General features: G+C 29.7%; 64 protein-coding genes and 3 riboswitches (2 of these 67 running past the window's edge). Of the genes, 6 read left to right on the forward strand and 58 right to left on the reverse strand.

Features of this window, described 5'->3' with window-relative positions; genetic code table 11:
- The 4 genes from ACTG44_RS15650 to bilQ all read right to left on the reverse strand — a co-directional run.
- A protein-coding gene (locus tag ACTG44_RS15650) for a MerR family transcriptional regulator (RefSeq protein WP_479920810.1) crosses the window boundary here: on the reverse strand, positions 1-339 show its start. The gene continues 519 nt to the left of window position 1, outside the view; 339 of the gene's 858 nt are visible here — the first part of the coding sequence; it begins with the start codon at positions 337-339; its stop codon lies beyond the left edge, outside the window.
- A 333-nt stretch (positions 340-672) separates the two neighbouring features.
- Positions 673-1203: a flavodoxin family protein BilS gene (bilS, locus tag ACTG44_RS15655; protein WP_021385793.1), complete on the reverse strand. Its 531-nt coding sequence runs from the start codon at positions 1201-1203 to the stop codon at positions 673-675.
- Positions 1204-1288: 85 nt separating this feature from the next.
- Positions 1289-2383: a bilirubin reductase gene (gene bilR, locus ACTG44_RS15660; protein WP_479920811.1), complete on the reverse strand. Its 1095-nt coding sequence runs from the start codon at positions 2381-2383 to the stop codon at positions 1289-1291.
- A 1-nt stretch (position 2384) separates the two neighbouring features.
- Complete coding sequence (gene bilQ, locus ACTG44_RS15665) at positions 2385-2831, reverse strand: bilirubin utilization transcriptional regulator BilQ (protein WP_021385790.1); 447 nt, start codon at positions 2829-2831, stop codon at positions 2385-2387.
- A 304-nt stretch (positions 2832-3135) separates the two neighbouring features.
- On the opposite strand from bilQ, the gene ACTG44_RS15670 reads away from it, so the two are divergent.
- A complete protein-coding gene (locus ACTG44_RS15670; RefSeq protein ID WP_479919337.1) occupies positions 3136-4326 on the forward strand; it encodes a pyridoxal phosphate-dependent aminotransferase in 1191 nt (396 codons plus the stop codon).
- Positions 4327-4493: 167 nt separating this feature from the next.
- Entirely contained in the window at positions 4494-5456 is a 963-nt protein-coding gene (locus ACTG44_RS15675) for a DMT family transporter (RefSeq protein ID WP_479917375.1), read from the forward strand.
- 120 nt (positions 5457-5576) lie between these two features.
- On the opposite strand, the gene ACTG44_RS15680 is transcribed toward ACTG44_RS15675, so the two are convergent.
- The 5 genes from ACTG44_RS15680 to ACTG44_RS15700 form a co-directional block, all read right to left on the reverse strand.
- Positions 5577-6239, reverse strand: coding sequence for an anthrax toxin lethal factor-related metalloendopeptidase (locus ACTG44_RS15680; protein ID WP_479920812.1), 663 nt, complete (start codon positions 6237-6239; stop codon positions 5577-5579).
- Positions 6240-6338: 99 nt separating this feature from the next.
- Positions 6339-6424, reverse strand: a riboswitch (cyclic di-GMP riboswitch).
- Between the two features lie 184 nt (positions 6425-6608).
- The gene (locus ACTG44_RS15685) at positions 6609-9512 is read right to left on the reverse strand and encodes an SrtB-anchored collagen-binding adhesin (protein ID WP_479920813.1); all 2904 of its coding nucleotides are present in this window, start codon (positions 9510-9512) and stop codon (positions 6609-6611) included.
- Between the two features lie 112 nt (positions 9513-9624).
- Positions 9625-9710, reverse strand: a riboswitch (cyclic di-GMP riboswitch).
- A 125-nt stretch (positions 9711-9835) separates the two neighbouring features.
- Positions 9836-11014 carry a cation diffusion facilitator family transporter gene (locus ACTG44_RS15690; RefSeq protein WP_021385781.1) on the reverse strand — a complete coding sequence of 393 codons (1179 nt, stop codon included), beginning with the start codon at positions 11012-11014 and terminating at the stop codon, positions 9836-9838.
- 232 nt (positions 11015-11246) lie between these two features.
- Positions 11247-12866, reverse strand: coding sequence for an alpha/beta hydrolase family protein (locus tag ACTG44_RS15695; protein ID WP_479920814.1), 1620 nt, complete (start codon positions 12864-12866; stop codon positions 11247-11249).
- Positions 12867-13174: 308 nt separating this feature from the next.
- The gene (locus ACTG44_RS15700; RefSeq protein ID WP_479920815.1) at positions 13175-14041 is read right to left on the reverse strand and encodes a LysR family transcriptional regulator; all 867 of its coding nucleotides are present in this window, start codon (positions 14039-14041) and stop codon (positions 13175-13177) included.
- A 126-nt stretch (positions 14042-14167) separates the two neighbouring features.
- Between ACTG44_RS15700 and ACTG44_RS15705 the strand changes: the two genes are divergently transcribed.
- Entirely contained in the window at positions 14168-14707 is a 540-nt protein-coding gene (locus tag ACTG44_RS15705) for a prolyl-tRNA synthetase associated domain-containing protein (RefSeq protein WP_479920816.1), read from the forward strand.
- A 115-nt stretch (positions 14708-14822) separates the two neighbouring features.
- On the opposite strand, the gene ACTG44_RS15710 is transcribed toward ACTG44_RS15705, so the two are convergent.
- The 10 genes from ACTG44_RS15710 to ACTG44_RS15755 form a co-directional block, all read right to left on the reverse strand.
- Entirely contained in the window at positions 14823-17597 is a 2775-nt protein-coding gene (locus tag ACTG44_RS15710) for a calcium-translocating P-type ATPase, PMCA-type (protein ID WP_479917381.1), read from the reverse strand.
- A gap of 322 nt (positions 17598-17919) precedes the next feature.
- Positions 17920-18903: an ABC transporter ATP-binding protein gene (locus tag ACTG44_RS15715; protein ID WP_479920817.1), complete on the reverse strand. Its 984-nt coding sequence runs from the start codon at positions 18901-18903 to the stop codon at positions 17920-17922.
- Positions 18884-19888 (reverse strand): ABC transporter ATP-binding protein, encoded by a 1005-nt coding sequence (locus ACTG44_RS15720; protein WP_479920818.1) that lies wholly within the window; start codon positions 19886-19888, stop codon positions 18884-18886. The genes ACTG44_RS15715 and ACTG44_RS15720 overlap by 20 nt, the downstream gene beginning before the upstream one ends.
- On the reverse strand, positions 19866-20756 hold the full coding sequence (locus ACTG44_RS15725; RefSeq protein ID WP_479917383.1) for an ABC transporter permease: 891 nt from the start codon (positions 20754-20756) through the stop codon (positions 19866-19868). The genes ACTG44_RS15720 and ACTG44_RS15725 overlap by 23 nt, the downstream gene beginning before the upstream one ends.
- Before the next feature lie 85 nt (positions 20757-20841).
- Positions 20842-21801, reverse strand: coding sequence for an ABC transporter permease (locus ACTG44_RS15730; protein WP_479920819.1), 960 nt, complete (start codon positions 21799-21801; stop codon positions 20842-20844).
- A gap of 26 nt (positions 21802-21827) precedes the next feature.
- Positions 21828-23474 carry a peptide ABC transporter substrate-binding protein gene (locus ACTG44_RS15735; RefSeq protein WP_479920820.1) on the reverse strand — a complete coding sequence of 549 codons (1647 nt, stop codon included), beginning with the start codon at positions 23472-23474 and terminating at the stop codon, positions 21828-21830.
- A 27-nt stretch (positions 23475-23501) separates the two neighbouring features.
- The gene (locus ACTG44_RS15740) at positions 23502-24800 is read right to left on the reverse strand and encodes an EAL domain-containing protein (protein WP_479919351.1); all 1299 of its coding nucleotides are present in this window, start codon (positions 24798-24800) and stop codon (positions 23502-23504) included.
- Complete coding sequence (locus ACTG44_RS15745; protein WP_479921702.1) at positions 24800-25129, reverse strand: GGDEF domain-containing protein; 330 nt, start codon at positions 25127-25129, stop codon at positions 24800-24802. The genes ACTG44_RS15740 and ACTG44_RS15745 overlap by 1 nt, the downstream gene beginning before the upstream one ends.
- A gap of 189 nt (positions 25130-25318) precedes the next feature.
- Positions 25319-25702 (reverse strand): BlaI/MecI/CopY family transcriptional regulator, encoded by a 384-nt coding sequence (locus ACTG44_RS15750; RefSeq protein ID WP_021391918.1) that lies wholly within the window; start codon positions 25700-25702, stop codon positions 25319-25321.
- Positions 25703-25930: 228 nt separating this feature from the next.
- Positions 25931-26028: riboswitch (cyclic di-GMP riboswitch) on the forward strand.
- 202 nt (positions 26029-26230) lie between these two features.
- Complete coding sequence (locus tag ACTG44_RS15755) at positions 26231-26374, reverse strand: type I toxin-antitoxin system toxin (RefSeq protein ID WP_011861731.1); 144 nt, start codon at positions 26372-26374, stop codon at positions 26231-26233.
- Positions 26375-26632: 258 nt separating this feature from the next.
- On the opposite strand from ACTG44_RS15755, the gene ACTG44_RS15760 reads away from it, so the two are divergent.
- From ACTG44_RS15760 to ACTG44_RS15770, 3 genes are all read left to right on the forward strand, one after another.
- A complete protein-coding gene (locus ACTG44_RS15760; RefSeq protein WP_009898401.1) occupies positions 26633-26821 on the forward strand; it encodes a hypothetical protein in 189 nt (62 codons plus the stop codon).
- Positions 26822-27522: 701 nt separating this feature from the next.
- Positions 27523-28044: an ImmA/IrrE family metallo-endopeptidase gene (locus ACTG44_RS15765; protein WP_009898403.1), complete on the forward strand. Its 522-nt coding sequence runs from the start codon at positions 27523-27525 to the stop codon at positions 28042-28044.
- On the forward strand, positions 28038-29606 hold the full coding sequence (locus ACTG44_RS15770) for a hypothetical protein (RefSeq protein WP_009898404.1): 1569 nt from the start codon (positions 28038-28040) through the stop codon (positions 29604-29606). Before ACTG44_RS15765 ends, ACTG44_RS15770 begins: the two co-directional genes overlap by 7 nt.
- A gap of 63 nt (positions 29607-29669) precedes the next feature.
- Here the strand turns inward: ACTG44_RS15770 and ACTG44_RS15775 are convergent, their stop codons facing one another.
- The 39 genes from ACTG44_RS15775 to ACTG44_RS15965 all read right to left on the reverse strand — a co-directional run.
- Positions 29670-30188 carry a Pycsar system effector family protein gene (locus ACTG44_RS15775; protein ID WP_009898407.1) on the reverse strand — a complete coding sequence of 173 codons (519 nt, stop codon included), beginning with the start codon at positions 30186-30188 and terminating at the stop codon, positions 29670-29672.
- Positions 30189-30353: 165 nt separating this feature from the next.
- Positions 30354-30701, reverse strand: coding sequence for a hypothetical protein (locus ACTG44_RS15780; protein ID WP_009898409.1), 348 nt, complete (start codon positions 30699-30701; stop codon positions 30354-30356).
- Between the two features lie 95 nt (positions 30702-30796).
- A complete protein-coding gene (locus ACTG44_RS15785; protein ID WP_021359648.1) occupies positions 30797-31609 on the reverse strand; it encodes an N-acetylmuramoyl-L-alanine amidase in 813 nt (270 codons plus the stop codon).
- Positions 31609-32040: a phage holin family protein gene (locus tag ACTG44_RS15790; protein WP_009894433.1), complete on the reverse strand. Its 432-nt coding sequence runs from the start codon at positions 32038-32040 to the stop codon at positions 31609-31611. Before ACTG44_RS15790 ends, ACTG44_RS15785 begins: the two co-directional genes overlap by 1 nt.
- Positions 32041-32107: 67 nt before the next feature.
- Entirely contained in the window at positions 32108-32326 is a 219-nt protein-coding gene (locus tag ACTG44_RS15795) for a hypothetical protein (RefSeq protein ID WP_009894435.1), read from the reverse strand.
- A gap of 97 nt (positions 32327-32423) precedes the next feature.
- Positions 32424-32606: a hypothetical protein gene (locus ACTG44_RS15800; RefSeq protein WP_009899649.1), complete on the reverse strand. Its 183-nt coding sequence runs from the start codon at positions 32604-32606 to the stop codon at positions 32424-32426.
- Positions 32606-32899 carry a hypothetical protein gene (locus tag ACTG44_RS15805; RefSeq protein ID WP_009896669.1) on the reverse strand — a complete coding sequence of 98 codons (294 nt, stop codon included), beginning with the start codon at positions 32897-32899 and terminating at the stop codon, positions 32606-32608. Before ACTG44_RS15805 ends, ACTG44_RS15800 begins: the two co-directional genes overlap by 1 nt.
- Before the next feature lie 15 nt (positions 32900-32914).
- Positions 32915-34621, reverse strand: a complete 1707-nt coding sequence (locus ACTG44_RS15810) for a glycine rich domain-containing protein (protein WP_021391917.1) — start codon at positions 34619-34621, stop codon at positions 32915-32917.
- Between the two features lie 14 nt (positions 34622-34635).
- Positions 34636-35661 (reverse strand): phage tail protein, encoded by a 1026-nt coding sequence (locus ACTG44_RS15815; protein WP_021411570.1) that lies wholly within the window; start codon positions 35659-35661, stop codon positions 34636-34638.
- An 11-nt stretch (positions 35662-35672) separates the two neighbouring features.
- Positions 35673-36290: a YmfQ family protein gene (locus tag ACTG44_RS15820; protein ID WP_009896663.1), complete on the reverse strand. Its 618-nt coding sequence runs from the start codon at positions 36288-36290 to the stop codon at positions 35673-35675.
- Positions 36283-37332, reverse strand: a complete 1050-nt coding sequence (locus ACTG44_RS15825) for a baseplate J/gp47 family protein (RefSeq protein WP_018112717.1) — start codon at positions 37330-37332, stop codon at positions 36283-36285. Before ACTG44_RS15825 ends, ACTG44_RS15820 begins: the two co-directional genes overlap by 8 nt.
- The gene (locus tag ACTG44_RS15830; protein WP_011861039.1) at positions 37333-37752 is read right to left on the reverse strand and encodes a DUF2634 domain-containing protein; all 420 of its coding nucleotides are present in this window, start codon (positions 37750-37752) and stop codon (positions 37333-37335) included.
- 4 nt (positions 37753-37756) lie between these two features.
- On the reverse strand, positions 37757-38017 hold the full coding sequence (locus ACTG44_RS15835; RefSeq protein WP_009901352.1) for a DUF2577 domain-containing protein: 261 nt from the start codon (positions 38015-38017) through the stop codon (positions 37757-37759).
- A gap of 13 nt (positions 38018-38030) precedes the next feature.
- The gene (locus ACTG44_RS15840; RefSeq protein WP_021371943.1) at positions 38031-40001 is read right to left on the reverse strand and encodes a C40 family peptidase; all 1971 of its coding nucleotides are present in this window, start codon (positions 39999-40001) and stop codon (positions 38031-38033) included.
- Complete coding sequence (locus tag ACTG44_RS15845; RefSeq protein ID WP_021371931.1) at positions 39994-40689, reverse strand: LysM peptidoglycan-binding domain-containing protein; 696 nt, start codon at positions 40687-40689, stop codon at positions 39994-39996. Before ACTG44_RS15845 ends, ACTG44_RS15840 begins: the two co-directional genes overlap by 8 nt.
- Positions 40690-40704: 15 nt before the next feature.
- The gene (locus ACTG44_RS15850) at positions 40705-43071 is read right to left on the reverse strand and encodes a tape measure protein (RefSeq protein ID WP_021371934.1); all 2367 of its coding nucleotides are present in this window, start codon (positions 43069-43071) and stop codon (positions 40705-40707) included.
- Positions 43072-43148: 77 nt separating this feature from the next.
- A complete protein-coding gene (locus ACTG44_RS15855; protein ID WP_021371939.1) occupies positions 43149-43709 on the reverse strand; it encodes a zinc ribbon domain-containing protein in 561 nt (186 codons plus the stop codon).
- A 462-nt stretch (positions 43710-44171) separates the two neighbouring features.
- On the reverse strand, positions 44172-44612 hold the full coding sequence (locus ACTG44_RS15860) for a phage tail assembly chaperone (RefSeq protein WP_021371933.1): 441 nt from the start codon (positions 44610-44612) through the stop codon (positions 44172-44174).
- 68 nt (positions 44613-44680) lie between these two features.
- On the reverse strand, positions 44681-45157 hold the full coding sequence (locus ACTG44_RS15865; protein ID WP_018112724.1) for a phage tail tube protein: 477 nt from the start codon (positions 45155-45157) through the stop codon (positions 44681-44683).
- A gap of 20 nt (positions 45158-45177) precedes the next feature.
- Complete coding sequence (locus tag ACTG44_RS15870; RefSeq protein WP_009896640.1) at positions 45178-46488, reverse strand: phage tail sheath family protein; 1311 nt, start codon at positions 46486-46488, stop codon at positions 45178-45180.
- Positions 46489-46674 (reverse strand): hypothetical protein, encoded by a 186-nt coding sequence (locus ACTG44_RS15875; RefSeq protein WP_022621924.1) that lies wholly within the window; start codon positions 46672-46674, stop codon positions 46489-46491.
- Complete coding sequence (locus tag ACTG44_RS15880) at positions 46658-47095, reverse strand: phage tail terminator family protein (RefSeq protein ID WP_018112725.1); 438 nt, start codon at positions 47093-47095, stop codon at positions 46658-46660. The genes ACTG44_RS15875 and ACTG44_RS15880 overlap by 17 nt, the downstream gene beginning before the upstream one ends.
- Positions 47088-47513, reverse strand: a complete 426-nt coding sequence (locus ACTG44_RS15885; RefSeq protein ID WP_018112726.1) for an HK97 gp10 family phage protein — start codon at positions 47511-47513, stop codon at positions 47088-47090. The genes ACTG44_RS15880 and ACTG44_RS15885 overlap by 8 nt, the downstream gene beginning before the upstream one ends.
- Positions 47513-47875 carry a hypothetical protein gene (locus tag ACTG44_RS15890; protein WP_018112727.1) on the reverse strand — a complete coding sequence of 121 codons (363 nt, stop codon included), beginning with the start codon at positions 47873-47875 and terminating at the stop codon, positions 47513-47515. Before ACTG44_RS15890 ends, ACTG44_RS15885 begins: the two co-directional genes overlap by 1 nt.
- On the reverse strand, positions 47875-48219 hold the full coding sequence (locus ACTG44_RS15895) for a phage head-tail connector protein (protein ID WP_018112728.1): 345 nt from the start codon (positions 48217-48219) through the stop codon (positions 47875-47877). Before ACTG44_RS15895 ends, ACTG44_RS15890 begins: the two co-directional genes overlap by 1 nt.
- A gap of 10 nt (positions 48220-48229) precedes the next feature.
- Positions 48230-49249, reverse strand: a complete 1020-nt coding sequence (locus ACTG44_RS15900) for a major capsid protein (RefSeq protein ID WP_018112729.1) — start codon at positions 49247-49249, stop codon at positions 48230-48232.
- An 11-nt stretch (positions 49250-49260) separates the two neighbouring features.
- Positions 49261-49641 (reverse strand): hypothetical protein, encoded by a 381-nt coding sequence (locus tag ACTG44_RS15905; protein WP_018112730.1) that lies wholly within the window; start codon positions 49639-49641, stop codon positions 49261-49263.
- Positions 49642-49656: 15 nt separating this feature from the next.
- On the reverse strand, positions 49657-50229 hold the full coding sequence (locus ACTG44_RS15910; protein ID WP_018112731.1) for a phage scaffolding protein: 573 nt from the start codon (positions 50227-50229) through the stop codon (positions 49657-49659).
- Between the two features lie 45 nt (positions 50230-50274).
- Entirely contained in the window at positions 50275-50502 is a 228-nt protein-coding gene (locus ACTG44_RS15915) for a hypothetical protein (protein ID WP_018112732.1), read from the reverse strand.
- Between the two features lie 50 nt (positions 50503-50552).
- Positions 50553-50825, reverse strand: a complete 273-nt coding sequence (locus ACTG44_RS15920) for a hypothetical protein (protein WP_018112733.1) — start codon at positions 50823-50825, stop codon at positions 50553-50555.
- 18 nt (positions 50826-50843) lie between these two features.
- Positions 50844-51380: a hypothetical protein gene (locus ACTG44_RS15925; protein WP_018112734.1), complete on the reverse strand. Its 537-nt coding sequence runs from the start codon at positions 51378-51380 to the stop codon at positions 50844-50846.
- A 1-nt stretch (position 51381) separates the two neighbouring features.
- Positions 51382-51627: a hypothetical protein gene (locus ACTG44_RS15930; RefSeq protein WP_018112735.1), complete on the reverse strand. Its 246-nt coding sequence runs from the start codon at positions 51625-51627 to the stop codon at positions 51382-51384.
- A gap of 70 nt (positions 51628-51697) precedes the next feature.
- Positions 51698-51946 (reverse strand): hypothetical protein, encoded by a 249-nt coding sequence (locus ACTG44_RS15935; RefSeq protein ID WP_009888832.1) that lies wholly within the window; start codon positions 51944-51946, stop codon positions 51698-51700.
- 1 nt (position 51947) lies between these two features.
- Positions 51948-53483: a minor capsid protein gene (locus ACTG44_RS15940; RefSeq protein WP_021362371.1), complete on the reverse strand. Its 1536-nt coding sequence runs from the start codon at positions 53481-53483 to the stop codon at positions 51948-51950.
- The gene (locus ACTG44_RS15945; protein WP_021419571.1) at positions 53473-54885 is read right to left on the reverse strand and encodes a phage portal protein; all 1413 of its coding nucleotides are present in this window, start codon (positions 54883-54885) and stop codon (positions 53473-53475) included. Before ACTG44_RS15945 ends, ACTG44_RS15940 begins: the two co-directional genes overlap by 11 nt.
- Positions 54872-56101, reverse strand: coding sequence for a PBSX family phage terminase large subunit (locus ACTG44_RS15950; protein WP_018112738.1), 1230 nt, complete (start codon positions 56099-56101; stop codon positions 54872-54874). Before ACTG44_RS15950 ends, ACTG44_RS15945 begins: the two co-directional genes overlap by 14 nt.
- Entirely contained in the window at positions 56094-56780 is a 687-nt protein-coding gene (terS, locus tag ACTG44_RS15955; protein WP_018112739.1) for a phage terminase small subunit, read from the reverse strand. The genes ACTG44_RS15950 and terS overlap by 8 nt, the downstream gene beginning before the upstream one ends.
- 66 nt (positions 56781-56846) lie before the next feature.
- On the reverse strand, positions 56847-57014 hold the full coding sequence (locus tag ACTG44_RS15960; protein WP_018112740.1) for a hypothetical protein: 168 nt from the start codon (positions 57012-57014) through the stop codon (positions 56847-56849).
- A 143-nt stretch (positions 57015-57157) separates the two neighbouring features.
- A protein-coding gene (locus ACTG44_RS15965; RefSeq protein ID WP_018112741.1) for a BRO-N domain-containing protein crosses the window boundary here: on the reverse strand, positions 57158-57671 show its 3' portion. 164 nt of this gene lie beyond the right edge of the window; only the last 514 of its 678 coding nucleotides appear in the window; its start codon lies beyond the right edge, outside the window — the gene reads right to left on this strand; it ends in the stop codon at positions 57158-57160.

The following is a 57671-nucleotide window of genomic DNA, read 5'->3' on the forward strand; positions in this document are numbered from 1 at the left end:
CTTCAAATTTAAATAAGTTAATTCATCACGCTCTAGCATTTTTTCACACATAATTTTTGAATTTTCTAAATCGGATATTTGAGTTTTAAGAACTTGCTCCTGTTTCTCAAGAACTTTATATAAAGATACTTTCTGTAATATAATATCACGAATATCTTCAATAGAAATTCCTAGTGTACGTAAATATGCAATTTTTTTAATGTCCTCTACATTTTCATCTGAATATACCCTATACCCATTACTCTCATTACGAATAGGTTTAATTAGAAACTCTTTCTCATAAAAACGAATATTAGAGCGAGTCAATCCTGTTTTTTCTTCAACTTCCTTAATTGTCATTTTCAAATACCTCCTTTTCATTCTAATAACCTATAAATCTACTCTAGTTTCACACATATTCATTTTTTATGGCAACATGTTTATAACATCTTGAAATTAGATTCTTTATTTGTTATAAATTTTTATACAATAATCTCTTTTTCTATGTTCTATGTTTAAAACCATCTTATTTCCTATAAAGTACTCTATAAACAAGGTTTACAGTCAAGTATTTTTATTATTTTTTTGATTTCATAAAATTTGATTTCATAAAAAAAGGTATAGCAAATCATTTGCTATACCTTTTTATTGGATTATTGATTATATATATTCTATAAACCTAGTGTTTAACTATTACATAGTACTAGCCTTGGTCATCACATCTTTTGCAAATATGACAGCTTCACATATTTCTTGCTCATCTGGATGACTTTGAGATTCTTCATGATTATTTAATTGTTCGCGAATATGTTCATTCTCAGGATTAAGCTTTAACATTTCTTTGTATTTTACTTTCAATCCTTCTGCTATCTTACCTTGACATATGAATGAACCTAAGTTTTCATTATCTTTTGAAACAATTGATTCTACCTTTTCTATAATACTAGCACCATAACTTCCTTTTGTACTTGCTCCCATTGTTCCAAATAGAGCTATTTTTTTATTGTGAATATTTTCAAGCACTTGTTTTGAATTTTTATCACAAATTCCCTTGTCCACCCAATATCCTAGGAATACTATATCATAACTTTCATAGTTAATACTACCATCAACTACTTCACTTATATTTTTAATGTCCTTTTCTCCTTGAATTGCATCATATATAGAATAAGCAACTTTTTTAGTATTTCCAGTTAAACTTGAATATAAAATTAAACTTTTCATGATATATCCTCCTCTTTATCTAGATACTTATCTAAACTTACCAAAATGTATTAATATTAGCATATTTTAATTTCTACAATATATCCTAATCTAATATACATCCAAACTTAGAGTGTGTTTGTAACGCATCTGCACATTTCTTATTACAGTAACAGCATTTTTTAATATCATCTACTCTTCCGTCTTTTACTTTCTGTAACCAATTACTATCTGCCAATAATTGTCTTGACATGGAAACCATATCTACCCTATTACTTGAAATAATACTTTCTATAAAATCTGGGCTAGATAATTTTCCAACTCCACATACAGGAAGATTTGTGTGTGTTTTCACTTCAGCAGCTAAATATAAAAAACATCCTTCATCTTTAAAATAAGGATGATTCTTAGTTGGTATAGTATCTTCTAATTTTGAATGATTTGCAAGTGTTACATGAAAACTGTTTACACCTAATGATTCAAATTTTTTTACAAAATACCCAACTTCTGAAAGTAGCACTCCTGCATTACCATAATGAGGGTTTTCTTGTCTTATTGCAAGTTTATAGTCTATTGGAATATCCTTAATTTCATTTCGAATACTTCTAATTATTTCACTTGCAAATCTACTTCTATTATCACAAGTTCCACCATATTCATCATTTCTATTATTAAATATGCTTGATGAAAAACTTCCTACAAGTCTATCTCCATGGATTTGAATCATATCAAACCCTGCTTTTTTTGCATTCAATGCAGCTACTTTAAATAAATCTATAATATTTTTAATTTCTTCTTTGGACATATTTGTTATGTAGTCTTTTACTCCTTCACTCATAATTTTTTTAATTTCATCATGTGAAGTAATTCCTGTCTTCATAGTATCTTTAATTAAATTAATATCATAATCTGAACAGAATATTTGTGCTGACACCTTTGCACCAGAATTGTGTATCTCATCCACAATCTTCTTATATTTCATAACTCCATCTTCATCTGATAAACTTAAAGCCATCTTATGAAAACTAGGTCTAACAGACACATCTCCTAAAGTAATCAGAGCTACACCTGATTTGGCGATATCACAAAACTTTTTAATTTTTTCTTCAAATTTAAGACCCATACTTGTAGGTGCAAATGATACTCTATTTTTTAATTCTAAGTTTCCAATTTTAATTGGCTTCAACAAATTGCAATACATCCTATTCTTCCTCCACTGTTGTCTTTATATCCTTTACTATATGTAATTTTTTCACTAATTCTTTATACTCTTCATCTGAAAACTCTTTTTTTATACTATTATCCCACTTTGAAAATATATTTTTTATATCTCCTAATACTTCCTCACCCTTATCTGTTACTCTCAACTGAAAAGCCCTGCTGTCATTAGGGTTTTGAATTTTTTCTATGTATCCGTCTTGCTCTAATCTAGATATAGTTCTTGTCGTATGTGCTTTATCAACTTCAAATTCTGTCGAAACATCATTCAAAGAACAATTTCTGTTTTTATTGATATAAATTAAATAGAAATACAAACCATTCGTAAGTTTGTATGGCTTTAAGCATTTTTCACAATAAAGTTTAAAGTTTTTTTGTAAGTTACAAATAATATATGACAAACTTTCATACTGTAAATTTCTAAAATCCATCTTAAATTTCCCCTCTATAATTCAATATATTTGACTATATCAACTATATTATATTAAACAATTAATATAGTCAAGAATATTTTGCTTTATAAATATATCTTTTATTAATTTTTTATAAAGTTATTATGATAAATAACTATGATTAAGTTCGAAATTGGAATTTTTAATACTCACTTCACATAAATATATTTTATATAAAAGTTTATATTTTCAAACAAATAATTTTTCGAAAATTGTCTAAATTCTGTAAAAATATGGTAAGATATACATAAGCAATATAAATCTATAAAAGGGAGTGTTACATATGATATCTAATAAAATGCAAACTTTAGTTGCAAACAGCTCTGTTATAAGAGCCATGTTTGAAGAAGGAAAGAAACTTTCTGATATTTATGGAGAAGAAAATGTTTTTGATTTTAGCATAGGAAATCCAAGTGTTGAACCTCCAGAGACTATTAAAGCAGTTATAAATGATATTTTAAATGAAGAATCTCCAAATCTAGTTCATGGCTACATGAATAACTCAGGATATGAAGATGTAAGAGATGCTATTGCTGAGCATATAAATAAAAAAGATGGATTAAACCTTACAAGAGAAAATCTAATTATGACTTGTGGTGCTGCTGGTGGTCTGAATATTATTTTAAAAACTCTTTTAAATCCTAATGATGAAGTTATTGCTTTTGCACCATATTTTGGTGAGTACAAAAACTATACAGAAAATTATGATGGAAAATTAATAGAAGTTCCTACAAATATAGAAACTTTTGAACCAGATTTAGATGCTCTAAAAAATGCCATTACTTCAAAGACAAGAGCTTTAATAATAAACACTCCAAATAATCCTACTGGTGTCATCTATTCTGAAGAATTATTAAAAAATCTTGGAGAGCTATTAGACTCAAAACAAAAAGAATTAAATACAAATATATATCTAATTTCTGATGAGCCATATAGAGAAATAATTTATGATGGTGCGAAAGTTCCTTGTGTACTAAAATACTATAAAAACTCATTTATAGGATACTCTTATAGTAAATCATTATCTCTACCTGGTGAACGTATAGGATATATTGTTGCTAATGGACAAATGGATGATTTTGATGATGTTATGTCTTCATTAAATGTTGCAAATAGAATACTTGGATTTGTAAATGCTCCTTCTCTTTTCCAAAGAGTTATCGCAAGAAGTTTAGATGCTGAAGTTGATGTTAACATTTATAAAAAGAATTTTGACCTTCTATATAATAGCTTAATAGATATGGGATTTTCTTGTGTTAAACCTAGTGGTACATTCTATTTATTCCCAAAAGCTCCAATTGAAGACGATAAAAAATTCTGTAATGATGCAAAACAGTTTAATTTATTATTAGTACCAGGTTCTTCTTTTGGTTGTCCAGGTCACTTTAGAGTATCATATTGTGTATCTTATGATAAAGTTAAAAGTTCTCTACCAGCATTTGAAAAGTTAGCTAAACTTTATAATTTAAAATAATTAAATCAAGGTAATTCAAATAATTAACTACCTTAGTATAGAATCTAAGTATTCTATACTAAGGTAGTTTATAATTTTATGTACTATATTTTATATACCATATTATACCAATATACTTGAATGTTGTAATATATAGTACTAATATAAATTACAAGGAGGTGTTTGACTTGAAAAAAGGTTATGTTTATATAATACTGACTACCTTATTTTTTAGTTCAATGGAAATTAGTCTAAAAACTGTTACTAATGACTTTAATCCCTTACAAATAACTTTATCAAGATTTTTTGTTGGTGGTTTAGTCTTACTACCTTTTGCTATAAAAAAATTAAAATCTCTTAATCTTTCTATAACAAAATCAGACTTAAAATACTTTGCATTTCTAGGTTTTATGTGCGTAGTAGTAAGTATGTCATTGTATCAACTGGCTGTTCTAAACACAAAAGCATCTGTAGTTGCTGTTTTGTTTAGTTGTAATCCAGTATTTGTAATGCTTCTAGCTTACTTAATTTTAAAGGAAAAAATATATAGGCACAATGTAATTTCTCTTATATTAGAAGTACTTGGAATTATAGTTATCATAAATCCATTGCATACAAAGTTAACTCTTAGCGGAATATTCCTGACATTATCTTCTGCTATCATTTTTTCAATGTATACTGTATTTGGTAAAAGAAAAACTTTAAAATTTGGTGGAATAGTTGTAACTTGTTTTAGTTTTATATTTGGTAGTATAGAAATGTTAATATTAGTTTTACTTAGTAAAATTAATTTTATAGCAGATATCTTAAACAAAAATAAACTTCATGTATTTGCAAATATACCTATTTTTAGTGGCTATACTTTACACAATATGCCTATTATGATTTATGTATTTGTATTTGTTACAGGTGTTGGTTATGCACTTTACTTTATGGCAATGGAGGCTACATCTACTAGTCTTACATCTTTAGTATTCTTCTTTAAACCAGTAATATCTCCAATACTAGCTTTATTAATACTTAAAGAGATTATCCCTATTAATATGGTTATAGGAATTTTATTTATAGTACTTGGTTCAATAATTTCTATAATACCTACGATAATTACTCAAGCACATAATAAGCACATTGAAGCCTTGTATAAAGAGTAGTAACTGATAATCTATTGTTTTATACATAAGAGTAAATTTATTAGTTTTAAACGAAATATAAAAGAGATGCTATTATAGTAGCATCTCTTTTTTACATTTATTTTAAATTTTTTTAATTCTCTATTTAGCTAAATTTTGTAAAAAGCTATAAGTTTGTGGACAAGCTGCTTTTAATTTACTATTTGTATCTTGATTTAAATAATAATATGCAAATGCTTCTGCAAAGAATTCTTCTGGATATACACCTAAGTAATTTACATTACCTAAAGAACGTCCTTCTTTAGCAAATATTTGTTTAAATTGTGCTGATTTAGAAATATCCTTTAATGCGATATGGTCTACTGCATGTGCTGTTTCATGTAATTCTAAGTTTATTGCATCATGACCTTTACCTTTGTTACTAAATCCTATTCTAAGAGCTACTGTACTTCCACCTAAACCAGGAACATCATCCCAAGTTTTTCCAGTGCCTTCCCAACCCTTAGGAACTACACCTTTTAAATAAGCATATTCTTTTTCATCTGTTAATTTTCCACTTAATAATTTTATTTTTAAGTTATCTTGTCTTAAAGCATTTAAATATTTTCCATCTATATTTGCTAATCTACCTATCATAGCATTAGCTTCATTTTTATTGTAATTTCCAGTTGGAAGAACAACTATTTGATTAAGTGTTTCTTTATTATGTTGTATAGTTGCACTATCTGCATGTGCACTTACTGGAACTGAACTTATTAAGAATATTGATATTATAGCGATTAATAACTTTTTACTTGGTTTCATATTATTCCCTCCTTTGAGTTAGGCCGGGAGTAATAAATTTCAAAATAAAAAAGATACCCAAGAGTATCTTTGTATATACAAAAAGAAATTTTTACTCTTTTCGGCAACTGGCTGGCGTGGTTTACTAAACTTTAGCCCCTATAGCTTTGCGTGACTAGGTTTCCCTAGTTTTGCCTCATTTAATTTTATATTTATATTATAGCTTATATTTCTCTAATTGTCTATAGATTTTTGGATTTTTTTTCTAAAAAGTTATTATTTTTTTACATAATCCACCAAAAAAAAATATCTTCTAACAATATTCTCACTATGAAATATTGTTTTAGAAGATATTTTTTAATATTACTTATATTTTTATAATGTTAGGGTCTAATTTGTATTTTTATTTCGTCTTAATATAATAAGACCTATAATAGCTCCTAGAGCTAATAGTATTTCTCCAGTAATTGTAGTATTATCTCCTGTCTTTGGTGGTACTGGCGGATTTACTAAAGTATCATCTTTCACTTTATCATTTTTTTCTTCTGATACTGATGGTTTTACTACTTCTGTTATTGGAACAATTGGTTTAACAGGCTTTTCTATTACATCATCTGATGGTGGTATTGGTGGATTCACTACCTCTGGTATAGGAGGATTTACCACATCATCTGATGGTGGTATTGGTGGATTCAACACTATTTCATCTGTGTCAGATGGTCTTGATGATTTACTTGGTTTATCTGTACTTGGTGGCACTGGTGGATTTACTACTGGTTCATCTGGATTTGGTGGTACTGGTGGATTTTCTTGTTTTACATTTTCTATATTTCCAATATCCACAATTCTACCAATATCTTTCTTATCAATATTAACTTTGATTTTGTCCTTTAATTTTTCATATCCACTTGGAGCCATTATTTCTACTAAATAATATGTTCCTGGTTTTTTTACACTAGATTGAATTATACCATCTTCATCACTAACTAAATTCTTAACTACTACATTTCCAGATACATCTTCTAAATTAAATTTAGCACCTGAAAGTGCGCTTTTATCTAAAGCATCTACTTTTTTAGCTTCAAAAGCATAACCTTGCTTAGTAGTTTCTACTCCAGGAGGACTTGAGCCATTAATCTGAGCTACATTTTGTATAGTCTCTCCAACTTTTACATCCGTGAAATCTGCATCAAATGTAACCCAACTTTGCACAGGTTCGCCTTCTTTTATCTGCTTAAATTCATATTTATTTACTAATCTTATAGTGTTTTTTCCATCTCCAGCTTCTTTTTTAAGTTCAAGATTATCAGAATATTTTATATTAGATATTTTTAAAGCTGGATTTACTTTATCCAAAAGATTTACTTGACCTGAATCATAAACACCATAAGTTGACATATTTATTTTGTATTTAACAATCTGATTATCATTGCTATTTAAGACTTTTTTATCAACTTCTTTTTTTGCACTTATTAATCCAGAATTCTTCTTAAAACTTATCTCATCACTTTTATCAACTTTACTGTTATTTGCATCAAGAACAGCTCTATTTGTATAACTATCTTCAATACTAATAACCTTTAATGTATAAGCTATATAAAATTTTGATTCTACTTCTTCTTTACTAAGATTAATTGTAAATCCAGTTATAACTTTATCTACTTGACCACTTTCATTTCTTTTTTCTTCTAGTTTATACGAAATGTTGTTGGCAATTTTTTCTTTACTCCAAGGAGTCCAACTTCCATTCATTGGAATTTCTACAACTCTAAAATCATGTCCAGCTTCTCCTGCTGTAGTTAATCTCATACCTTCTGGTATGTTATCTGTTATAACAACATTACTTATTGGTGACTTATCATCATTTACTGAAATCTGATAGTTTATTACTTGACCAACTTGAGTAATATTTGTTGCTCCTGAATGCCCTTTAGTCAAAAGATAATCGCTACCTCTATCAAATACACTTACAGTAGCATCGTCTTCTTGTACCTTCTTACCATCAGATTCTATCCTAGCTACATTTTTATATTTATTATCATGTTTTGCATTTTCATCACTAATTCTAGCTTTATATTTAACTGTATACGCTTTATCTATATTCCCAAAATTAACTGAGATAGAGTTTGTATTCTGTTCAATGTTAAAATCACTCACTTCTTTCCCATCACTTGCTACTACACTCACAGAATTATTTACCAATGTCAACCCTTCTGGAAGTTCATCATACAAAATAATGTCTTTTAATTCTTCCTGTTTTTCATTTACTTGTATACTATAATTTATATCTTTATTTTTAACTGGCATAAATACAGTAGTTGATTTTCTTCCTTCAACAAGCTTTTTAAGTGTTCCTTTAGCCTCTTCTACATCGTCCTTATCTCCAGGCTTTATTTCTACATCCACATCTCCACTTCCACTTTCTATCTTTCCAGTAGTTTCAATATGAATTTTTGTATTTGTTTCTTCATCAACCTTTTTAACATATGCTTCTAGACCTATTTTCCCTTGCATTATACTTTGACCATTAGGTAGTTCTCTAAATGTAAGTGTGTATTCTCCATTACTTTCTGTTTTATCAAAACATTCACTTGTATAATCTAAATTAACTTTATTAAATACATCTGGCACCTTGAAAGTTATTGAATCACCTGCTTGTATTCCCTTTGATGTTGGAGTATAAGTTAATTTAAATGATATTTTTTTCATTGATTCAGTTTCTATTGTACTATTATTAATTTTTATAATGAATCCATAATCTTCATTCTCTTCATTAAGTTCTTCTTCTAAAGTTTTTAATAGATTTTCATCTTCTAATGGCTTCTCTTCTTTTGGAATCTGCTCTGTATTTTTATTGTCTAATGGCTTCTCCTCTTCTGGAGTCTGCTCTGGCTTTTTATTGTCTGATGGTTTTTCTCCTTCTGGAGTTTGTTCCGGCTTTTTATTGTCTGATGGCTTCTCCTCTTCTGGAGTCTGCTCTGGTTTTTTATTATCTGATGGTTTTTCTACTTCTGGAGTCTGTTCCGGCTTTTTATTGTCTGATGGCTTCTCCTCTTCTGGAGTCTGCTCTGGTTTTTTATTATCTGATGGCTTCTCTCCTTCTGGAGTCTGCTCTGGCTTTTTATTATCTGATGGCTTCTCTTCCCCACTTGATGAACTAGTTGAGCTATTTTGACTCTGACTGTTATCTCCTAATTCCGAAGCATAAGATACAGTTGGATATATTGTAGATACTACCATACTTAAAATCATAATTAAGCTTATTAATAATGCCCTTTTATTACCCTTCTTCATATAGATTTCTCCCCTCTATACTGTCTATAGTTTATAAATTTCCATTGATATCCCATTTAAATTAATTTTTATCAAAAAATTATACAAAAAAAGCTATGAAAATAAATAAATTTATATTCATAGCCGGTTGCACCACTGACTCAGTATGTCCATAAGGCGCCCAATAATAAGACATACATCAACATCTCTATAATATTTTATAAAAAACAATTAAAATTGTTATATTCATACTAAATACAATTATATATTTATATTATATAATGACTATATCTTATTGTCTATATATTTTACATTTTTTTCCTTATAACAATTTTAGGTAATCATTAAATAAAATCCTTATCCACAACAATTACACAATTATATTCAGGATTCATCTCCTTAACTAATCTCGTTATATCTTCTTTTAAATCTTCTTCTGACATATTTTTAGAGAACTCAGAAGGATTAACTACTATATCAAACACTAAATTTTTCTTATTTCCTTTTCCAACTATTCTAAAATCATGCATAGATTTTACGAGACTATTTTTCTTAAGTATTTTTTCAAGTTCTTCCTTTGCTGACATAACTTCTTCATCTTCAAGACATATAGGGTCCATGTGAATTACCAAATATATATCCAATTTTTCAGATATTTCTCTCTCAGCAGTATCTATGATTTCATGAATTTCCATTATATCTATATTTGATGGAATTTCTGCATGTATAGATGCAATACATCGTCCAACTCCATAGTTATGGATTATTAAATCATGTGTCCCTATAATATGTTTATAAGATAGTAATAATTCTATAATGGATTTTACCATTTCTTCATCTGGGGCTTCTCCTAGAAGAGGATTTATAGTATCTTTTACAAGTGAAAATCCAGCATAAAGTATTACTAGTGATACTGCAATACCAACATAGCCATCTATAGGAAAACTAGTAAACCTAGCTATAACAAATGATATTACTACACAACTCGATGTGAATACGTCTCCTAAAGCATCAAGTGAAACTGCTTTTAATGCTGAAGAATTAATTTTATTTCCCATAAATTTATTAAATTTACTTAACCAAACTTTAATCATTATAGAAGCAATTAAAAGTACAAGAGGTATTACTTCAAATTTTATAGGTACTGGATTTACTATCCTTTCTACAGATGACTTTATAAATTGAAGTCCTACCAACATCACCATAAATGCTACTATTAATGCGGATAAATATTCTATTCTTCCATGTCCAAAAGGATGCTCTTTATCAGCTGGCTTACTTGCTAATTTGAATCCTATCATAGTTATTGCTGAAGATGCCATATCAGAAAGATTGTTAAATGCATCAGCCATTATGGCTATACTTGCTGTGAGCATACCTATAGACACCTTTACTACAAATAAAAGTAAATTAGATAATATACCTACTACACCAGCTACATAACCATACTTATTTCTAACATCTCTATTTTGAACATTTTCACTATCTTTGATAAATGTTTTGACTAGGATTTTTGAAAACATAAAACTTACCCTCCTTGTCTTCTATTTTATTAACAAATTTTAGAATTTATATCTTTATTTATGATAACATAATTTGTATATAAAATTCTTAAAAGTTACTCTATCTTAATAAGATATTATTAGCCTTATTTTCATACAGCCATTATAAAAGCAACATATTTTCAGTTTAAATTCTTGAAGTCTAACAAAATTAGCCCTAGATATTTTATAATTTTACCTAGGACTTATATTACTATTTTATACCAACTATTTTATTTAACATAATTGAACCTGTATCTGGATTTTCAAATTCAAATTTAATGCCTTTTACATTAGATAAATCTATGTTTTTAAACTTTTCAATAGGTATTATTGTATCACTTACTGGAGTATATCTTGACCAAAACTCCATAAATTTTCCTTCTACATATTCATCTCTCACAGCTTTACCCTCAAAATATTTTATAGCAGACACTTTATCATTATCCATTATTACACTACTTTCTTTTCCTTTAGAATCAATTAAGCTAAGTTTAACTGAAACCTTCTTATCTTTACTATTTAACTCACTAGGAGAATTCAACGCCCATCTAAATTTTAGTGCAGAGTAATCTTTTAAATTTTTATTACTTAAAGGTAACTCTATTTTTGCTTCTTTAGATTTCCAATCAACTTGCAATAAATCAACATCTTCACTTGAGCTTATATTACTAAAAAGTTTTGCAGTATCTTTATCTAATCTCTCTGATTCAACTACCTCTTTTGTATCAACATCACTTGAATCTATATCTTTAAATGATTTTTGATTGAATAAATCTAAAGAACCATTATATTTAACTTTGTTTAATGTCTGATACCCATACATTTTATATGGCAATCCCTTTTTACTAAAAATAGGTGATTCGCTATCATCAAAGTCAAAAATAGATTTCATATAGTCAACTGCATAATTAGAAAAGAAATCTCTATGTTCTTCTTTACATAATTTTTCAGGATAAGTCCCATCCGTATCTCGTGGTGCAGAAAATTCCTTTTCTCCCAAAACTGAGTTATATGCATTATGATTTCCACCTACTAAATAAGTTAGTCCCAATGGGCTTTTTCTATTTTTATCTAAGGATATAGCATGAAAAATATCATCTCCACTGTGAATAACATCTCCATCGTACTCTGATACTATTATTGTTGTTGGTATATCTGGAAACTTTTCTATCGGACTATTATAGGCTGGTGTAAGTGATATAATTCCTTTTATTCCCTTAAACTCTTTTTGTATTTGGTCTTGTGCTATTTTGAATACACCAGAACCAGCTACAGAATGACCTATAAGACCAATATTATTTAAATCAACTTTATCTTTAAGATATACTCCAAATCCGTTTTTATTTCCCTCATTTGCATCTTGAAATGCTTTTATATAAGCCTGAGTTAAATATGTGATTCTCTCGTTTTCTACAGGTTCTCCATACTTAAAAGTATAGTTTACTGAAGTATCAATAGATACTCCTATAATACCATTTTTCGCTAAATCTTCAGTAAGATATTTAAATCCATCTTCAAAATCATTTTCTCCATCTCCATGTTGCCCATGAAAGATTAATACTACAGGTGCTTTTTCTTTTATCTCTTTAGGAGCTGATATTATACCTTCTATCTTAAAAGGTATTGTCTTTCCTCTTATAACTATTTCTGATGTTCCTAAACTAAATTTATTAGATTCAATCTTATTATCATTATTTTTTGTTGAATTTATTTCGTATGATATTTTTTCATTTGAAGTTTCATTAGAATTAGCTTTATTTGTACAACCTACAAACAGAGCACTTATTACTGATATAGATAAAATCATACTAATCCATTTTTTAAATTTCATAAATTTATTCCTTTCTATATATCCATTTTGATATGATTTATTGGATTTCTAGTAAATTTTCTTTATAACTTAATATCTATTTATTAATCTTTCTATCTATTCGGATAATCTATTTGAATTCTATTAAAGTAACCTTATACTATTAGTTCCTTTTCTTCATAGATTTATTGTCATGCTATTATTTTTCCCAAGTATTATTTATAATATTATTTTTTATTTCTGATATCTTTTAATTTAAAGCTCTAAAATTTTACTTTTATATAATATTTTTACATATAAAATAGTTTTTTCATTGATTTTTTTTGTATTTATTTATACTTTATATAATCTATAAACTTCTTCACTGCAAGTGATGTGCTCTTTTTGTCCCTTAATACCATACCAATATTTCTATAAGCTGGTACTTCCAACTCCTTTGCCACAATACGATAAGGAATACGTTGTAAAATAAGCTGAGGTAATATGCTAATACCCAAGCCACTTTCCACCATAGACATAATTGCATAATCATCCCATGTTGTAAAATGAACTTTAGGAGAAATATTGTGGCGTTCAAATATCTCAGAAATCTCTGTTTTTGCACCTTTTTCTAATAACATAAAAGGATAATTACAAAGTTCATCAATTGGAAAGTATTCACACTCTACAAGAGGATGGTTTTCAGGTAAAATCACAAGTAATTTATCCTGCTCTAAAAAAATAGTTTCAAACTCTGGAAGCGTAGGCAGTCTTAAAAAACCACAATCAACTCTACCATCTAGAATCCAATTTTCTATTTCTGTATAATCACCAAGTAATAATTCATAGTCAATATTAGGATAGTCCTTTTGAAACTCTCTAATAATATTTGGAAGCCAATGAGTTGCCACACTTGAAAAGGTTCCTATTCGTATAATCCCTGATTTCAATCCATTCAATTCCTCTATTTGCATTTGTAATTTATAATATTCATTACATACACCTTTAGCAAAAGGTAATAATTTCATACCATCAGAAGTTAATTTTACCCCAGAACGTCTACGTTCTAATAGTGATACCCCCCATTCTTTTTCTAAATCATTAATCATACGGCTAATGCCAGATTGCGAATACTTTAACATATCCGCTGCCTTTGTAAAACTTCCAGATTCAACAGCTTTAACAAATGCCATATATTTTTGAATATTCATATCCATACTGTGTACACCTCACATCCATCTGATTTTGTCATATTTTCTATGATAAACATTCGCTTTTATAATTTATAACCTTATGATACACTATGCCCATAGGATTTTAAACGGAAAGGAAGGAAATAAATCATGTTTTTTATAAGTGATATTTATACAGAAGCACCAGTTAAATTTGATACTCCATTACAAAAAGAGGTATACGAAATATTACAAAATTTGAATATTGAATTTGAACGCGTTGAGACAGATGAAGCAATTACAATGGAAGACTGTGTTCAGATTGATAAAAAATTGGATATGAAAATGGTAAAGACTCTATTTCTTTGTAATAGACAAAAAACAGATTTTTATCTATTTATTATGCCAGGGGATAAACCATTTAAATCAACTAATTTTAGCAACGCATTAGGAGTGTCTAGAGTTTCTTTTGCTCCTGCTGAATTCATGGAAACAATGTTAGGAACTAAAGTTGGTGCAGCAACTATTTTCAGTGCTATACTTGACAGTGATAATACTGTACAAATCGTTTTTGACAAAGGCGTTGTCAATGAAGAATGGTATGGATGTAGTGATGGTACTACTACCAGTTATATGAAAATTAAAACAAAACAAATCATTCACGATTTTTTACCTTTCGTAAATCATACACCATCTATAATCGAATTGTAATATAATGAAATATTATAGAAAGAAACTATATAATATTAAAATAACTCCAAAATAATTGTATAAAACATAAAACCGCAAAGTCATAATATATGCTACTTTGCGGTCTTACAAAAAATTAACTTTTAATACTAAGATTCGTAGTTCTGCTATTTTTTAGTGTTCTAAGAATTAATTTAACAAATTCATTTGATAACAGAATAGTTGATGCAAATAGTATTATTTTTATCCACATATTAAAGTCTAAAGAAACAGAGTTAAAGAAACTCTGGAATACTTGTGTAAATATTATCTGGATTACACCTGTAACAACAATTATTTGTAATGCCAGCTTATTTTTAAAGAAATTCGGTATCGTACTATTAAAGCCAAACTCTCTACAATTCAATGCATTAAAAAGGGCACTGAATGCAAATAAAGAAAATATAACAGTACCTTGCTCATCTGGTGTGGCCCCCAATATATTAAAAGCTGATTGTGTAAATACAATTGTAATTATAAGGATAGCATTTATAATAATATTTATAGACATAGACCTAGCTATTATTCCAGAGTGTCTATTTATTGGTTTTCTTTTCAATACATAATCTCTAACAGGTTCTAGTCCTAATGCAAGAGCTGGAGGACCATCCATTATTATGTTTACCCATAATAGTTGTATTGTGGTAAATGGCATATCTTTACCAGTAAGCTGAGATATTATAGCAATTATAAATGCTACTATATTTACAGTAAGCTGGAACTGTATAAATCTTTGGAAGTTTTCATAAATACCTCTTCCCCATTTTATTCCTTCTACTATTGTACTAAAGCTATCATCAGTCAATATTATATCCGCTGCATTTTTAGATACTTCTGTACCTGAGATTCCCATCGCAATACCAACATCTGCTTGACTAAGAGCTGGGGCATCGTTTATACCATCACCTGTTACAGCTACAACTTCACCACTTTTTTGAAGTGCAGAAACTATTCTCATCTTTGTATCTGGTTTACTTCTTGCCACAATAGATATTCCTTTTATTTCTTCCCTTAACTCTTCATCTGTCAGTACGTCTATATAGGTTGCCTCAACTGCCTTTTTCCCATCACTCAATAAACCTAATTCATCTCCAATAGCAGTGGCTGTATTGATATTATCTCCTGTAAGCATTTTTACATCTACTCCTGCATTAAATGCCTTATCAATAGATTCTTTAACCCCTTCTCTCAATGGGTCTACTATTCCTACAAATCCACTAAATACCAAATTATCTTCCTTTTCATAGCCTCTTGGATTTCCTATTAAATTCAATTCTCCTTCTGAAGTTATTGCAACTTCTATCCTAGATTTAGTCATCTTTTTATAGGCAAACCCTAATGTTCTCATAGATTTAATTTGTAGCTTTTTTATTTCATCCAAAATATTTTTTTCTATTTTGGGAGTTATTGGAATAATACTTTTTCCTTGTTGTACATAAGAACATTTCTTTAGTAGTACTTCTGGTGCTCCTTTTGAAAGCAGTATATCTGAATCCTCTTGACGGATTAATGTTGACATTTTCTTTTCTTCTGAACTAAATGGTATTTGTGATATTAAATAAGTTTGTTTTCTCATTTCATTATAGTTCTTATCATTATGATATAAAAGTAATGCACACTCTGTTGCACTTCCTATGTATTTAAATGAATTATCTTCCTTTTCGATATCTGCTGTTGAATTTACTATACAGTTTTGTTCAAAATAGCTATTACTTTGATATTCTCCACTATTTATATACTTACCATCAACATATGCTACTTCTACCATCATTTTATTTTGTGTTAAAGTACCTGTCTTATCAGAACATATTACAGAAACAGAGCCTATAGTTTCACAGGCTTCTTTCTTTGTTACTAGAGCATTTATCTTTGCCATTTTTTGCATCGTTATAGCTAAGGTGATATTTATCATAGTTGGTAGACCTTCTGGAACAGTTGCAACTATTAAAGCAATACAAACCATATATGCATTCTTAGCTGGTTCTAATGATTGTAAAAAAGACAAGATACTGCTTGTATCCAAAATCAATAGTCCTTTTCTCTGCATCTGTATAATCATGAACATACACAATAAAGTAGCTATTATCCCTGATATTCCTGCTATTTTAGCACCTAACTTACCTAACTTAATTTGAAGTGGAGTTTGCTGGTCATCATTTGATAAATTCTGTGCTATCTTACCCATCTCTGTCTTATCACCAATATGAGTAACAACCATTATACCTCTACCATATGCTACAAGAGTTCCTCCAAATACCATATTTATTTGCTTTGCAGGTATTGTATCCTGTTCAATTATTTCTGTTTTAGAATAAACTACCTCCATATCCAGTATAGCATCAGCATTTTTAGCTACATCATCAGACTCTCCTGTTAGCATATCTTCTCTAAGCTTCAAATTTATAGATTGTATAAGCCTTCCATCTGCTGGTATCATATCCCCCGTTTCTATATATACAATATCTCCTGGTACCAAATCATTTTTTGATATTTTAACTATCTTTCCATTTCTAAGTACTTTTACTTCTATATTCTCTGTTAATTTTGATAGAGCATGAGCTGCTTTTTTAGATTTTCCTTCGGTTATTATACCTATAGAAATACCAATAAAAATAGCTCCTAAAATACCTAATGCATCATGCAATTCTCCAACAAATGAACTTATTACTGCTGCTCCTATAAGAATTAATATCATGGGTTCTGTCAGACTTTCTCCCAACTCGTCCCAAAATGTTCGTCCTTCTTTTATCGTAAATTCATTTAATCCATATCTAAGCTTCCTCTCTTCTACCTCATTATCAGCAAGTCCAACTTCTGGATTTGTCTTTAAGTATTTTAATACTTCTTTGGTAGGTTTATTATAATACCTCATAACTTTATCCCCCTTGTTAATTATCTATAGAGAATTATATGCTTATGATAGCTTGTATATTACTTTTCCAAAAAAATAAGGAGTTGTCTCAAAATTGATTTTTTTCCAATCAAATTTTAAGTTCAACTCCTCTTTTAAATTTTTTATATGTTATTTTTTACTACTTTTTTAAATTAATATTTTAAGGTTTTAATATTGAAAAAATTTGAGTACAAGAAATAAAGCATCTATATTTTTAGATAAAATTATATAAAAACAAATCTATTTACACCTCTACCATTTATCACTATGTTAAAATACTAGTTATCATTACACCAAAAATTTACTCTTTATAATAGCTAAACCCTTTGCTTGTCATGTGACAAGCAACTAGATGCTTCTGCCTGTGTTCAAATAATTCAGGTATTTCTTTCCTACAATATTCTGTTGATATTGGACAACGCTCCACAAAAGGACATCCTTTTTCACAACTTGAAAAAATTTTAACTTCGTCTTGTACGTCTATTTCTTCATCTAGTATATTTCTCTCATTCGGATTTGGAGTCAAAACTGCACGTAAAAGCATCTGTGTATATGGATGTAAAGGTGTCTTGTAAATCTCCTCAGCATTCCCAATCTCCACGATTCTACCAGCATACATCACTGCTATCCTATCAGAAATATAACGCACCATATTTAGGTCATGTGAAATAAATAGATAAGTAAGCCCAAGTTCTATCTTTAATTTGTACAAAAGGTTTATAATCTGACTCTGGATAGAATTGTCTAGTGCTGACACTGGTTCATCACATATAATGAAATCTGGCTGAACCACGAGTGCACGTGCAATACTAATCCTTTGTCTTTGGCCTCCTGAAAACTCATGTGGAAAACGTCCTGCATGCTCTCGCAAAAGCCCAGTCATTTCTAACAATTCATATACTTTTTGTGTTCTTGTATTTTTATCCAGCATGCCATGAACCTTCAAATTTTCTGCAATAATAGACTCCACTGTCATATGTGGGTCTAAAGACATATATGGGTCCTGGAATATCATTTGTGTATGTTGTGCAAATGCCTTTCTTCTACTTTGTCGATGTAGCTCTAGTTTTTTGCCTTGAAATAATATTTCACCTTCGCTTGATGGATATACACCCATAATAACTCTTGCAAGAGTTGATTTTCCACAACCAGATTCTCCAACAAGCCCTAAAGTTTCACCTTTATAAATAGTTAGGTTAACATGATTGACAGCAATATTTTTGCGCTTTCTTCCTAAAGGAAAGCTCTTGGATACATTATTTAATTCAAGTAATTTTTCCATCATCCAATTCCTCCTTTGGAAAACTTTCATGCAGACGCCAACAAGAAGCACTATGACTATTTGACACCTTAAACAAAGGAGGCTCTTCTCTCAAACAAATCTGCATACAATATGGACACCTCTTTGAAAAAGAACAACCGACTGGCAAATCAGATAAATTTGGTGGACTTCCCAATATATATATGCGTTCACCCATACCACCTGATGTAGGGAGTGTTCTTAACAATGCTTGTGTATATGGGTGTATTGCTTTACTAAAAAGTTCTTTCACATCACTCTCTTCCACAATTTTTCCAGCATACATCACTGCTACACGGTCTGCCAAGTTTGCCACAACACCAAAATCATGGGTAATCAAAAGCACAGCTGTCCCCATCTCTTTTCTGATTTTGGCAATCAGTTTCAAGATTTGCAGTTGTGTAGTAACATCAAGAGCTGTTGTTGGTTCGTCTGCAATAAGTAGTTTCGGATTACATGCCAAAGCCATAGCAATCATTACACGTTGTCGCATACCTCCTGAAAATTGATGAGGGTACTGCTCTGCTTGTAGTGCAGCATTTGGTATCTGTACCATTTCAAGTAGTCTAACTGCTTCTTGTTTACAATCAGATGATGACATTTTTTCTTTTCTGTATAGCGACTCTGTAATCTGCTTACCTATTTTCATTGTAGGATTCAAACAAGTCAGAGGGTCTTGAAAAATCATACTTGCTAAAGTACCTCTTATTTGTTCCATCTCTTTTTCTGATGCATTCAAAATATCAAAGTTTAGAAGTTTCAATTCTTCAGCCATAATTTTAGCTGGTGGTGAAGGATTCAGTTGCAAAATTGACTGTGCCATTACACTTTTACCACAACCACTTTCACCCACTAGTGCAAGAATCTCGCCACTGTTCATGGAAAGCGAAACACCTCGAACTGCATTTACGGTTCTTTTGTGCATATCGAAAGACACATTCAATTCCTTAATTCTTAGAATATCGTCCATAATCAGCAGACCTCCTCAACCTAGGATTTAGAGCATCTTGAAGTTGGTCTCCCAAGAGATTGAAAGAAAGCATTATAAGACAAATAAATAGTCCTGGCACTAAAAGCCTTACTGGATAAGTCTGAAAAACAGCAACACCTTCATTTGCCATAATTCCCAATGATGGATATGGTGGAGGGACTCCCATTCCCAACATTGATAAGAATGCTTCTGTAAATATAATCCCTGGAATACTCAATGTCATATGTACAATAATAATACCTAACATATTAGGAATTAGGTGGCAGAAAATAATCCGTCCCATACTTGCTCCCATAATTCTTGCAGCAATTATAAATTCTCTCTCCATAAGAGAAATCACCTGTCCTCTTACCAATCGTGCCATACTAGTCCATCCTACAAGAGTATAGGCGATAATCAAAGTTCCAACTCCCTGTGGTAGCACTGCCATGAGTAAAAGGACAACAACAAGGTATGGAATTCCACTAATGATTTCCAATATACGCATCATTACATTGTCAACCATGCCACCTATATATCCAGAAATACTACCATATACTACTCCTACTATGCAGTCTATGATAGCTACCACCCCTGCTACTAGAAGTGATACTCGTGTCCCATACCAAATACGTACAAAAATATCACGCCCAAGATTATCTGTACCAAAGATATGAGTAAAACCACTACTTGGGTCTTTGCTAAAAAAGGGGGTATTTGCATATGCCACATTCTGAGATGCAAAATCAAAATTATAAAATATTGGAAAACATATTGATCCTATAATCAGAAGAAGTATCATTATAAATGACACTACTGCAATTTTATTGTGGCATAGTATGGATATAGTTTCCCTTACAAAACTCATAGAGGGATACACCTGTTTATTATTAGTTATATCTAAATTACAGCCATCAATAGAAGAAAAATCTTCATGGACAAGTACTCTTTTACTACTGTCTATTTTCCTCACCTCCTAATTTTATACGAGGGTCTATACAACTGTTCAAAATATCCACGATTAAATTACACAATACGAGAAACATACCAAAAAACAATGTTGTTCCTATAATCACTGGATAGTCATTGGCCTGTACTGAGTCTACAAAGTATTTTCCAAGACCTGGAATAGAAAATACATATTCTACAGCAAATGTCCCAGTCAACAGAACTGCTGTCATAGGACCAAGAACTGTTATCACTGGCATTAATGCATTACGTAGACAATGATGAAAGATAATATCTTTTTTCTTGATTCCTTTAACCTTTGCTGTACGGATATAGTCCTGCCCAAGTACATCAAGCATACTAGAACGCATTAACCTCCCAATACTTGCCATAGAACCAAAGGCGAGCGCAAATGCAGGTAAAATCTTGCTATTCTCACTCCCCCATCCTATAATGGCAAAAAAATGGATACCAGTAAATTGAAACACCACAATTCCAAAAAAATACTGCAACAAAGCACCAATAATAAATGATGGAACAGACACCCCAAGAAGCACCAAAATCATTGTCAATGTATCCCACTTCGTCCCATGCTTCAAAGCAGCTGTAATCCCTGACAAAAATCCCAAAATAATTGCAAAAATCAAAGCCCGTATTCCCAGTTCTAAAGAAACTGGGAATGCTTGGGCTATGATATCTATGACTTGACGACCAGATACAATGGAAGAACCAAAATCTCCATGTATCAAATTATTCACATATATTCCATACTGCTCTAATACAGACTTATCTAGACCATACTTTGTGGCTAAAGAAGCTTTTATCTCAGGATTAAGTACCTTAATTCCGGAAAAAGGGTCACCTGGAAGCATCTGCATCAATAAAAATGTAATGGAAATCAAAACCCATACAGTAAGTACCGCATAAATAAGTCGCTTAGCGATATACCTCATTTGTAAAGACATATTGTCTGCTCCTGTCCTGTTTTTATTTACTTAATATGAGCATTTAAAACGTTAAAGAATTGAAATGGTGTACGTACTAGACCAACTAGTTTATCAGAAACTGCATAAGTAGTACATGTAAAATACATCGGTCCTATAACCATATCATCTATTAGAATTTTTTCTGCCTGTATCAGTATCTCTTGACGCTTTTTAGGGTCGCTCTCATGAGTTGAATCCTCAATCAACTTATCATACTTTAAATTAGAATATTTTCCATGGTTATTCATATTTTCTGTTGTATAATTCTCTAAAAATGTAATTGCATCATTCTCAGAAGGCCCCCAAGCATTCACTGCAAAGCTGTAATCACCATTCATTGTTGCTTCAGACAAAGCTTTCACTGCTGTAGATTTTAGTTCTACATCCAATCCAAGATTTTCCTTCCATTGTTGTTGCAAATAGGCAGCCTGATTCTGATTGTATGTTGTATCTGATGTCCAAAATACAAGTTTAATATCTTTCTTTTCTATCCCAAGTTCTTGAAGTGCCTTATCAAGATATTCCTTTGCCTTATCTTTGTCATACTTAAATAGGCTACCACGTTTTTCTGCATAACTTTTACCATCAACACCTTTTATAACACCTGGCACAAGACCGTTAGCTGCTATAGAACCATCATTAATTACATTATCAAGCAAACTTTGTACATCAATAGAATAGGCAAGTGCTTTCCTTAGATTTATGTTAGAAAGATACTCATTTTGTGTATTAAAGCTTAAATACCAAGAACCTCCATCTATGTAAGATTGAATAGTATCTTTACTTTTGTCTCCCACGAGTTTAATTTGTTCGTTATATAGGTTACAAAGGTCAATTTCTCCAGCAGTAAATGCATTCAAACTTGTATTTGCATCTCCTATCATGACCAATCTAACTTTAGGAATATTAATTTCTGATGCATTATAATATTCTTCAGATTTCTCCATTGTAAGATGGTCATCATGAACCCATTCTGTTATTTTATATGCGCCATTTGTTACCATTTTATCTGCCTCTTTAGCGTACTGTTTATCGCCAATCGTCTCATAAGCCTTCTTATTTATTGGTAAAAAATATGGTTGTGACAAATAAAATAAGCCATTAGTCATTGGATGAGACCATTGAATTTCTAATGTATAATCATCTAATACCTTTAACCCAAGCTGTGTTTCGTCAACCTCCCCCTTATAAAATGCTTCTCCATTTTTTATATTCTTATATATATATGCAGCAAATATACTTCCAGTAGAAGGCTTCATCTGTGTCACCCAAGAATAGTAAAAATCATTCACAGTTACTGGGTCTCCATTTGACCATTTTGCATCCTTTCTTAGATGCATTGTATAAATTGTGTTAGCATCATTTATATCCCAACGTTCTGCTAAATCAGCTACTGGCTCATCCTTTTCATTCAACTTTGTGAATCCAGACATACAATGATAGAGAATACTTTGGGCAATAGTATCACTCATTCTCATGGGATTCAATTCTGTTGGCTCTGATGTGACATTTAACGTTACCATTTCTTTTCCTTGAGTACCCTTAAAAACTGAGCCTTTTGTTGTATCCCCTTGTTTAGGTGTAGAACATGCCACCAAATTTAATGCAAGCATAGCTACTAATAATAATGTTATAATTTTTTTGTATCTCATATTTTTCTCCCTCTAAAAAAATAATTTTTATAATTCCTGACAATCATCCTGTTCGTCCAATATCATGTTAAATGAATCAATTGACATAGGTTTATAGTAATAATAACCTTGAACCATATCGCATCCATATTCTTTTAAATTTTCTATATGTTCTTTGGATTCTACACCTTCAGCAGTCACCTTCATATTTAAGGAATGAATTAAATCTATAATAGTCTTTATTACTAAATTACTATTACCATTTAAGTTATTTAAAAAAAACTGACGGTCCATCTTGATAATATCAAAACGCGCATTAAGTAATACATTAAAAGAAGAGTACCCATCGCCAAAATCATCTAGAGAACATGTAAACCCATATCCCTTAAAATCAGATACTATTTTTTTCAAACGCTCAGTATCATTTAAAGAAATTGATTCCATAAATTCAATTTCAATATAGTGCTTAGGAATATTATATTTTTCAAATACATCAATGTAATTTTGAACAATATCTGGGTCATAAAAATATGACTTTGAAATATTAAAACTGATTGGTACAACCTTCTGGTTATTTTTTATTCTTGTGTCCAAATATTGGCACATTTGTTCAAAAGTATCAATATCAATTAACTTAATGTAGCCATTTTGGTTTAAGATAGGCAGAAATTTATATAATGGTACGCTATTTCCATCTTTATCAAACCAACGAAGTAGTGCCTCTGCACCTATAACTTCTCCACTTATTAGGCTAACTTTTGGCTGTAGATATGTAACAAATTCATACTCTTTATATGCATCTGCTGTATCTATTTCTAGTTTCATACGGTCCATATAGCTTTTATAAAAAGATTCGTCATAAAGTTCTATACAAGAACTTCTATTAAATAAAGTTTCACTTTCTTTTCTACACAGATTTGCATAATTTAGTGCATCATAAAATGAGACTTCTGGGTTAATAATCACATAAATCCCCATAGACATAAAAAGATTTCTATAAATCCGCTCATCATCTATACGATATAACATTTCAATTAGTGGTATCAATCGTTCATATATAAGGTAATTGGAGTCATCACACCTAACTAAAAATGCAAAGTTATCCGCATATAAATATGCAGCATACTCCTTTTCTTCTAAAAATGTCATTATCTTTTGAAAAATCAATGTCAAGATTTCATCTCCTGCTTTACTCCCATACTTTGTATTAAAATAGCGAAAATTTTTAATGTTGAAATGTATTAAAGCGTATCTTTCATCACTACCTTTTACTTTACAATATTTTTCCAAAATATATGAAGTATCATATATATGGCGCTTTAAGGTGATATTCTTTTCCGTTTCCATCACGATTGGCTCCTTTGTTTATAAATTGTATATACATTTCTTCCCTTATTTTTGGATTGGTATAAGGCTAAATCAGCATTTTTAATAAGGGTTAATTCATCACAACCATCGACATGTATCTCGTTATATATCCCAAAAGATAAAGTGAGCTGTTTAGAGTTTTTACTTTTTAAATGTACAATATTTTTTTCTCTCAGCTCTTTTTGAACTGACTTAACAAATGTAATAATTTCATCATCACTTCTATCAACAAATATACAAGTGAATTCATCTCCTCCATATCGTGCAGCAAAAGCGTTGTCTGGCAAGTTATTCTTTATTACAATAATAACTTTTCTATTTTTATATGATTAATAATTGAAATTTCAATACTTTAAAATCAAGTTTTGATATTTATGTCAGTCAAATGTCAGTAAAATATTTTATCCACAAATTTTACATAAGTTTTCCACAACTTATCCCCAATATTATCCACAAGAAAAAAGGTAGCACTTATATTAGTAGCTACCTTTTATTTATTAATCTTCATCTTTCCAGCTTTTTATCCAATTTCCTATTTCTATTATTTTTTCTTCAGTTATTTCTTCTCCATCATGCAATTTTGAAATTAGTTCTGACAAGGGATTGTTATGTAAACCTCCAAAAATTCTTTTACCTTCTAATTTTAGATACTCTCTTTCTTTTACTAATACTGTATAGTGTACATGTTTCCCAATTCTCTGCGATATTAAAAAACCTTTTTTGGTTAATCTAGCTAAAAGTGTAATTGTAGTTGTATGCTTCCAACCATATGTTTTTTCTATTTCATCTGCAACATCTTTTGATATTACAGTTTTATAACCAGTATTCCATATGTATTTCATAATTTTTAATTCTGCATCTGGTAGTTTTCTATTCAACATAATATATTCCTTCTTTCAATTTATGTCACTTCTTCAAATTTATCTAGCTTAAATTAATAATAGGAGCTTTTTAGGACAAAAACTATAGGTAATTTTTACCATATATTCTACTGTTTTAGTTTGTTTTCTTAGAAGAAAAATAACTTTCATATCTATAAAATTATTCAACTTTCAAACTATCCTGTTGAATAATAACTAATTCTATTGTATTATTTTAGTTGTAGAATAAAACTAAATCGGCAAAACTAGAGAAATTTAGTGACGCAAAGCTATAGGGACTAAGACTTATATAAATATCTTATGAGTTATGTCAGCCAGTTGCCAAAAAGATAGTGTTCTTTTTGTTTTTATGAAAGTTTTTTAGGGGGATAATAATATATATACTTAGAGATAAAATAAAATATATTTCTAGCATTCACAGTTTTATTTTTTCTTAAAATGCGATATAATAAAGATGTAAATTCGTATCAAAAACAAAAAAAGAAACTACAATCTATTAGCCTAGAGTGAAGTTTCATTAACTAAATATTAATGTCGTTTTTTATTAAACTTGATTTTTACATCAAGCTCAAAGTCACTCCTGCCAGAGTGGCTTTTTACTTTTCTGGAAATAATATATGTAATAAAGCTAGCTGTTAAACTAGCTAACACTCCTAGTAAAAATTCGCTCATTTCTCCACCTCCTTCCTTTTAAGGGATGGAATGTAGAAAATGAAGCTCCACTCTTAGATTGTAGTTCCACAAGATTATTCTTGCATTTTAATTATAACATAATTTTACAATTATCAAATATCCATTCTCCATATTTTTTTATTTATACAATATATTCTATATTGCAATAAAAAACATTGTTTTAAATATATATACATAGGTATATACTAAATATGTTAAACTTAATTATGGAAAATATAAAATGAAAGGAATAAAAATATGACTAAGACTATATTATGTGATTACTGTAATAAAGGAATAAATAAAGATGATAATAAGTATATTACTTTTCATAAGAAAAGTCATATGAAAACTAACATTTGTATTAATTGTGCATTAAATTTGATAGATAAAGATAAATTAAATGAAAATATTATAAATAATCAACATGATTATTCAAAGAAATGAAAAAGCACTCTCCATAATGAAGAATGCTCTATATAATAATGTTTGACTTAGTAAAGATGTGTTGGGGTTACATATTTACTTTTTTATTATATCATATAACTTTGTGTATGAAAAAGAATTTAAATCAATTTTAAGGTGTGTTGAGTAATGTTCTTGATAGTTTATATGTTGATGAATTTCAAAAAAATAAGCACTCTTATAAAAAGAGTACTTTTGGTATATATTCAAGCATTTATCTAATACAATTATAGCATGTATTATGTTTTAGTATGATAATTTTCGTTCGTTTTATTATTACAACTTCTACTATAGTTTTCATACTTTAACATCAACTAAATGAATTTAATTAAGATTACTAGTTAATCGTTTTTTGGTTCTTTCATATTCTGAAATCTAAAATTTTATTATTTGTTTATTGTTATTATTTAACACATGTTGGTATTTCAACGATTTATCTTATTGTTAATATTCTTATTGCTTCCAAAGTATATCTAATTATTTTTAAGATAATTTACTAATTTTTATTTTTTCAAACATACATTCGACAAAAAACAGTTTTTATATGGTATAATTATATTGTATAATACAAAAGGTTAATGAAAATAATTAATATTAAATGTACCAAAAAAAATAGTTTTTGATATAATGAATATTATAATAAATAATTATTTAAATAAAATATTATATAAGGATGTGATTTTATGGATTTCAAAATCAGAGAGCTAATTAATGATATAACCCAAGATATTATCCAAACATACAAAATCCAAATTCCAATAGTAAATATAAATCAAGTTGTTGATGCTTTAGGAGGCAAGGTAATAGAAGATAGTTCTTTAAGTGGATACTCTGATGGATTTATTAGAAAAGTTGATGATTCATTTGAAATAGTGGTATCTCCTTATCAACCAGATACCAGAAAGAATTTTACCATTGCTCATGAACTTGGACATTTATTTTTACACATGGGTTATGGCATTGATGATGAACTATGGAATAGTCAAGATGGAAATCAGTATTTTAGAAGTGGCAATACCAATAAGGAGTATCAATCCAATGAATTTGCAGCAGCCTTGTTGATGCCTAAACATGAATATAAAAGAATTATGGATGAAAACACAGTAGGTAATAAGGTCGACACTTCAAAAATTGCAGAATACTTTAATGTTTCCTCTTATGCAGCATCTAATAGAGGGAAATGGTTAGGATATTTACAATGGTAGATGATAAAGAATATAAAACTCAAAATGTAAATAATGTTCATAATTCAGCTAAAAACGAAAACGCTTTTAATCTTAAAAAGTATAAGGAAAAACTTCAAGAAAATATTAATACTGATATTTATGAAAAAGAAAAAGAACCTAATCATCCAGAAGTGATTTTGTTCTTTTCTTTTGATATAGCTAATTCATCATTATATAAAAATATAAATTATAGCGGATGGGCTAAGGTATTATCACATATAATTCGTAAGTTACAATATAGAGTTTATGAAAACCTTAAAGCACAACTTTGGAGAGTTCTTGGTGATGAGGTAATTTTCATTATCGTACTAAAAAATTATGATGAAATTTATAAATACATAGATATAATCTTTGATATTTTAACAAGCACTGCTAAAGATATAAAAAGTGGTAATATATTCTCTACACTAGAAGGATTTTCTGAATCTGAAAAATACTTAATGAAACTTCAAAATATTATTTCATTAAAAGGAGCGGCCTGGATTGCTATAGTATCAAGAAATCCTAATTTTAATGCTTTAGAAAATAATGAACAATATGAAAATATTTCTGCTATGTACGATTTATCCAATAATTATAAAATATTTGAGTTCTTAGGAAATGATATTGATGCTGGTTTCAGAATATCAAAGCAAACATGCCCAGAAAGACTTGTTCTTAGTTTTGAACTAGCTTATATATTATCAAGAAAAACTGATATTTTATCTAAATTACATATAATTACATATAAAAAATTAAAGGGTATCTGGAAAGATAAACTATACCCTATCATTTGGTATCATAATAAAGGAAAAAATAATGATATAGAATTTGATGATAGTTTTTCTTTTGATGAAATAGAAGAAAATGAATTGGTTCGAGAATATTTTTTTAATAAAAAAGGAGAAAGTAAATTACTAATTGATTCTTTTATGTTTAATTCTGTAGACAAGGCTTTGGATAAAATACTTATAGACAGAAACCTTAGTGATAAGATTGAAAAAATAGGTGACGTAATTTCTAAAACAAACCCCAGTTATGATAAAAATACAATAGATAAAGACTATATAAAAGTAGATTTAATGGAATTACACTGTGTTGCGGTTTGTTATAATAAATCAACTTCAAAAATATTAATTGCGAAAAGAAGTGATAATAGAAATAATAATGCGAGTAAATGGGAATTTGGTTGTGCTAAGGCAAGTCTAGAAACTTCAATTATAAATACTATTAAAGATGAATATGAAAAAGATTTTAATATAAACATTGAACCTATTACTGATTGCACAAGAAAAGATGATTGCCAACCTATACCTCTAGCAATTTATCAAGTTAAAAAAAGTGATGGTTTACACAAAGGCATTATAACTCTCGCAGAAATAATAAATGATTATGATATTTCTAAATTTGAACCCACATCAAAACATAATGAACTTGCATGGATAGGAGAGGATGAACTTGAAGATTTTAATGAAAACACAGTACCTGATTTTAAAGAAACTTTAAAACTAGCATTTAAAAAATTAAATGAAAATCAATTACAAGAATCTACAAATATGTAAATAGTATTCTTCTATGATTTGATTCTATCTTCATAGAGGAATACTAACCAAATAAAACATTTTCTAAATAGCATTAAAAACTACTACAAGTATATATATAAACAATATAATACCACCTAAAATAAAAGCTTCTACTGACTTTTTTACATTATACATTTTCTTATCACAGATTAAAGATAATTCTTTTATTTGAACAAGTGCATCATTAATCAAGTTTTCTTCGTCTTTAAATGCATTTTCAAATGCTTCTTTGTACTGTTCATTATTTAAAGATGCTATCTCTTTATAATAAAAAATAGATTTATATTCATTTTCTATTTTAGAATTCCTTGGCTTTAAAACCATAATCGAAAAATAAATTGAAATAACAAATATACATAATATAACAATGTAAAATAGCATCTCTAAACATCTGATATTACTTATACTTAAGTGATTCATTATTTTTTCCTTCCCTGAAAATAAAAAACCTATAATTGCGCTATTTAATAATAGTAAAAAACTAGCTTTATTATCTGATTTTTCAATATAGTAATCAATTCTATTTACTATAAACTTCGCTATGTCTATTTTTTTATCCATGATTTTACTACCTCATTTCATTAAATTTTATATTGATTCAAAATTTTATTTTCTACTTATTATCATTGAATAAATTATTATTTGGAAATAATCTTATTGAAATAATAAAAATATGTGAAAGAAAGTAATAACTAACTATAATTACTACTTCCTAACTTAAACATTCTATCTCTTCCAATTAAAAGTAAGATATCGTCCTCTATAAGTTTCATATTCTCTTATAATATCCAATATTTCCTCCCTAGAAGTTGCAATTAAACTTCTATCAAATAGTTCAATCATTCTATTGCTATCATTATCAGAAACATTACAAGACTCTAATATCTCATTATTAAATATTGCAATAGCATACCCAGTACCTATTTTTATCTCATTTAATTCATGTAAATTATTTGCTGCTCTAAAGATATCAGCTTCAGCCAATCCACCTAAATCTTCGCTTCTATTAATCAAGTTATTAAGTTTAATACTAAAAGCTGCTCTTACAAATCTCTCATAAACCAATGCATCCATACATAAATCCTCCATTATCACAATAATATATTTACATTATATTACAATAATAGAGTTATCACAACAAACAACCACTTCTAGTTGATAACTTTTATCTATCTATTAATAAAATCCAATGCTTTATAAAGTGTATCAAATCTATCATTACCTTTTATCATAATAAATTTTTCTTTAGTAATAGAACTTATCTTTTCACATGCGCCACCTCCTACAACATATAAATTTTCCGTCTGACCTGGTACGTAATCTTTTATATCACAAACTAAAACTTTGCTTGGACTATAGCCCCAACTAAGCACATTCGCAAGTATCTTATCAACTTCTCCATCATAAACAATTGTATGTTTGTACATCTGTTTAACTCCCTCATTATTTATATTTTTATTTAATACACCTTCTACAATTAACTTAGCAATACCTTCATGACCTAGTTTCTTAGCTTTATCATAATCTTCTTTATTATCACAGAAGAAACTTTCAATTAATACTGCTGTAGGCTTTGAACTATTTAAGATATATAATCTTTTATCTAATTTAGCACCTCTATTTTTAAATACTGTACCTAGTTTATCACATATTCTAGTTGCATACTCTAAGCCTTTATTACTATAATATAGGACTTCTGAACCTTTACCTTGACCGTTACTTGCATTTAAATGTAACTCTATAAGTAAATCATATCCTCCACTATTAACTCTAGGTATTTTATAAGACTTTTCTTCATTCTTAGTTTTAAACTGCTTTTCTGGGCATATTATTACATCTACCTTATGCCCTTCTTTTCTAAATGTATCTGCTAATACTGGTGCAAGAGATTTGTTGTATTGATACTCGTTAATTACTCCATCAGCAGAAGTGCATGCTCCACTTTTTAAAATACTGTGTCCTACTGTAATACATATTTTCATTATTTATTACCTCCCTTAATATTTAATTCGTCTGTCATTGTATCTAGTAAATTGCCTATTTTCTCCTTTAATTTTTTGGGAACTGGTAATCCACATAAGTACATATTTTTTAATATACTTACACTTTCATACAAAATGAATAGAATAGAGAAAAATTCAGATATTCCAAGATGATTTAATCTCAAGAAATCAATCCAATCTTGTGGCAACATAAATAAAAAGTTAAACTTTGTAAGTATATCAACTACTGCTAGAAAAAATATACATGCTATCATTGCAACTTTTCTTATTCCTCCATTTATTCCAAAACTTGAATTAAACTGATGTGTTTTTATTGCTCTTAAGCAACCTAACAGTGTATCAAATGCTATTGCTAATATTACTAATTTTATAAATATATTTGTTGCTAAAAAAACTATTGTTAAATTCATATTTCCTCCTAATTTTTGTATTAAAAAGGACCTAGAATTATCTAAGTCCTTTAAATGTATTAATTTATTATTTTACCTTTAAATTGTTAACGAAATCTGCAGCTATAATAAAGTATGCTGCATCACATTTTGCTTCTCCCATAATCCCTGGATTAGAAATGTAACAACTTGTTGGGTTTTGTTCTAGCCCCTCTAGCTTTATATTTTCTACCATTATAAATATCTCCCCCATAGTAGGTATAATTAACATTAGAACTAGAATGCAAATTACAATTATTTTCTTCATTTTTTAATCTCCTTTTAATAGAATTTTTTTATTATAGATAAAAATAAAAAATATATAACTAAAAAAGGAAATTATTTTTAATTTATATAAAAAAAACCTATTTTGTTGGTTCTGCTCCTTCTACTACTCCACTTTCTCTAATTATATAATCCTCTACTGCTTTTCTATACTCTGTGTTAGTTACGTCATCTAATTCAAATTCTCGATTTTTTAGAGGGTTTAATCCTCCGTTTAATATCCTCTCTGCTAATATTCTTACTACAACATTATTTATATTCATTATAATAATCCTCCTACTTTTTCATTTTCATTTAATAAAACTTGATTTTCTAATTCTTGTATTCTCTTTTTTTCTTCACTTACATATACTGGTATTTCTTCCAAAATTGGTTGTTTTGTTTCTATATTTATGCCTATAATTCTATTTTTAATATAATCTATACTTCCATATGGAATATCAATATAATCTAATTCAGTTATTTTATTGTGTGGTAACACATCCCCACAGGACTCACCTGTTTCAAAAATTATTTTGCCTGTTTGGTCATATATTACTCTGTTTGGAACATTCATATTTTTTTCTCCTTCTTAAATAAATTTAATAGCATACCATTTATAAATATGTCTTTGAGTTGAGTCAAAGTTATAAGCTGGAATTTGAACACCAGTATTATTAAAATAAACATCCCCTTCGGAATTATTATAGAGCCAACCATTAGCATGAAAATTTTCATCACTGTTTTTTCTAATAAAAGCTGTAACGCTTGAAAAATCAACACCTCTTTGTGTAGCGACACCACGACAAGCAAAAAGGAAAAGTTTATAATTATTTTTATATTCAGTATCATAGTAATCAAAATCAGCAAAGAAAATGTTAGGCTTAAAATCTAAATTACTAATTTTAACCCAAGTACCAGGTTTAAAAGTTCTGTCGGTTAGATATGGATAAGCAATTTTAGCACTATCCGCAAAAGAAGTGACTGTTCCACTAGCAACTTTATATTTAGAGTTTAATTGCGATATAGTATTATTAGCTTGTGTTAACTGATTCATCAAATCCTGTAAACTAGCGTCTCCACTATCAAAAGACTGCTTTATTTTCTCTGATAACTCAACAAGTGTGTTATTCAAACTTGCTTCTATATTCTTTAATGCTAAAGTGTTTATAATACTTGTTTTCCCAACTTTAAATCCTGCATTAACCTCAACTAATTTTGTTGATATATCATTTAAATTTACATTTTCGGGCAGTGGCATTATATTCTTACTTATACTTAAAACTTTTTCAGCAGTTGCATTATTGCTGTCTGTAACAACTATTTTAAGCGTGTGCAGTGCATTATCTTCTAATGTATAGTTAATTGTTTTCTCTGTTGTTAAATCTGTTGTTATAGTTTCTTTTAGTACATCATCTATAAATACTTCTATCTTAGTTAATAGTGTAGGGTCTGTGTGGTCAGCTTTAAATGTTGCTTGTGTGGAGTTATAAGAGGATACGGTTAAAAAAGGTAATGCTTGTAGTAATGTTATTAGGGCATAACCATAAGCACCAGCAGTATTTCCACCAGATTCCATAACAACATTATCAAAATAATATTCAGATGTTGGTGTGTAGCCAGTAGGCTTATAACTATCTTTAGTTAATACGTAGCCACTTCCACCTCCACCTGCTCCCGCACCATTCATTCCTGCACCACCAAACCAGCCACCTCCACCGCCTTCGCCAGTTGAATCTTTAGCAGAACACCCTTTTCCAAAACTTCCGTTTTCTGTGCTTACACGACCAATACCACCTTGATATTGAGTACCGCCGGGACGATGTCTGTCGTTAGCACTATACCCAGTACCTCCTTCTAATCCTCCTCCTGCACCACCAGTATAAGGAGAATATGAACCACCGCCACCACCTGCGACAATTATACGAGATAGCAAACCTTGCTCATTATCCCAAGCACCACCAACGAGCCTTATATCAGTAGCACCACCACCGTACATAGAATAATAAGTACCCATAACCTGTTGATTTAAATAACCTTTACCACCGCCATTAAAACCACTTTTAGTGTTATTACTCGTAGATGAAGAAGCAAAACCACTTTCGCCGACGTAAACATATAATGTAGTTTGTTTTTTTAATGTAATTTCACCTTTAGAATATCCGCCTTTAGCATCAGTATGCCAAGAAGAATTGTTGATACCTCCAGAAGAACCCCAGCATTCAAATTTATATTTGCCAGGTTTCAATATAACACTTTGTGGCGAACCATTGTACCCAAAGTTCCATTCTGTCTGCATTTTCTCACTCTCCTTTAACAATAAGTTATCAATTCATTTACACTTGTTGCAATGTTAGATAACCCACCACTTAATTTTTCTTCTATATTAACCAATCTATCCTCTATTTTCTTAGACGAATAAGTAGTCATTTCAGACACTCTGTTATCATCTACAGTTGCATTTATAAAATGAGTTTCTGCATTTCCATTTATCACATAAACGTTTAATTCTGACCTTGTTTCACTTCTAATTTCTATAGTATTATCATCTATAATTTTAAAGTTTGTAACTACATTTTCTTTTGTAGTAGCATCTATAATATTTACAACTATTCTCTGTGTTAACAAACTATGTGTTACAGTTGCTTTGAATCCATTTTCTGCATCCTCAACCCAATCGTCAATTGTTATTGTTTGAGTAGATGCCACATTAGAACCACCTGCGATTAATTGGTCAATTTTAATATTTTGTTTCTCATTTTCTGTGTCAATTCTAGTGTTTAACTCTGTTTTAGCAGTTTCTAAATTATTTGTTAATTCTGTTTTAGTTGTATCTATTTTAGTATTAACAGTACCTATTTTAGTTTCTAAGTCTTGTATATCTTTGAGTGTTGCAAAGATTATTGTTGGGTCAATTTTAAGTTCTATATTATTTACATTAGATACAATAAGCACAGTTTTAACCTTCATGTCTACCACTGCACCTTGTTCTATAGAAGGTTTATAACACTCTTTGTATTTAGAAATGGCAATTAAATTATTTTCATCATCTAAATATCCTATTTCTCTTATCATAAATCCGCCTACACTTGATGGTATTAAACTCTCTAATATTATACAATTTGGTGCAGTTTCATCTGTAGTTGTATTTCCAATATTGCCTTCCCATACCACGTTTTTGAGAGCTGTCTGACTCTCAGTTGGAGTATATTCACTCCCTCCTCCATCACCAAGTTGAATTTTTACAAATCCCACTTTATTACCTGTGACACTTGCATTTGCTATCTTTGCTTTTCCTACATCTGTAATTATAGTGTAATAACTTTTATCTATAGCCAATATATCACCTCCTAAAATATTGTTATCTCTTGGTATCCAACTCCATTGCCAGTTAATACATCAATTTCTCCATAAGTTTCTATATCTGGTGGACTCCAAGGGTATATAGTTATTTCTTGACCCATTAGGGTTGTTATACCAAAATTCATATAATTGTCTTTGCTTATAAGCACTCTAGTGTAATCTAAAGTCATATTACATGGCTTAATATTACTTACAAAAGAATGAACTTCCTCAAACCAATCTTGATTTCTAGCATCACTTTCAAGATGTATATTATAAGTAGCATTATTAATAGTTAACTCATAATTACCTTCTCCAACTATACTATCTAGCCAATTCCTTAAAAATCTCTCTGAGTAAGGTAATTTACTTATATATTTACTAAAAATCCTAAACCTTCTATCTTCTAAACTCTCATTACTTTTAGGAGTTATAGACATTATCTTTTCCCATCTTTTTATACCACTTATAGTTAGGTCCTCTAAAAACTGGTCATTTGATAGGTCCTTTAATTTATCATGTAATATTTTTATTTCTTTATTTCCTACATTAAATACTTTTATATATTCTTCTTTATCTTGTAGAATTTGTGGTAAGTAATTTATTAGATTAATCTCTTTATCCAACTACCTCACCTCTCACTACTATACTGTTACTATTTATTGTTAGATTAGATTTAACCTCATTTATCATTGTATTTGCAATGTCTAATACTCCATCAATACTAAGTAATCTAGTTTCAATTTGAGATATACGGACTATTAAGTTTTCTTCATCTTCCCAACTCATGTTAAGTTCATTTAAATAGTCGTCTATTGCTTCTTCTGCAATTGATTTTATATTCTCCCAAGTGTAGCCATTTTTGTATGTTATCTCTGCTGATATATTTATAGTTGTACTTACAACACCTGTAACAGTAACTTTATGCCCTATTGGTGCTAATCCTAAGCCTTGTCCTTGATGTCCAATTGGGTCAATTTCTTCTTGCACTAAATTAACTAAATCCTCTGATGGTACTTTGAAATTAGAGTTAATTATTACTAACTTAACAGTTCCTCCACCGTCCCACACAGGATAAACCTTAACTCCTCCAACATCTTGTATTTTGTTAACTTCATCTTTATAATTTTGCATATTTCCACCAAAGCTCTGTGAATTTAGGCTATCATAATATCTTTGTCTTAAACTATCCTCACTCTCTTCATCCTCTCCATTTATCAAGATTTCAGTTAGTTCAGCAGTTTCAAGACCATCTATATATTCAATAGGTATTAGTTTTCCTAACTCAAATATAGGTCCAGCAGTTTCACATTTCATTTTATATGTTTTTTCAGATATTCTCTCAATTGCAATATAATTGTATTCTCCTAGATTAAACCTAGAATCAAGTGGAATATCTATATTAAACACTCCTTTTGCAATGGTATTAGTTGCAGATAGTGGTGTAATTCCTCGTTCTTTACATCTTTTCTCCAAGTAATAATAACTAGCAGTATCTACGAATGTTTGGTCTAGTAATTCATCCATAGCAATGTATGTTTCTGTAAGTTCTATAGCAACAGGAGCAAGAGCATTATATATTATAGAACCTTCCCTTTTATCAAAAGTATCTGGTACACTATCTAACATTCTTTTAATTATATTTTCAAATGTCATTAACTCAAACAATTATACACTCACCACCTTCTCTGCTTTTATATTTCCATATTTACTGTGAACTGTGAACTTACAATGTACTTTTCCTTTTACATTTTGAAATTCAAAATTATCTACATTTTCAACCCTATCATCTTGAATTAGTGCTTCTTTGATTCGTCTTTCAAGTTCGGGGATTACAAAGGATATAGGTTCTCCAATAAGGTCGTTCAACTCGACTCCATAATTCCAAGAATAAATGAGGTGCTCATACCTTTCAGTATTTAAAATTAAAAAGATGGTCTGTTTTAATGCTTCAACATCATCACAAATACCATCTATCTTAGATTTTTCTATATTTAATTTAAAGGTCTTACTTGGTTCTTGCCTTACATCAAAATTAATTATTGATACATCTTCAATGTCATAATCCAAATTATCGCTTGGTAACACCTCATCACATCCTATCTAAAATCAAATATTGCTGTCCTCCTTGCATCCTAATTAAGACTAATTTATCCCCTATTTTTTTATCTGTATATCTTTTAAAAGTCTCTGTTTGTATTAGAAAAAATTCTTCAAAAGATGCTTTTTGTTCTATCTTAACTATCAAAGGATTAACACTTTCTATAGTTCCAAATGCAATTTGCATTGGATTGCTTGTTTCTACTGCATCCATTGCAGCCTTCTTAATTATTTGCAATAATTCTTGTGACACTTTATCACCTCACTTAAAAGAATCTTCTAGCTCTTGCAAAATCATGCTTTTTCTTTTGTCTACCACTTAAACTACTTATTTTTACTACGTCACCAGTTTGTGGAGCATGAATATATTGGTCATTTCCTATATATAGTCCAACATGATGTACATTTCCTTTTCCTTTGTTGTATGCAAAGAATACTAAATCACCAGCTTTTACATCATTTATGTTACATAATAGTTTTCCTCTACTATCTTTTGATTGGTCTGCTGAAACTCTTTTGAGATTTATTCCTGCACCTCTTTTAAATGCCCACACCATAAGACCACTACAGTCAAAACTCTTTGGACCATTACCACCCCATTTGTAAGGCTTGCCAAGTTGATTTTTTGCTTCTTGAATAACTTTACTTACTTTATTATTATTGTTTGTTGATGTATTAGAATTATTGTTTTGAACTTGATAAGTTAAATCTTTTAAATTCTTTTCTGCTTCTTCATTACTTCCAACTCCTGTGCCTGCACTATTAGAATTATAAGTACTTCCTGTTATTTGCTTATAAAATGCACCTACACATTTTACCCATTCTTTGTCTGAACTAGAAGAATATTTATTTCTGATGCTTTCTAAAGTTTTTCGTCCTATATGGATATAGTTTCTTGATAAATTACTTATACCTCTTTTTATTCCTTCGTCTACACTAGAAAAACTCATGTAATCTCCATTTTTTTTCATTCCAAAGAAATTATTTTTAGTATTTGCAATATTTGAAGTCCCTCTAGCTGATTCGTGCATAGATATAGCAGCCATGAGTGCTGGATTAACTTTATAAGCATTTGAATATTTAACAAATATATTTCCTGTATTTGATAATTTACCTTTAAGTAGTTTATTAATCTTATTAGCCATATCAGTATCTTCTTTACTTGTAGTACTTTGTGCAGGACCATTTTGTTTCTCATTTTTATTATTAGTATTTCCACTACTATAACTTGATGAAGAATAAGAAGCAAATTCGTCTCCATCAACCAAAGTTAGGTCCATAAAATGACTGTTATTTTCAAATGTATGTTTTACTTTCTCAACTAACATATAATTTTGTAAATCAATATCTCCTAACGACAAAAAAACAGGTACTAAACAACCTGCTCTTACTCTAATATCTCCTAACACATTTTTTAAACTTAATGACTTAGTTTTCTTATTATATAGTTTTAGGAGTATATCACATTTTTGTTTTATCTCTGCTTCACTCATATTTTTATCAACTGTATCAAATAGTTGTAGTATTCCCCAACTCCTCATATGCGTTGAGTCTTGAGCAATATACACATCTCTTTTTCCTGTTTCTTCATTATCTCTTACAAGTTTGATTTTTGTATAAGTATCACTATCAATAGAAGAATTATAGTCAAAGTCCTCGATTACATCATTATTCATAACAGTATCAAGTTTCATTGATGCAACATTTTTTAGTGTTATTCTTCCAAAGTCATCATACAAGGTAAACATTTCTTTTTTTTCTCTTAAAGTATCATCTAGTGCAGTTAAAATCATATCAAATAAAGTTTTGTTTTCTTCTATTCTAGATATTTTATATTTTGTATCTTCTATGACATTGTATTTTAAATTAAAATCTTTAGCGAGCATTTTTATAAGTTCGCTTGCTGTTTTATTACTATATACATAAGTATCTTTATTTTTAAAATATCTTAACTGGTCATATGCAATAATTTTGATGTGATTTTCTTTATCTCTTTTCTTCTGAAATATATATCCATAGAATATGCCTACACCCTTGTAATATAATCTCACTGAATTACCTTCACAAAACTGTAGTATATCATCCATGACTATAGTAAACTCTAACTTAGAAGGTGTTCCTCGTCTTTCTATTTCCCATGTGATACCATCAATGACAGCAGGTTCGTAGAAATCTTCCCAATGTGCAATAACTAACCTTACATCTCTATCATTTGCTAACACTAATTCATCAACCAAGTTTTAACACCTGCCCTTTGTAAATAGTGTATTTACTTAAGTTTTTGCCCTTATTTGCCTTATCCATCATAGATTTATTTAGTTCGTATACTTTCTTATATAATGAACCATTACCAAGTTGTTTCTGACAAATTGACCAAAGGCTATCCCCTGCTTTTACTGTATATGTTTTAGTTTTAGTGTTTGTGGCATTGACTGAATCAACTCGTTTTGGCTCTATCTTTACGCTTGGTCTACCAGTCTCATTTTTAGGAGGGGCAAGAACTAACTTTTTAGTTGAGTAATCTCTATATTGCTTTAACTTTATTGCAACTTTTGTATCTGAACCATTTTCTGCATCTTCTGAAATAGCATACTCTTCAAGAGATACTTTTATATTAGTGTTAAATAGTACTTTATTACCTAATTCCCTCGATACAATAAATTGGAATGGCTTACAATCTGTTTTTAATAGTTCTAATTTACTTAAAAAGAATTGAACATCTTTAAAAGCTCCACGATAAAAAGGTAATTTATTATGTGTAAATTCTGCTTCAAAACTTATCTCGGATAACCCTTCTTTTTTTAGTATGTTTACTTCTCCAGTATTTATCAAATCAACTGTTTTATTTTTATTTGTTATTTTTATTTCTAATTTGCCAGGTGCGATTGGTAATTGTACTCCATCTAAATAAAAGTCATAAGCCATTTATATCCCTCCTTTCTAAACTACTCCCTCAGCAGATACAACCATAGCGTCATTTAATTTTTCTGTTAGTACATTAACTATTCCATCTAAGTCGGCATCTTTATTTATGTTATTTGTGTTGTTCATGTCAATTTTAATGTTGACTCCTGTAAAACGGTTTATTGTTTCCTGTTCTGCAATATCTCTAAGATATTTTAAGTCTTCTTGACTTTTATCCATTGTTTTAGCCATTTTAGCTGTATTTCCTGCGGTATCTTTTGCTCCTTTTGCTGCATCGCCCAAAGGTGAGTTTAATCCTGCTGAGCCTATTCCATCACCTAATCCATATTTATCATCCCACAAATCGTCAAGACCTAAATCTTTTTTTGCCTTATCAGCTATTTTACTAATATCAAAAGTATCCTTTATTTTATTTTCTAAGTTTTGACCAAAGGCATATCCATTTTTAGCCCAATCTCCAACATTGTTATACTCTAATTGTTTAAAGGATTTATAACCTTTTGGCTCTGCTCCAAGCCATTTATTTAAGTCTCCTTTAGCTTTTTGCAATGTACTTGTAATAGACTTTGTATGACCAACCATATCAGCTTTTCCAAGTCCTAACTTATCTCCAAGTCCTCCAAATTTATTTAAGACATCTACAAATTTATTCCAAGCTTTTAATGCCCCATTAATTCCATCTATAATAGAGTTTGCTAAATTAGTAGCAAATTCATCACATCCTTTTGTCATAGATATAAGATTATTTAATACTGCTGTGGCTAAATTAAAAAATAATTTCTTTACTGAATAAACTGGATGGTCTAATACATTTGTAAAAAACTCAGCAAATGATATAAAAACATTAATCCAGAAAAATACACTATTTATAATAAATGCTGTTAAACCCGATAATGCTCCTGCAACAATTCCAATTGCTGAATAAGATGTTCCTGCGAATTTATTTATTACAGCTATAGCTACAAAAAAGGCAACAACTATGGCTATAATTCCATATAAAATCCAAGTGATAGGGCAAGCTGCCATTGCTGCGTTCAATCCGTCCTGTGCAATTGTGCTTGCTACTAATGCTGCTGCTCTATAAGACTCTGCTATTATATGAGCAAAATTCATCGCTAAAGTTTTAGCAGATAACGCAATATCTTTTACTTTATTAGCTATACTAAGTAATAGTGCATTGTTATATACTAACATAGCAGCTGCAACTCCAAGTACTATTGGTGCAATAATACTCCAGTTCTGAGCAAATACATTAGTAATATTTAATGCTTGTGTTATTACCCAGCCAAGCACTTGCACTATCAGACTAACACCTACAATAATAGCATTTACAAATGCTTGAAAAAATGGACTTCCTAATATATTTATAATTCCATTAAAAATACTAAATGCAACTGCTCCTAAAACATATAACGAATCTATAAAATTATCTATAAAGGTTCGAAAACCCCTACTAGACATAGCTTGTTCTATTTTTTTCTGTATAACACCAAATATCATGATTGCATTATTTTTAATTGAAGTCCAAATTTGAGAAAATGTGTAAGGCATTTTTTCAAACTCTGAATTGGTCTGCTCTGCTGCTGCAAGTAATGAGTTTTTTACAATATCTGCTGTTAACATTCCTTCACTTGCCATACCTCTTATCTTCCCTATATCGACCTCGAGATAGTCGGCAATAGACTGAATAATATTAGGTGCTGACTCAAACACAGCATTTAGTTCCTCGCCTCTTAACACACCACTTCCTAAACCTTGTGTAAGTTGTAAAAGTGCTGAATTAGTTTCTTCTGTTGTTGCTCCTGCAATTACAAATTTCTTGTTAAGTTGTTCCGCGAATGCTACTATTTCTTTTGTACTACTAAATGCTTTGCCTGCATTCATGCCCACTCTGCTTACAATTTTTGCAGTATCTAAATAAGATGCTCTTGCTCTTTCCGCTGATTGAAATATCATTTTGTTGAGTCCTCCATCAGATTGTTGCCCGTCATTTATCATAGCTAGTCTCGCATTAGTACTCGTCATTTGGTCACTTAAATTAATCAAACCACCAACACTTCTCAATCCAATATAAGTTGCTACTAATCTTTTAGCATTTTCTACTAACTTATCTGTACTACTTGCTCCTTTTCTAACATCATCATTAAATCTTTTTTGTTGTTCATCAGCTTCTCTTATTTGTTGTTCTAATCTATCAAATCCAGCTTCTGCCCTTGCTAACTCTTCTCTAGCTGTTCTAATACTATTAGCATCTATAGCATTGCTAGATGTTCTTTGTAATTGCTCGAATGAACTTAATACAATATTCATAGCATTAGTCATGTGTCTAAAAGCAGGTGTCATTCCGTCGAAAATTCGGATAGATGTTTGTATAGTTGCCATTTTTCTGCTCTCCTTTCTGTTAATTTAGATAATAAAAACACTTACTAATTTAGTAAGTGTTTTTATTATGAATACATCTATTTTTTGCCTGCCCAAAATTGCTTGCCACAGTTCAAACATGTTACTCTAACTTTCTTTGCTCCTAAATTTCCAGCTACTAAACCTATTCCACCAGTTAAACTCGCTCCTACTACTGCTTTTCCTATACCAAAACCCTTTTTTTGAGCTGTCAAGGATGTTGAACCACACTTAGGACAACAAGCAACTGATTCTTGTTGAGCTTTTTCAATATTATTTTTTCTATTTTGATTGTTTGTTATTTTTTCCTTTTCTGAATTACTCATAGTATCATCAATAAAGTTGTTTTTTAACTCTTCAAAGGAAGAATCCACTATTTTTTTTGCTTCCTTTATATTCAAACCGCTTATTTCCATTACATTTTTTATTGCATTTACTTTTTCTTTTCTATATTTTCTATAAATCTCAGTCATATTTACTTCTATTCCATTAGCATCAATGATTAAATCATTTGATTTAATATTATTATCTTCAATAATCTCATTTTCTACAGCAGCCCCACAATTCGAACAAAACTTGCCTATACCTGTGATTTCTGCACCACAATTTGAGCAAAACATAATAATTCCCCCCTGTACAATATTTTTATAAATATTATACTATATCCATAAAAATTTTTACATTATAGTTTGACTCCAAAACCCATTTTAAGACCTGTAATTTTAGATAATTTCTTAAATGTGGTGCAGTGATAAATATCTACAACATGGATTATCTTCTCTTTTTATCACTTCATCATTTTTTTGAACATATACACTTTAATATGTCTAGTGATACAATATAAATCTTTTTCTGTAAGTTCTATATCTTTATTCATTTAATCCCTGCCTACCTTCTCCTTCCTCTCTTTTTCTCTCTTTCAGATTCTTTCATTGCTTCCTCTTCATCCTCTATCTTAACAAGTATTGAGGCGGCTGCTAATGCTCTCTCATTAACTTCTAAATTCATATATTCACTAGGTTTCCACTTTAATTTTTGGATACAATAATGAGTGATGCTAGCATCAAAATCACCGCCCCTAATTAGTTTTTTGCTTCTTCTACTTTATCTTCAAATGTTGTATCAAATCCATTAACTTCGTTAACTTTTACTGTATAATTTACATACTCACCTGCTGTAAGCATTGTTTTTAATAACTGAGCTTCTCCCATCACTCCATAACTATTTTGGAGTTCGGCATCCTTTAAATCTGGAAATACTGTAGATGCTACACATAACTCTGCTACATAACTATTGTAGTCAATTTCACTTGTGAATTGACCTGTTGGCTTCCCATTATTGCCAATCACTTTCACTCTTTTGGTACAGTTTCTTCTTAATACTTCATCTTCCTCAGAAGATAAAACTCTTAATTCCCATTCAACTGGCTTTCCTCCTTCGTCTAAAAATCTATCGCTTGCCACATACATTACATTCTCATTTTTTATTGCATTTTGACTTAAAAAAGCACTTAAATTACTCATTTCTTAATTCTCCTTTTATTTTAATTTTTACATAAAAAACACACATCTATAATTTATAAATGTGTATTCTATATCATACCTAATAAAATTTTAAATTCTTCTGGCATATCCCAATCATCAAAAGTAAAATCTATATCCTCATCTAAATATTCACTATCTGCATCAAATTTAGCTAATGTAACCTCATCCATATTGCAATCTTTTAATATAATAGTTTGACGACCTACTGAACTTGTTGGGTCTTCATTAGTAATTTGCATATCGAAATATATATCTTCTCCAGTTTCCTTATATCTAAGCATAAGTTTTCTAAAGATAGAAGTATTATAATGAACAGTTGCACTTCCTGTGCCTTCCCATCCAGTAGTTTTGTTTCCTTTTCCTGTTTGCCCTAAAATTGGTATCTTACTTTTATTCTTCTTAAATTTAGCCTCTACCTTGATACACTGCATAAGAAGGTATCTTTTACCTTCAATGGTAACATAGCATTCTGCCAAAGATGCACTTATTGCATCTTTTGACTTCATAGTAATATTTTTAGCCATTCTAATATTCTCCTTCCTAATTAACTAACTGAAACAGTCATATAAAGCTTACTCATAGCATTTATAACCTTAACCGCATCACTCACTATAACTGTTTTCTTGTCATTTCCAAGCTCCACACTAACATCATCAGTTTTAAAATCTTCTATTGCCCTTATATTCTCTAATTCTTTATGGTGTTTAACAACATCATTCCAGAAACTTATTCTTCCTGCCTTATCATTCGGAACTTTACCTAAATACTTTTCATTAAATAAAGTTGCAATATCATTAGCAATTTGGTCAAGTACTCTAACACTTTGGTTACTTGAAAAATCGTCATTTTTATCATCTGTAAATGATACAAAAGTATTTATGTCCTCTAACACATGAACTTCATCACCAACTTTATGAAATATAAATTTACCACTCTTTAGTGCTTCTTCAAGTTGTATTTGTGTGTAATTTACATCAACATCAAACTCACCATCATACTTTTTATTAGTATTAGATTTATTTATATCGCATCCTGCTATAGCTCCAGTAGTCCAATAAACTAAACTAGATTCTAATAACCCAGTATCTTTAACTTTATTTTCTACAGATACTACACCTTCGTAATCTGCATCATTCTTTTTATATAGTACAGTTTGAAACTTAGCTCCTACTTTATCTCTCATTCTTTTAGTAAACTCTACAAATAAACTTTTAATTTCTGCTGTTGTAGCCAAACTGCCTAGTGCATTAAATGAGTAGCTTTCTATTTTATCCAAGAAAGCTTGATACTCTGCTCCTGTGACTGATTCGCCATTAGTTCCACCAGTAAATACAAGCCCTGCACTTGCTTCTAGTGTTGTATCCTTCTTCCAAGTAATATAGTCATTGTCCTGTAAGTCTGTAATAACTTTTGCTATTTGGGTATCTACTTTCTTATTATCCAAAAGTGTTACAACATCAAACTTAGTGTTATCATCAATGTTTGTTGTAACTATAACTTTTAAATCATTACCTCTAGTACCTGAGTACTTAGCTGTAGCAATACTGCAACTAGCTTTAACACCTTTATTCAATTTATAAAAATATCCCAACCTTATATTTTTGAATAAATCTCTCAAACCTTTCAGCTTCTCATGAGTATAATCATATCCAAAATACTTAGTTGAATACTTCTCAAAATCATCACTGGTTACTGTGAAAATTTCTTCATCTATGCCCCAATCTAACTCTAAAGGCATTGCAACAATACCTCTATCCGATAATGAACTGGTTGCCCTTGTAGCACTTACAAAATTTATATATGCACCAGGTAGGACCTTATTTTGTGTTACAAATGTTCCTCCACCTAAAGCCATCTAACTCACTCCTTTCATAAAATTATTTATTATTTCCTCTACTTCTGAGAAGGAATATAACTCATTTTCTTTTAAAATTGCATTTAATAAGTCTTTTCTATTTACATACTTCTTAGAATTAACTATTTGCTCCTTAGTAAACTTGTAGTCATCTTCTTTGCTTAATGTTTTATTCAAAATTATCACCTCTCTTCAAACCACCAAATAATTCAACATCATTCATTTTTTCTGTATCATTACTTTTTATAGTGAAGTAGTTATAATCAACGAAGAAATGAAGAACATTATCTATAATTTCAAAATTCATATTTGTGCCTCTAACTAAATCTCCATCAATTTCTATATACTCTAATTCCTCAAGTAGCATCTCAGCTACCTCATTTATTTCAAAACTCTTATCTTTTGAACGAGGAAAATAATGTACATCAAAAGAGTTCTTTTTTAATGTCCTGCCACTTGGATATGATACTTTGCTTGGATTTAAAGGAACAATAAAAAAACAAGGTTCATTTATACCTTGCTCCACATCTTCACTATAAATTGTATATTCATTTCCAAATGATTTATCTAATTTAATAGATATTCCATCAATTATATTATTAAGCATCAAATACTCCTTTCAACAAGATTAATAACTTTCTCTCTATAATCTTATCAACTTGACTTTGTAGTTCCATCTCTGAAATTGTTAAGAAATGTTGTCCTTTAACCCATCCCTTACCATCTTTAGTTCTATGCCCGAAATTTACATAACTTGCATATTCAGTCGGATTAACAACTTCTATAATATAATTATTTCCTTGTTTATACACAGGAAGCGACCTAGCATAAGCCACTCCATTCCATCCTTGTCGTAAGAATCCTGTATCAACTGGTGTTCTTCTAATTACTTTCCCAAGTAATCGTGCTGCTAATTCTCTTGCTGCATCCTTGCAAAACTTATCTAAATCAATCTTTGTAAGCTTCTCCATCTTTTTACAAACTCTTTTAAACTCTCTAAAATCAACACTGCCCCATCTAGCCATTATGCTTTATCCTTAAATAACTCAAGTATTATTTCTTGATGATTTGGATATATAGCTGATTCTCCACTTCTTACATACTCTCTTGTTATGTTATTTTGAGTAGTTATAATAAGCTTTGAACCTGCTTTAACGCTTATGTTTGGAGATATAAAGAGTTTGATGGTTTGTGCAAGTTTAGCTACTTTTCCTTCTTCTGTAGAATTAATGTTTTTATATGAAAGCTTACAAGGTTGATTTTCTAATACAATCACTTCTTTATTGTTAGTTCGTTTTGTCACAGGGTCTTTGACTGGCTGATACTCAATTATAGTACATTTATCTCTGTATAACATTTCTATTGCTTTTCTAGTCTTATCCATCATTATTTCCACCTAATTTTTCTGTATCTGTTTAATTGTGACTTATAATCTTTGAGTAACGATTCCTTAAATTCACTAGCTGAACTTCTGTATGAAACTGATGTATCACCTTCTGATATAGAAGAAATAGAACCTAGTGCAATATCTTCACTTCCTAGATTCTCATTTTTATACATATCTATAGCCATCCTTAAAACAGTACTATTTAGCCCTTCGGGAATAACAGATACATTACAATAATTTTTAACTATTTCCTCCACATCTTCTAATATAAACTCTAATATCATCTCTTTTGAATAATCTTCCTTACTGATTCCTAAAAGTTTTTTTAGTCTTTCAACTTCCATATCAACACCTCTAATTTATTGTACCCATAAACACTTGGTCAGCATAAGGAAAACTAGGTAATGCTGTTGCAACTGCTTTTATCCACTTAGCAACTGGGTCAGCAGTAGAGTATTGTTCTACAATTATATTTCCAACTGAACTAATATCTATTGCTGGGTTTTTTCTAAGTTCTAATTCCTCTGCTGTTAGCCCAAAGAAAGTATCTCCCATCTTGCCGTCAGGCATAAGAATAAACTTATTTTCATCTAAGAATCTCTTTGTTGTGTACTTACCATCCTTGCCTTGTACTCTGTATCTTTCATCATAAGTAAAAATAGGAGGAAGAGATTGAGAAACTAAAAATGTATTTAATTCATTTAAAGTAAGTAGTTTATCACTATTTACACCAAATATAGCTTTTCTTAGTTTTTCATCTCTTAAGATTATATTTAAAATAGTTTTAGAAGTTAATGACCTTGTTGGAGTAAATCCAGTATCAACAACTATTTTATCAGTCATATTATAAATATCTCCTAATATATCTGGTGTTCCACTAGACCAAGTTTTTGTTTCTTTATGATTTGTTGGAGTTCCATATTTTAAAGAAGCTTTAACTCCATTTTCATTTATATTAAGTTCTCCAGTTGATAAAACTTCCATTCTCATTGCTTCTATTCTAGTATTTACACTTGATACAAGGTTATCAACATCATTAAATATTTGATTTATCATTTGAGTTTCTTCTTGTGAGTTTCTTGGCTCTTCAAGTACAATTATATCTTTTTCATCTAGTTTAATTTTTCTTTTCACAAGTGCAAGTTCAGCAATACTTAAATTAGCACCTTCTCTTGATGCAATCTCTGCTTCTGTATCAAAAGCATGAACACTTGCTGATACTGGAAGATTAGATGCACCTTTTATCATCTTTATTTCAAGTCCTTCTATCTTTTGAGTTGGAAATAATAAATCTCCCATTGTTTCTTTTAATTTTCTAGTCTTTGTATAGTTTATCAGCTCTTGAACTGACAATAATTCTTCTACTCTTGCCATATTTCATCCTCCTACATAAATTTAATATTTGGTAATTTTGTCTTTATAGTTTCTATAGCTTCTTTTACATACTCACCTTGCAATCTTTCGATTATTACATAGCCTTCCACCATTGATGCAACTGGTTGTGGTCCATAAGTAACATCTACAGTTGAAAAAACTATTCCTACAGGGTCTTCTGATAATGTGTATGTATAACTACCCGAAGAACCTCCTCTGGTTATCTTTACCACTTTGCCACTCTCACCTAATAAACTACCTGCTAACACATATTTCTTTCCATTTTCATCAGCCACTACATCTGTATCTAATGCTGTTTTTGAAAAGTTAATATAGTGTTGAGAAGCTAGAAACTCGGGTGTGTTATCAAAATTTACCTCTTTAAAATACATACTTTATCCTCCTTTTTATTTTATACTCCATGCGTCAGCATATGGATTTTTAGAACCTTCCTCATTCTTTTCTTTAGCAATATTTTCAGCTCTACTTAATGTATTTTTATTGCCATTATCGGGGCTGTAATTTATCTTAGTCTCTCCTGTTTTTATTAAGAAAGATTTTTGAGTTAACCAAGTATCAGTCTGTTCCTTTAGTCCTGTAAAAGTACCATTTTCATATTTTATTTTTTCTAAATCAAGTTCTGCTTTTGCTGCTTTAGTGCTATGAACATTAAGTTTAATAAGTTCATTTTCTAACGCCATATCAAACTCTTTTTGTTCTTTTTCCTTTAATTTCTTTTGATATTCTTCATCTTTTGCAGTTAATTTAGTCTCATAGCCTTTTTTAAGCTCTTCAATCTGCTCTTTTGTCATTCCATCCTTAAAACCTTCAATTGCTTCTTTAGAGGCTTTTAGTTCCTCTTTTACCTTTTCATACTCAATTTTATTAATATAATTTTCTAATTCTTTTAATGATTCAGCTTCTACTTTCTTTGCATCTTCTTCACTAAGACCTAGTGCAATTAGTTCACCTTTTTTCATTTTATTTAATTCTCCTTTCATTTTTAGAAAATAAAAAAGCCCTTGTTAGGACTTACTAAAACCAATATTATTCTCACTACAATTATTTATTGATATAGCTTCTATTTGTGATAAATCTATTACAGTTGTTCCATCTTCATCTAAATACCCTTTCAAATACCTACAATCTGAGTCAGCTTCCATAAAATCTTTCATTAACTTATCAGTAACATCTTCGTTTGTTATTCCAGATACACAATTTCCACTCTTAAACCAAATTACATACTCTTTCAATAATACAACCCTCCTTTCATTTCTTACAAAATAAAAAATCTTTGAACAAATTATTCATAAATAATATGGCTTATTAGCGAAGCTATAAGGTATATTGCTTTTCCTATCAAATACCCACTTATAACTCCTGCTAAGCCATAAACTAATCTAACACATGTAAAAGTATTATTATCTACCATGTTAGCTATACCTAAAACATGAGCCATGATTATGTTGATACCTATAAAAACACCTAAAGCTATACCAACAACTGTAATAATAAATGCCATAATATTTCTAACACTTATTTTGCTTGGCTTTTTAATATATTTCTTTTTAAACATATTTCCATCCCTCAAAACTTATTCAATACTTTCTCTTAGACGTTCCTCTAATTGTTTTACAATACTATCTATATCAACTTTATTTTCTTTTGCAAATATTCTATTTAATTTTTTCTCTAATCTATCTACTACTTCATTGAGTGTTTCAATTTCTTTTGTAGCACTTTTTATATTTTCCTCAAAATCAGTTGTATCTAGTTCCAATTTAGCTGAAAGTTCTAATTTATTTTTCTTGTTGTTATCTTCATCAACATATCTATGTCCTCTTTCTAAATTTTCATATAACTTCTCAAATTCACTAAATGTACATGAATAAATCTTGCCTTCACTATCTTTTATAATAAAATCTCCATTAGTTGCCCTAATAACTCCATTTTTATATTTTATACAGATAGTTTTCTTTACTTCACCTTTACGATTCATAGAGTTTAAAGATTCATCAAGCCATATAGTTCCCTTCTCAAAAGCTTGATAAAACCATATAGGAGTATTAGGACTTCCTAATATCCATTTAAAAGCTTCTACTTCCTCTGATTTCTTTTTAAATTTAGCCATATTATTTATCCCCCTTTAAATTTTTAATCATATCTTCATTGCTAACTAGTAAAGAAGATATGATAAATATCACACCTAAAATAAAATTAAGTAGTGGAAATAAAGCCATAAAAATAAAATTACACTTTCTTCTCACTTTTTTATTTTTAAGAATCTCAATCAATTCCTCATTACTATCAATCTTCATTTTAAATAAATAAAGCCCTGTACAAAACACAATTATTGATAAAATATATAATTTAAGCATTTCAAATCACCCTCTCAATAAATTTTTACATAATAAAAGCACCTACTAATTTATAACTTAGCAAGTGCTTTTACATATTTACTATTTGTATATCTTTCCATAAATCCTTTAGTAATTTACCATCAATGTTGTAATTATCAACCATATCCTTACCATTTTTATAATACTTTGTATCTCCATTAGGGCAAAGAGTAATAAACCTTGTATCATCATCTCCAATAGATATATTATATGGTTTATTATATAAGTCAAATTCTATATCTAATCCTAAATCAATAGAATCAATTAAATGTTGTAAATTCTTAAATTTATTATCCATTTTACTCTCCTTTCAAAATATCTTTGTTTGCTATTTTATGAGCTTTTGTAAGCTCCATATCCTTCTCTCTTTTTACCTTATCATGGTTATTTTCATCAGCTAACCAATCATGTTTATGAGGTACAATTTTATGTTGCTTTGGGTTTCTATGGTCAGTTAAGTCTAAATCTAATCTAGGTTTTCCTGTATTACCATAGTATCTTCTTTGAATTAATTTACCATCTTTGTAATTATCAAATACACTATTTGGTTTTGATTCAAATGGCACTGAATGAACACTTCCACTAGTTAAATTTCTCTGATTCTTAACTTGCCAATTTACATCCTTATAAAGCTTTTTAGCTTCCTCATACCTTATAGTATCATTATACTTCATATGTTGATATTCATCAAATTTAGAAGGTATTTCATTTCCTAATACCTTTTTATATTCTTCAAATTGTTTTCTATCTTTACTCTCATTTAGTTGCATTTTTCTAAGAGTATCAGCTTTTTCTTTTCCAAGTCTACCCTCTATATGTTTCTCATACCACTCATTATACTTCATATTAGATGGTACATAATATGTTTTTCCATCTTCTCCTTTTGCTGCTCTGTAACCTTCTTCATCTTCAAACCAAGGAGCTGTTGTTGTCCTACAATGACAATGAAATGGTGGAGCTGTAACTCCAACTTGATAATCCTTCATATCAAATACTTTTCCATCTAACTCTCTACATATATTTGATGTTTTTAAGTCTAGTGTGGCAATAATCTCATACTTCTCTACATCTAAATCATTGAAACAATCTTTTCTTGAAGCTGATGCAAAGAAAGCTGATTCAGTCATTATCAAATTCTTAGCTTGTGATTTAGATACATTAAATCTCTTAGAAAAGTCATTTACTAGGTTCTTTGGATTTTCACCTCTAATAATTGATTGAGTTAGCTTAGTATGTAACTCATTAATTAAAGCAGGTCTATGTTTGCCCCAAATCCTTTCACTAAAATTTAATCCATCACTAGTCCATGGTTTAGAGATAACTTTATTTATTCTATTAGTATCAAGATTCATTAAACTCCAACCAACGTTTACTCCTTGTTGAACATTAAAAGCTGCATGATAATATCCACTTGTATAAATATGTCTCATTAATTTATCAATACCATCAAGTTCATTTCCATAAAGCACTTCCACTTGTTGCTGTATTTGTAACTTTAAAGCTTCAAGCCTTGTTATATGAACTCTTGCACTAGCATTTTCTAACTCTTTCATCCACTTTTGATTTATAGCATTTTCTTTACCATATTTAATATATTCTTCTACACTCCATTTAAACTCTTCTAGTTCTCTTGTATTTAGTAGTTTCCTAGCTTCTAATAAAGATATTCCTTCATTTTTGGCAAATCTGTTGTACCATGCTAATATATCTTTTTCTATACTATTTATAGCTAGTTTATATTGCTTTTCTAATTCAAGATAATATTTTACACTTTTGTTATTTTGAGCTTCTTCTAATTGTTCAAATCTCTTTCTCCAATAATCATTATGTTTCATCTATGCCACCGTCTTGATTAGGAATTAAATCATCATATTCTTGTTGGCTATTTTCTTTTTTAATCTGTTTTTCTTCTTCCTCTGCATTATCTACAAGCGGATGATTTTTTAAATTAGTCTTTTCTGATATTATTCCAACACTCTTAGAGCATATCTCAGCTAGTTCTAAATCATTTTGAATCATATTCCTAGTCCAAGTTTGCAAAACCCTTTTAGGAGAATATCCTAAATGTCTACATATCATTCTTACTAGTTTAGCAAACCCTAATCTAAACTCTGTTTCCATAAGTCCTGCTTTTAATTCTAACAAAGTGTACAAGAATTTGAGTGCTACACCACTTGTATTGGCAAAGTTTTCGGGTTTAGGGTCAACACCTTGACCTTGGACATAGATTTGCTTTTCTGTTGTTTTAAGAAGTGAATCTCGAGCTTCAATTGGAATATTTATTGTAATTGTACTTAACCCACTCTTATCATCTGCACCACTACTTTGTAAATCAATAGTTTTATATTCTTTAAGTCCTTTTAAGAACTCTGTTAAGTCTGCACCTCCATAGTTCGTAAGAACGAAAATAACTTCTTGTATATCTTCAATATCATTCACAAAACCGCTATAAACCTTGTCATATACATCAATGAGGTGTTTAACATTATCTAAATCTCTTACCTCTAAATCATTGTTTAGAAATTCGATAAATGGAACTTCTCCAAAATTGTGTTTATATACATTAGTTTGAGTTTCAAGTTTATTATCTAAATTTTTCTCTATAAATTTATTAAGTATCTCCAATCCATTGATATTACTATTTCCATCTTTATTTTGATAAGTATAACAACATTCATCTGTCCAATACTCATAAATTACATATTCTTTTCCTTTATCATCAGTCTTTTTATATTCTCTAAGTACTGCAAGAAGCTTTCTGTTTAAATCTGATGAATATACTGCTCTTATTTGGCGAGGGTCTATATTAGCATATTGAAAGTTATTATTATCATCCACCCAAATATGTAACCATGCTTTAGAATATATACTAGCATTTTTGCCAAGTGTTTTAGCTTCTTTTGGGTATCTATCGCCTAAAATATCAGTTATCTTTGAATTTACTCTATCATCTCCAACATCAAATGTAGGTGGATAAGTAAACAGATATGATATTTTTTGGTTAACTAAAAAACCAAACCAATTAAATGGTATTCTATTATCTGCATTTCTTAGTGGATTATTAGTTGTATTTACTTTTCCAATATTATTAGGGCTTCTATCCCTTATAATGTCATTTTCATTTTTATAGTATTTTTCAGCTTCATCAGCTTTTTTAACAAAGTTACTATGTTTACTATTAGTTTGTTCAATTAACTTTTTTATTACATCTAATTCCAATTTATCACCTTCTTCCATTTGGTGTAAGTACTTTAATTCCTGTTCCTAAGGAATCTGTATAGATGGCATATCTAAGTGCGTCTAATACATCATCCCACTTTTTAATTGGCTCACCTGTATTTTTATTCCAAGCATACATAAAAATTTCTTTCCTGAATAAATTAACATTCTCATGAACTACAAATAAAGTATTAGTTTTAATTCTTTTAGCTACAGCTTCAACGCCAGACAATACAGCTTTATTAGCATTAAAAGCTTTTATACCATTTCTTTTAAATGCTGCCAAATGTTCGGGTCTAGCACTATCACAATAAAACTTTATATTTCCATACTTTTCTTTTATACTTTTAGCCTTATCTATCCAGTAATCTATTTCCTTATGTTGAGCTGAATGTTCTTCTAATAAATATAAGTTACCTTTATCATCTTCTCCAATTACAACAATAGCTCCAAAATGTTCATATCCCCAATCAACGCCTGCAAAGTATCTTACAAAATTAATATCATTTAATTTATCCTTAGAAATATAATGAATATCCTTATTAAAATCTTGATAAACTAATCCATCTGCTGACACCCATAAACCATTTATATCTCTGTCATAAAAAACGCCACTAGGAGTAGACTTCTTAATATTTGCTCTGTATCTTTCACTTAAAAATATATTATCATCTAATTTGTAATGAAAAGATTGAATAACCTTGCCATCTGTTTTATCTACAAAGTTAGTTTTTAACCAATGCTCTGGTTGGTCTGGGTTAGTATCTACAAGTATTCTAGCACCTTCTCCACTACATCTTGATTTGATTTCATTAAATACTTCTTCATTTGCAACTGTACCTTCATTTATGTATGCCCCAAACGAAGTCATACCTCTTATTCTGCCTAAATCATTTGTTTTTGAGTGTCCAAAGCAACATACTTGAACTCCAAACAATACAAATCTATTATGTTTGTCAAACTTAAACTCAATGTCATACTTATTTGTAAGCTCACTTAGTACATTTCTTTGTAAAGCTCCTAAATCTGCTCCTGCTAAGATGTATTGAGGAAGCTTAATACCTAGCTCATTAGCTATCTTTCTAACCCTTCTAAGTTCAAGTAAGAATAAATCATTGTCAATTATTGTTTTTCCTGTTCTTTTAGCACCATAATTAATTAGCATGAAGTAGTCATTATTCAAAGCAAAGTTAAGAACTTCAAGTTGTTTACTATGATATAATTCATCAATCATTTTTTATCACACTTTCGAGTTTATCAAAATATCTATCAAGTTTATCTTCTTTACTTTCTTGATTATTTATCTTTGATTTTAATACTTCTACTCTTGCTCTTTGCTCCTCTGTAGCTAAATTCCAATCCTTATGAATCATTTCATCATATTGTTTAATTAAACTCCTTAACTCACTCATTGCCCTACTCTGTGCATTAAGAAAAGATGCTTGCCTATCCCATGCAAATTGAAATTCATACTCTATCTTTTCACCATTTTCTGTGCTTTCATATTTCTTTAATTCTTTAACCATTTCTTCCTTGTCTTTAACATACATTATCTTTTGTGCTCTTATTATTGCTGCATATTGTATTGTTATCTGTTCCCAAAGAATATCAAATTTATCTTTATCCTTTATCTCATTAATTAAGTCTTGGGTTTCTTCAGGTAAGTATTTTGAGAAGAAACCAAATTTTTCAGCATTTTTATTACCTGGTGGACCAGTAGCGTTTTTATTACCTATGGGTGCACCTCTCTTTTTGGTTGCAACTTTTTTTGATTGGTTGCAACCTTTTTGTTTCCAGTATCTAGTTGCCCATGATTTTACAGTCGATAAACTTACATTATACTTTTCAGCTATTTCCTTGTACTTAAGCCCTTTTAAGTAATCTTCATGAGCTAAATCTGCCTTTTCATTCATACCACCACCTCGTTTGTTTGTCGTTTTGGGAACAAAAAAAGAACTCTGGTTAGAGTTCTTAATCTTTTAGAATTTACCATTAAACGCTTCATTTGCATTTTTATAAAATAACTTATATATTTCAGCAATTTTTTCTGGAGTTAAAGAAGCATTTTCCATATATGCTATTGTAAGCTCTGTAGCTACATCTGCAATTGTTCTTTGACAAGAAACACATATTTTTCCATCAGACATAATAGTCACCTCCTTATAAAGTATATAATTCAACTTCAAAGGTCAATATCCTTCAAAAACTATTCGACAACTACAAAATAATTCTAAATAATACACTTATTTAATTTATTATATAAAAAAAGACCATCCATCAAGACAGTCATTTAAATCATTTCTATTAACTCTTTAATCTTTTTATATACCTCTTTATAATTCATATCTTTATCTATTAGCTTAGGTAATTTCATAGATATAATTCTTTCGAGTGCTTGTATATCAAACAATTCACTTTGATTTAATTCATCCCTTTTCACACCTTTTGGTATACCTAATTTTTTTCTTACAAGTTCAGTAAAATGTTTATAATACATCTGAGGTTTATTACTTCCTTGACTAGTAGCATAATAAACAAACTCTTGTATTTCATCTGTAAAATCTTTTCTTACCTTTTTACCCTCTGCTCTTATATCCAGCCATTCTTGGTCTTTTTCTGTAGCAATGTAATAACCATGTATTCTAATTTGTTTAAGTGTTTGTGTAACCCATTTTGTAAATAACTTTGCTTCTGGTTTATTACTTCTAAATGACATATTGTACACAGCTTCTTCTGTAACAAAAGTAGTACCGAAGTTAGGTAATTTATCTTTAAAGTTTCTAGTGTAGGAATCTCCGACAGTA

Source organism: Clostridioides sp. LIBA-2809, from assembly GCF_056688965.1.

Excerpts from the sequence above, each read along its gene's own strand:
- ACTG44_RS15890 (WP_018112727.1), bottom strand. The coding sequence starts at position 47,875 with ATGATGGATAAGACTAGAAAAGCAATAGAAATGTTATACAGAGATAAA.
- ACTG44_RS15950 (WP_018112738.1), bottom strand. The coding sequence starts at position 56,101 with ATGATTGATGAATTATATCATAGTAAACAACTTGAAGTTCTTAACTTT.
- ACTG44_RS15690 (WP_021385781.1), bottom strand. The coding sequence starts at position 11,014 with ATGTTTTCAAAAATCCTAGTCAAAACATTTATCAAAGATAGTGAAAAT.
- ACTG44_RS15770 (WP_009898404.1), top strand. The coding sequence starts at position 28,038 with ATGGTAGATGATAAAGAATATAAAACTCAAAATGTAAATAATGTTCAT.
- ACTG44_RS15735 (WP_479920820.1), bottom strand. The coding sequence starts at position 23,474 with ATGAGATACAAAAAAATTATAACATTATTATTAGTAGCTATGCTTGCA.
- ACTG44_RS15795 (WP_009894435.1), bottom strand. The coding sequence starts at position 32,326 with ATGAAGAAAATAATTGTAATTTGCATTCTAGTTCTAATGTTAATTATA.
- ACTG44_RS15925 (WP_018112734.1), bottom strand. The coding sequence starts at position 51,380 with ATGGCTAAATTTAAAAAGAAATCAGAGGAAGTAGAAGCTTTTAAATGG.
- ACTG44_RS15845 (WP_021371931.1), bottom strand. The coding sequence starts at position 40,689 with ATGGCTTATGACTTTTATTTAGATGGAGTACAATTACCAATCGCACCT.
- ACTG44_RS15705 (WP_479920816.1), top strand. The coding sequence starts at position 14,168 with ATGTTTTTTATAAGTGATATTTATACAGAAGCACCAGTTAAATTTGAT.
- ACTG44_RS15810 (WP_021391917.1), bottom strand. The coding sequence starts at position 34,621 with ATGCAGACAGAATGGAACTTTGGGTACAATGGTTCGCCACAAAGTGTT.
- ACTG44_RS15750 (WP_021391918.1), bottom strand. The coding sequence starts at position 25,702 with ATGTTGAATAGAAAACTACCAGATGCAGAATTAAAAATTATGAAATAC.
- ACTG44_RS15700 (WP_479920815.1), bottom strand. The coding sequence starts at position 14,041 with ATGGATATGAATATTCAAAAATATATGGCATTTGTTAAAGCTGTTGAA.
- ACTG44_RS15720 (WP_479920818.1), bottom strand. The coding sequence starts at position 19,888 with ATGGACGATATTCTAAGAATTAAGGAATTGAATGTGTCTTTCGATATG.
- ACTG44_RS15920 (WP_018112733.1), bottom strand. The coding sequence starts at position 50,825 with ATGTTTAAAAAGAAATATATTAAAAAGCCAAGCAAAATAAGTGTTAGA.
- bilS (WP_021385793.1), bottom strand. The coding sequence starts at position 1,203 with ATGAAAAGTTTAATTTTATATTCAAGTTTAACTGGAAATACTAAAAAA.
- ACTG44_RS15880 (WP_018112725.1), bottom strand. The coding sequence starts at position 47,095 with ATGCTTAATAATATAATTGATGGAATATCTATTAAATTAGATAAATCA.
- ACTG44_RS15905 (WP_018112730.1), bottom strand. The coding sequence starts at position 49,641 with ATGTATTTTAAAGAGGTAAATTTTGATAACACACCCGAGTTTCTAGCT.
- ACTG44_RS15800 (WP_009899649.1), bottom strand. The coding sequence starts at position 32,606 with ATGAATATAAATAATGTTGTAGTAAGAATATTAGCAGAGAGGATATTA.
- ACTG44_RS15740 (WP_479919351.1), bottom strand. The coding sequence starts at position 24,800 with ATGGAAACGGAAAAGAATATCACCTTAAAGCGCCATATATATGATACT.
- ACTG44_RS15755 (WP_011861731.1), bottom strand. The coding sequence starts at position 26,374 with ATGAGCGAATTTTTACTAGGAGTGTTAGCTAGTTTAACAGCTAGCTTT.
- ACTG44_RS15895 (WP_018112728.1), bottom strand. The coding sequence starts at position 48,219 with ATGGAAGTTGAAAGACTAAAAAAACTTTTAGGAATCAGTAAGGAAGAT.
- ACTG44_RS15725 (WP_479917383.1), bottom strand. The coding sequence starts at position 20,756 with ATGAGTTTTGTAAGGGAAACTATATCCATACTATGCCACAATAAAATT.
- ACTG44_RS15900 (WP_018112729.1), bottom strand. The coding sequence starts at position 49,249 with ATGGCAAGAGTAGAAGAATTATTGTCAGTTCAAGAGCTGATAAACTAT.
- ACTG44_RS15870 (WP_009896640.1), bottom strand. The coding sequence starts at position 46,488 with ATGGCTTTAGGTGGAGGAACATTTGTAACACAAAATAAGGTCCTACCT.
- ACTG44_RS15960 (WP_018112740.1), bottom strand. The coding sequence starts at position 57,014 with ATGTCTGATGGAAAAATATGTGTTTCTTGTCAAAGAACAATTGCAGAT.
- ACTG44_RS15730 (WP_479920819.1), bottom strand. The coding sequence starts at position 21,801 with ATGTCTTTACAAATGAGGTATATCGCTAAGCGACTTATTTATGCGGTA.
- ACTG44_RS15670 (WP_479919337.1), top strand. The coding sequence starts at position 3,136 with ATGATATCTAATAAAATGCAAACTTTAGTTGCAAACAGCTCTGTTATA.
- ACTG44_RS15850 (WP_021371934.1), bottom strand. The coding sequence starts at position 43,071 with ATGGCAACTATACAAACATCTATCCGAATTTTCGACGGAATGACACCT.
- ACTG44_RS15685 (WP_479920813.1), bottom strand. The coding sequence starts at position 9,512 with ATGAAGAAGGGTAATAAAAGGGCATTATTAATAAGCTTAATTATGATT.
- ACTG44_RS15935 (WP_009888832.1), bottom strand. The coding sequence starts at position 51,946 with ATGGATAATAAATTTAAGAATTTACAACATTTAATTGATTCTATTGAT.
- ACTG44_RS15945 (WP_021419571.1), bottom strand. The coding sequence starts at position 54,885 with ATGGAAGAAGGTGATAAATTGGAATTAGATGTAATAAAAAAGTTAATT.
- ACTG44_RS15885 (WP_018112726.1), bottom strand. The coding sequence starts at position 47,513 with ATGGCTAGATGGGGCAGTGTTGATTTTAGAGAGTTTAAAAGAGTTTGT.
- ACTG44_RS15860 (WP_021371933.1), bottom strand. The coding sequence starts at position 44,612 with ATGAGTAATTTAAGTGCTTTTTTAAGTCAAAATGCAATAAAAAATGAG.
- ACTG44_RS15775 (WP_009898407.1), bottom strand. The coding sequence starts at position 30,188 with ATGGATAAAAAAATAGACATAGCGAAGTTTATAGTAAATAGAATTGAT.
- ACTG44_RS15865 (WP_018112724.1), bottom strand. The coding sequence starts at position 45,157 with ATGGCTAAAAATATTACTATGAAGTCAAAAGATGCAATAAGTGCATCT.
- ACTG44_RS15940 (WP_021362371.1), bottom strand. The coding sequence starts at position 53,483 with ATGAAACATAATGATTATTGGAGAAAGAGATTTGAACAATTAGAAGAA.
- ACTG44_RS15760 (WP_009898401.1), top strand. The coding sequence starts at position 26,633 with ATGACTAAGACTATATTATGTGATTACTGTAATAAAGGAATAAATAAA.
- ACTG44_RS15710 (WP_479917381.1), bottom strand. The coding sequence starts at position 17,597 with ATGAGGTATTATAATAAACCTACCAAAGAAGTATTAAAATACTTAAAG.
- ACTG44_RS15790 (WP_009894433.1), bottom strand. The coding sequence starts at position 32,040 with ATGAATTTAACAATAGTTTTTTTAGCAACAAATATATTTATAAAATTA.
- ACTG44_RS15780 (WP_009898409.1), bottom strand. The coding sequence starts at position 30,701 with ATGGATGCATTGGTTTATGAGAGATTTGTAAGAGCAGCTTTTAGTATT.
- ACTG44_RS15910 (WP_018112731.1), bottom strand. The coding sequence starts at position 50,229 with ATGAAAAAAGGTGAACTAATTGCACTAGGTCTTAGTGAAGAAGATGCA.
- ACTG44_RS15805 (WP_009896669.1), bottom strand. The coding sequence starts at position 32,899 with ATGAATGTTCCAAACAGAGTAATATATGACCAAACAGGCAAAATAATT.
- ACTG44_RS15785 (WP_021359648.1), bottom strand. The coding sequence starts at position 31,609 with ATGAAAATATGTATTACAGTAGGACACAGTATTTTAAAAAGTGGAGCA.
- ACTG44_RS15930 (WP_018112735.1), bottom strand. The coding sequence starts at position 51,627 with ATGCTTAAATTATATATTTTATCAATAATTGTGTTTTGTACAGGGCTT.
- ACTG44_RS15680 (WP_479920812.1), bottom strand. The coding sequence starts at position 6,239 with ATGAAACCAAGTAAAAAGTTATTAATCGCTATAATATCAATATTCTTA.
- terS (WP_018112739.1), bottom strand. The coding sequence starts at position 56,780 with ATGAATGAAAAGGCAGATTTAGCTCATGAAGATTACTTAAAAGGGCTT.
- ACTG44_RS15855 (WP_021371939.1), bottom strand. The coding sequence starts at position 43,709 with ATGTTTTGCTCAAATTGTGGTGCAGAAATCACAGGTATAGGCAAGTTT.
- bilQ (WP_021385790.1), bottom strand. The coding sequence starts at position 2,831 with ATGGATTTTAGAAATTTACAGTATGAAAGTTTGTCATATATTATTTGT.
- ACTG44_RS15695 (WP_479920814.1), bottom strand. The coding sequence starts at position 12,866 with ATGAAATTTAAAAAATGGATTAGTATGATTTTATCTATATCAGTAATA.
- ACTG44_RS15715 (WP_479920817.1), bottom strand. The coding sequence starts at position 18,903 with ATGATGGAAAAATTACTTGAATTAAATAATGTATCCAAGAGCTTTCCT.
- ACTG44_RS15765 (WP_009898403.1), top strand. The coding sequence starts at position 27,523 with ATGGATTTCAAAATCAGAGAGCTAATTAATGATATAACCCAAGATATT.
- bilR (WP_479920811.1), bottom strand. The coding sequence starts at position 2,383 with ATGTATTGCAATTTGTTGAAGCCAATTAAAATTGGAAACTTAGAATTA.